Annotated in this window: 57 protein-coding genes and 1 pseudogene (2 of these 58 only partly in view); 32 read left to right on the top strand and 26 right to left on the bottom strand. The window is 65.3% G+C overall.

Features of this window, described 5'->3' with window-relative positions; genetic code table 11:
• From G6N66_RS14990 to G6N66_RS14925, 15 genes are all read right to left on the bottom strand, one after another.
• Positions 1-99, bottom strand: partial view of an NAD(P)H-dependent amine dehydrogenase family protein gene (locus G6N66_RS14990; protein WP_085232887.1) — the 5' portion only. The gene continues 954 nt to the left of window position 1, outside the view; 99 of the gene's 1,053 nt are visible here — the first part of the coding sequence; its start codon is at positions 97-99; the stop codon falls past the left edge of the window.
• On the bottom strand, positions 96-1,169 hold the full coding sequence (locus G6N66_RS14985; RefSeq protein ID WP_085232886.1) for an NAD(P)H-dependent amine dehydrogenase family protein: 1,074 nt from the start codon (positions 1,167-1,169) through the stop codon (positions 96-98). Before G6N66_RS14985 ends, G6N66_RS14990 begins: the two co-directional genes overlap by 4 nt.
• Positions 1,166-1,597, bottom strand: coding sequence for a hypothetical protein (locus tag G6N66_RS14980; RefSeq protein WP_085232885.1), 432 nt, complete (start codon positions 1,595-1,597; stop codon positions 1,166-1,168). The genes G6N66_RS14985 and G6N66_RS14980 overlap by 4 nt, the downstream gene beginning before the upstream one ends.
• Before the next feature lie 21 nt (positions 1,598-1,618).
• Positions 1,619-2,224, bottom strand: coding sequence for a hypothetical protein (locus tag G6N66_RS14975; RefSeq protein WP_232079513.1), 606 nt, complete (start codon positions 2,222-2,224; stop codon positions 1,619-1,621).
• A gap of 86 nt (positions 2,225-2,310) precedes the next feature.
• Positions 2,311-2,439 (bottom strand): hypothetical protein, encoded by a 129-nt coding sequence (locus G6N66_RS30090; protein WP_263988263.1) that lies wholly within the window; start codon positions 2,437-2,439, stop codon positions 2,311-2,313.
• A 14-nt stretch (positions 2,440-2,453) separates the two neighbouring features.
• A complete protein-coding gene (locus tag G6N66_RS14970) occupies positions 2,454-3,239 on the bottom strand; it encodes a CbbQ/NirQ/NorQ/GpvN family protein (protein WP_085232883.1) in 786 nt (261 codons plus the stop codon).
• Positions 3,236-4,765 carry a nitric oxide reductase activation protein NorD gene (locus G6N66_RS14965; RefSeq protein ID WP_085232882.1) on the bottom strand — a complete coding sequence of 510 codons (1,530 nt, stop codon included), beginning with the start codon at positions 4,763-4,765 and terminating at the stop codon, positions 3,236-3,238. The genes G6N66_RS14970 and G6N66_RS14965 overlap by 4 nt, the downstream gene beginning before the upstream one ends.
• Positions 4,766-5,224: 459 nt before the next feature.
• Positions 5,225-5,932, bottom strand: a complete 708-nt coding sequence (locus G6N66_RS14960; protein ID WP_139825213.1) for a hypothetical protein — start codon at positions 5,930-5,932, stop codon at positions 5,225-5,227.
• Positions 5,933-6,071: 139 nt separating this feature from the next.
• On the bottom strand, positions 6,072-6,437 hold the full coding sequence (locus G6N66_RS14955; RefSeq protein WP_139825201.1) for a carboxymuconolactone decarboxylase family protein: 366 nt from the start codon (positions 6,435-6,437) through the stop codon (positions 6,072-6,074).
• Positions 6,438-6,537: 100 nt separating this feature from the next.
• On the bottom strand, positions 6,538-6,972 hold the full coding sequence (locus G6N66_RS14950; RefSeq protein WP_139825200.1) for a carboxymuconolactone decarboxylase family protein: 435 nt from the start codon (positions 6,970-6,972) through the stop codon (positions 6,538-6,540).
• A gap of 82 nt (positions 6,973-7,054) precedes the next feature.
• Positions 7,055-7,324, bottom strand: a complete 270-nt coding sequence (locus G6N66_RS14945; RefSeq protein ID WP_085232878.1) for a cytochrome C oxidase subunit IV family protein — start codon at positions 7,322-7,324, stop codon at positions 7,055-7,057.
• A gap of 4 nt (positions 7,325-7,328) precedes the next feature.
• Complete coding sequence (locus G6N66_RS14940) at positions 7,329-7,919, bottom strand: cytochrome c oxidase subunit 3 (RefSeq protein WP_308205857.1); 591 nt, start codon at positions 7,917-7,919, stop codon at positions 7,329-7,331.
• Positions 7,916-8,686, bottom strand: coding sequence for a hypothetical protein (locus G6N66_RS14935; protein ID WP_232079315.1), 771 nt, complete (start codon positions 8,684-8,686; stop codon positions 7,916-7,918). The genes G6N66_RS14940 and G6N66_RS14935 overlap by 4 nt, the downstream gene beginning before the upstream one ends.
• Positions 8,683-9,441 (bottom strand): hypothetical protein, encoded by a 759-nt coding sequence (locus tag G6N66_RS14930; protein WP_085232877.1) that lies wholly within the window; start codon positions 9,439-9,441, stop codon positions 8,683-8,685. The genes G6N66_RS14935 and G6N66_RS14930 overlap by 4 nt, the downstream gene beginning before the upstream one ends.
• A gap of 122 nt (positions 9,442-9,563) precedes the next feature.
• Positions 9,564-10,478, bottom strand: a complete 915-nt coding sequence (locus G6N66_RS14925) for an NAD-dependent epimerase/dehydratase family protein (RefSeq protein ID WP_085232876.1) — start codon at positions 10,476-10,478, stop codon at positions 9,564-9,566.
• A 327-nt stretch (positions 10,479-10,805) separates the two neighbouring features.
• On the opposite strand from G6N66_RS14925, the gene G6N66_RS14920 reads away from it, so the two are divergent.
• Positions 10,806-11,933 (top strand): NAD(P)H-dependent amine dehydrogenase family protein, encoded by a 1,128-nt coding sequence (locus G6N66_RS14920; RefSeq protein WP_085232875.1) that lies wholly within the window; start codon positions 10,806-10,808, stop codon positions 11,931-11,933.
• A 10-nt stretch (positions 11,934-11,943) separates the two neighbouring features.
• Here the strand turns inward: G6N66_RS14920 and G6N66_RS14915 are convergent, their stop codons facing one another.
• Positions 11,944-12,543, bottom strand: coding sequence for a TetR/AcrR family transcriptional regulator (locus G6N66_RS14915; protein WP_085232874.1), 600 nt, complete (start codon positions 12,541-12,543; stop codon positions 11,944-11,946).
• 213 nt (positions 12,544-12,756) lie between these two features.
• Here G6N66_RS14915 and G6N66_RS14910 point away from each other — a divergent pair, with 213 nt between their 5' ends.
• From G6N66_RS14910 to G6N66_RS14890, 5 genes are all read left to right on the top strand, one after another.
• Complete coding sequence (locus tag G6N66_RS14910; RefSeq protein WP_085232873.1) at positions 12,757-13,545, top strand: SDR family NAD(P)-dependent oxidoreductase; 789 nt, start codon at positions 12,757-12,759, stop codon at positions 13,543-13,545.
• A gap of 27 nt (positions 13,546-13,572) precedes the next feature.
• Positions 13,573-14,646 carry an NAD(P)H-dependent amine dehydrogenase family protein gene (locus G6N66_RS14905; RefSeq protein ID WP_085232872.1) on the top strand — a complete coding sequence of 358 codons (1,074 nt, stop codon included), beginning with the start codon at positions 13,573-13,575 and terminating at the stop codon, positions 14,644-14,646.
• Complete coding sequence (locus G6N66_RS14900) at positions 14,643-15,461, top strand: mycofactocin-coupled SDR family oxidoreductase (RefSeq protein WP_085232871.1); 819 nt, start codon at positions 14,643-14,645, stop codon at positions 15,459-15,461. The genes G6N66_RS14905 and G6N66_RS14900 overlap by 4 nt, the downstream gene beginning before the upstream one ends.
• Positions 15,462-15,599: 138 nt before the next feature.
• Complete coding sequence (locus G6N66_RS14895) at positions 15,600-16,667, top strand: NAD(P)H-dependent amine dehydrogenase family protein (RefSeq protein ID WP_085232870.1); 1,068 nt, start codon at positions 15,600-15,602, stop codon at positions 16,665-16,667.
• Between the two features lie 87 nt (positions 16,668-16,754).
• A complete protein-coding gene (locus tag G6N66_RS14890; RefSeq protein ID WP_085233021.1) occupies positions 16,755-17,327 on the top strand; it encodes an isomerase in 573 nt (190 codons plus the stop codon).
• 48 nt (positions 17,328-17,375) lie between these two features.
• Here the strand turns inward: G6N66_RS14890 and G6N66_RS14885 are convergent, their stop codons facing one another.
• Positions 17,376-18,002: a TetR/AcrR family transcriptional regulator gene (locus G6N66_RS14885; protein ID WP_085232869.1), complete on the bottom strand. Its 627-nt coding sequence runs from the start codon at positions 18,000-18,002 to the stop codon at positions 17,376-17,378.
• A gap of 93 nt (positions 18,003-18,095) precedes the next feature.
• On the opposite strand from G6N66_RS14885, the gene G6N66_RS14880 reads away from it, so the two are divergent.
• Both G6N66_RS14880 and G6N66_RS14875 read left to right on the top strand, forming a co-directional pair.
• On the top strand, positions 18,096-19,310 hold the full coding sequence (locus G6N66_RS14880; RefSeq protein WP_085232868.1) for a cytochrome P450: 1,215 nt from the start codon (positions 18,096-18,098) through the stop codon (positions 19,308-19,310).
• 8 nt (positions 19,311-19,318) lie between these two features.
• Complete coding sequence (locus G6N66_RS14875) at positions 19,319-20,275, top strand: SDR family NAD(P)-dependent oxidoreductase (protein WP_085233019.1); 957 nt, start codon at positions 19,319-19,321, stop codon at positions 20,273-20,275.
• Here G6N66_RS14875 and G6N66_RS14870 read toward each other — a convergent pair.
• Positions 20,262-20,954 carry a hypothetical protein gene (locus tag G6N66_RS14870; protein WP_139825199.1) on the bottom strand — a complete coding sequence of 231 codons (693 nt, stop codon included), beginning with the start codon at positions 20,952-20,954 and terminating at the stop codon, positions 20,262-20,264. The genes G6N66_RS14875 and G6N66_RS14870 overlap by 14 nt on opposite strands.
• Positions 20,955-21,032: 78 nt before the next feature.
• Between G6N66_RS14870 and G6N66_RS14865 the strand changes: the two genes are divergently transcribed.
• Genes G6N66_RS14865 through G6N66_RS14855 form a run of 3 tightly spaced genes read left to right on the top strand, consistent with a single transcriptional unit; the run spans position 21,033 to position 25,099 of the window.
• On the top strand, positions 21,033-22,538 hold the full coding sequence (locus G6N66_RS14865) for a carboxylesterase/lipase family protein (protein WP_085232867.1): 1,506 nt from the start codon (positions 21,033-21,035) through the stop codon (positions 22,536-22,538).
• Positions 22,539-22,556: 18 nt separating this feature from the next.
• Entirely contained in the window at positions 22,557-24,578 is a 2,022-nt protein-coding gene (locus G6N66_RS14860) for a DUF7064 domain-containing protein (protein WP_085233018.1), read from the top strand.
• The gene (locus tag G6N66_RS14855; RefSeq protein WP_085232866.1) at positions 24,575-25,099 is read left to right on the top strand and encodes a gluconokinase; all 525 of its coding nucleotides are present in this window, start codon (positions 24,575-24,577) and stop codon (positions 25,097-25,099) included. The genes G6N66_RS14860 and G6N66_RS14855 overlap by 4 nt, the downstream gene beginning before the upstream one ends.
• Here the strand turns inward: G6N66_RS14855 and G6N66_RS14850 are convergent.
• Entirely contained in the window at positions 25,068-26,078 is a 1,011-nt protein-coding gene (locus tag G6N66_RS14850) for a DoxX family protein (protein ID WP_163645851.1), read from the bottom strand. The genes G6N66_RS14855 and G6N66_RS14850 overlap by 32 nt on opposite strands.
• A gap of 58 nt (positions 26,079-26,136) precedes the next feature.
• On the opposite strand from G6N66_RS14850, the gene G6N66_RS14845 reads away from it, so the two are divergent.
• Positions 26,137-26,721, top strand: a complete 585-nt coding sequence (locus G6N66_RS14845; RefSeq protein ID WP_139825198.1) for an isochorismatase family protein — start codon at positions 26,137-26,139, stop codon at positions 26,719-26,721.
• A gap of 11 nt (positions 26,722-26,732) precedes the next feature.
• Positions 26,733-27,533: a ketosteroid isomerase family protein gene (locus G6N66_RS14840; RefSeq protein ID WP_085232863.1), complete on the top strand. Its 801-nt coding sequence runs from the start codon at positions 26,733-26,735 to the stop codon at positions 27,531-27,533.
• A gap of 6 nt (positions 27,534-27,539) precedes the next feature.
• Here the strand turns inward: G6N66_RS14840 and G6N66_RS14835 are convergent, their stop codons facing one another.
• Positions 27,540-27,890: a DoxX family protein gene (locus G6N66_RS14835; protein WP_085232862.1), complete on the bottom strand. Its 351-nt coding sequence runs from the start codon at positions 27,888-27,890 to the stop codon at positions 27,540-27,542.
• Positions 27,891-28,034: 144 nt separating this feature from the next.
• Here G6N66_RS14835 and G6N66_RS14830 point away from each other — a divergent pair, with 144 nt between their 5' ends.
• From G6N66_RS14830 to fdxA, 11 genes are all read left to right on the top strand, one after another.
• Complete coding sequence (locus G6N66_RS14830) at positions 28,035-29,030, top strand: sigma-70 family RNA polymerase sigma factor (RefSeq protein WP_139825197.1); 996 nt, start codon at positions 28,035-28,037, stop codon at positions 29,028-29,030.
• The gene (locus tag G6N66_RS14825) at positions 29,020-30,345 is read left to right on the top strand and encodes an ABC transporter substrate-binding protein (protein WP_085233017.1); all 1,326 of its coding nucleotides are present in this window, start codon (positions 29,020-29,022) and stop codon (positions 30,343-30,345) included. Before G6N66_RS14830 ends, G6N66_RS14825 begins: the two co-directional genes overlap by 11 nt.
• A gap of 14 nt (positions 30,346-30,359) precedes the next feature.
• The gene (locus tag G6N66_RS14820; RefSeq protein ID WP_232079511.1) at positions 30,360-31,265 is read left to right on the top strand and encodes a carbohydrate ABC transporter permease; all 906 of its coding nucleotides are present in this window, start codon (positions 30,360-30,362) and stop codon (positions 31,263-31,265) included.
• The gene (locus G6N66_RS14815) at positions 31,252-32,094 is read left to right on the top strand and encodes a carbohydrate ABC transporter permease (protein ID WP_085232861.1); all 843 of its coding nucleotides are present in this window, start codon (positions 31,252-31,254) and stop codon (positions 32,092-32,094) included. The genes G6N66_RS14820 and G6N66_RS14815 overlap by 14 nt, the downstream gene beginning before the upstream one ends.
• Positions 32,095-32,097: 3 nt before the next feature.
• Complete coding sequence (locus G6N66_RS14810) at positions 32,098-33,168, top strand: ABC transporter ATP-binding protein (RefSeq protein ID WP_085232860.1); 1,071 nt, start codon at positions 32,098-32,100, stop codon at positions 33,166-33,168.
• Entirely contained in the window at positions 33,165-34,127 is a 963-nt protein-coding gene (locus G6N66_RS14805) for a patatin-like phospholipase family protein (RefSeq protein ID WP_085232859.1), read from the top strand. Before G6N66_RS14810 ends, G6N66_RS14805 begins: the two co-directional genes overlap by 4 nt.
• Positions 34,128-34,158: 31 nt before the next feature.
• Complete coding sequence (locus G6N66_RS14800) at positions 34,159-34,989, top strand: DUF3097 domain-containing protein (protein ID WP_085232858.1); 831 nt, start codon at positions 34,159-34,161, stop codon at positions 34,987-34,989.
• Positions 34,990-35,079: 90 nt separating this feature from the next.
• Complete coding sequence (gene efeU, locus G6N66_RS14795) at positions 35,080-36,648, top strand: iron uptake transporter permease EfeU (protein WP_085233015.1); 1,569 nt, start codon at positions 35,080-35,082, stop codon at positions 36,646-36,648.
• Complete coding sequence (efeO, locus tag G6N66_RS14790) at positions 36,608-37,834, top strand: iron uptake system protein EfeO (protein ID WP_139825196.1); 1,227 nt, start codon at positions 36,608-36,610, stop codon at positions 37,832-37,834. Before efeU ends, efeO begins: the two co-directional genes overlap by 41 nt.
• A 2-nt stretch (positions 37,835-37,836) precedes the next feature.
• A complete protein-coding gene (gene efeB, locus G6N66_RS14785) occupies positions 37,837-39,102 on the top strand; it encodes an iron uptake transporter deferrochelatase/peroxidase subunit (protein ID WP_085232857.1) in 1,266 nt (421 codons plus the stop codon).
• Positions 39,103-39,178: 76 nt separating this feature from the next.
• Positions 39,179-39,529 (top strand): ferredoxin, encoded by a 351-nt coding sequence (gene fdxA / locus G6N66_RS14780; RefSeq protein ID WP_085232856.1) that lies wholly within the window; start codon positions 39,179-39,181, stop codon positions 39,527-39,529.
• Here fdxA and mhpA read toward each other — a convergent pair.
• From mhpA to G6N66_RS14765, 3 genes and pseudogenes are all read right to left on the bottom strand, one after another.
• Positions 39,501-41,035: pseudogene (gene mhpA / locus G6N66_RS14775) on the bottom strand (bifunctional 3-(3-hydroxy-phenyl)propionate/3-hydroxycinnamic acid hydroxylase MhpA). The gene fdxA and the pseudogene mhpA sit on opposite strands and share 29 nt — an antisense overlap.
• The gene (locus G6N66_RS14770; protein WP_085232855.1) at positions 41,026-41,964 is read right to left on the bottom strand and encodes a fumarylacetoacetate hydrolase family protein; all 939 of its coding nucleotides are present in this window, start codon (positions 41,962-41,964) and stop codon (positions 41,026-41,028) included. The pseudogene mhpA and the gene G6N66_RS14770 overlap by 10 nt, the downstream one beginning before the upstream one ends.
• Positions 41,961-43,079 carry a VOC family protein gene (locus G6N66_RS14765; protein ID WP_232079313.1) on the bottom strand — a complete coding sequence of 373 codons (1,119 nt, stop codon included), beginning with the start codon at positions 43,077-43,079 and terminating at the stop codon, positions 41,961-41,963. Before G6N66_RS14765 ends, G6N66_RS14770 begins: the two co-directional genes overlap by 4 nt.
• 95 nt (positions 43,080-43,174) lie before the next feature.
• Between G6N66_RS14765 and G6N66_RS14760 the strand changes: the two genes are divergently transcribed.
• Positions 43,175-43,834, top strand: a complete 660-nt coding sequence (locus G6N66_RS14760; RefSeq protein ID WP_085232853.1) for a TetR/AcrR family transcriptional regulator — start codon at positions 43,175-43,177, stop codon at positions 43,832-43,834.
• Here the strand turns inward: G6N66_RS14760 and G6N66_RS14755 are convergent.
• On the bottom strand, positions 43,824-45,149 hold the full coding sequence (locus G6N66_RS14755) for an acyltransferase family protein (protein ID WP_085233013.1): 1,326 nt from the start codon (positions 45,147-45,149) through the stop codon (positions 43,824-43,826). The genes G6N66_RS14760 and G6N66_RS14755 overlap by 11 nt on opposite strands.
• Positions 45,150-45,202: 53 nt before the next feature.
• On the opposite strand from G6N66_RS14755, the gene G6N66_RS14750 reads away from it, so the two are divergent.
• From G6N66_RS14750 to G6N66_RS14720, 7 genes are all read left to right on the top strand, one after another.
• Positions 45,203-46,003, top strand: a complete 801-nt coding sequence (locus tag G6N66_RS14750; RefSeq protein ID WP_085232852.1) for an enoyl-CoA hydratase/isomerase family protein — start codon at positions 45,203-45,205, stop codon at positions 46,001-46,003.
• A gap of 19 nt (positions 46,004-46,022) precedes the next feature.
• Entirely contained in the window at positions 46,023-47,054 is a 1,032-nt protein-coding gene (locus G6N66_RS14745) for a zinc-dependent alcohol dehydrogenase family protein (RefSeq protein ID WP_085232851.1), read from the top strand.
• Positions 47,055-47,066: 12 nt separating this feature from the next.
• Positions 47,067-48,248 (top strand): cation:proton antiporter, encoded by a 1,182-nt coding sequence (locus G6N66_RS14740; RefSeq protein ID WP_085232850.1) that lies wholly within the window; start codon positions 47,067-47,069, stop codon positions 48,246-48,248.
• A gap of 94 nt (positions 48,249-48,342) precedes the next feature.
• On the top strand, positions 48,343-49,236 hold the full coding sequence (locus G6N66_RS14735) for a universal stress protein (RefSeq protein WP_085232849.1): 894 nt from the start codon (positions 48,343-48,345) through the stop codon (positions 49,234-49,236).
• Positions 49,229-49,609, top strand: coding sequence for a DUF1801 domain-containing protein (locus G6N66_RS14730; protein ID WP_085232848.1), 381 nt, complete (start codon positions 49,229-49,231; stop codon positions 49,607-49,609). Before G6N66_RS14735 ends, G6N66_RS14730 begins: the two co-directional genes overlap by 8 nt.
• Positions 49,610-49,671: 62 nt before the next feature.
• Positions 49,672-50,907: an acyl-CoA dehydrogenase family protein gene (locus G6N66_RS14725; RefSeq protein WP_085233012.1), complete on the top strand. Its 1,236-nt coding sequence runs from the start codon at positions 49,672-49,674 to the stop codon at positions 50,905-50,907.
• 26 nt (positions 50,908-50,933) lie between these two features.
• Positions 50,934-51,767 (top strand): hypothetical protein, encoded by an 834-nt coding sequence (locus G6N66_RS14720; RefSeq protein ID WP_085233011.1) that lies wholly within the window; start codon positions 50,934-50,936, stop codon positions 51,765-51,767.
• A gap of 17 nt (positions 51,768-51,784) precedes the next feature.
• Here G6N66_RS14720 and G6N66_RS14715 read toward each other — a convergent pair whose 3' ends face one another.
• Positions 51,785-54,688 carry an MMPL/RND family transporter gene (locus G6N66_RS14715; protein ID WP_085233010.1) on the bottom strand — a complete coding sequence of 968 codons (2,904 nt, stop codon included), beginning with the start codon at positions 54,686-54,688 and terminating at the stop codon, positions 51,785-51,787.
• A gap of 58 nt (positions 54,689-54,746) precedes the next feature.
• A protein-coding gene (locus G6N66_RS14710) for an MMPL/RND family transporter (protein ID WP_085232847.1) crosses the window boundary here: on the bottom strand, positions 54,747-57,302 show its 3' portion. 324 nt of this gene lie beyond the right edge of the window; only the last 2,556 of its 2,880 coding nucleotides appear in the window; its start codon lies beyond the right edge, outside the window; its stop codon occupies positions 54,747-54,749.

Genomic DNA, 57,302 nt, shown 5'->3' with positions numbered 1-57,302 from the left:
GTAACACCCGACAAGTTGCAACATGGGATTCGTCGCTATCGCATGCACCGACTTTTTGCCAACATTTCCCGTCGTCCACTGGACGATCCGGTAGGTCAACGGGAAAGCCCCTTCGACAGCACCCCTCGGCCGATGATGTTCGGCAAATCGAGAAAAGTGCGGATTCCGGGAGCCGCCGCGCACACCGGTGCGATCGCGTGCACGGAATGCATGGCGGTGCCAAGACAGGCCTGGTCGGTGTCGTCCTCGTCATGGATGGCGATCCGAGATTCGAGCACCATCGACGGGAGGCCCTCGACCGTGACTTTCCAGCCTCGCCCATTCGGCCAGTGCGGCGCCTGGTCTGCCCCAAGGCGGGTGATGTGCTCGACGGTCAGGGCCCGACGTCCCTCGATGATTGCGCTGTAGGCGAATCGCACCGCCGACACGGTGCCGGCCTCCACGCGGCCCGCCTTGACGTCGATCGGCTTGTCGGTCGTGGCGACTTTCCGTTCCCAGACGTAGTCCTCGATCGTGGCACCGAGTCCCTCCGCGACCAGCATCAGCGGGGCCTTGAAAGACAGTGCGCCGATGGCGGGTTCGTCCATCGGTACCCGGGTGTCGGGCGGTTTCCCGAAACCCATCACGTCGAACAGCACGAACGGCTGCTCATAGGTGCTGTAGTCCATCAGTTCCTGGACCACCAGCGAATCGATTCGGCGGAACAGCCCAGACATCGCGAGCGGCAGCACCTCTGAGCCCCAGCCTGGCTCGATACCGGTGCCGTGGAACGAACTCTGCCCCTCGGCGCAGGCCGCTTCGAGTCGATCGACGACGTCGCCCTCGGTGCTCTGCGGGTAGATCCACGCGGTGACCGCGGTGGACACCACGTTCTTGCCCGACGCCAGCAGCCGGCAGATGTCGTCGAGGGCGGCCGGTGGGTTCCAGTCACCTTGCGCGTGGTAGAGCACGCAGTCGGCGTCCAGTGCCAGGATTTCGTCGACGTCTTTGGTCGCGATGATCCCGATCGGGTCAAGGCCGACGATCTCGCCGACATCGCGCCCGGCTTTCTCGTCGCTGTAGACCAGTGCCCCCACCAGTTCGAGGTCGGCGTGTTCGTGCACGGCCGCGACCGAGTGCTTGCCGACATTTCCGGTGCCCCATTGGATTACGCGCAATTTGCGTGTCATGGGTGCTGCGCCGAATGCTGTTGGGCCGCCTGACGAGCGAGCCGCTCGTTGTGAATCCTGACGAGTTCGCGGAATCCGAGGCGGTGATATTTGGGTATCGGTTGAATTCCCCAGACATCCTGTGCGGTCGCCTTACCCGCGGCGCCTTCCGGTGGGCCGAGGATCGGGTAGGGGTACTGACACTCGAGTGTGTCGTTGGAGTACCTGATCTTCAGCAGTTCGCTGCAGATCTCCGTGAGACTCAGCGTCGGGTAGCCGTAGTAGACCGCCATGAACGGCAACGTGAATGCGCCTTCGATCACAAGTGCTACCAGGCACACCAAGACGGCGCGCTTGATCCACATGTGCATGCGCGCGTAGTACGGCGTTGTGCCCGGCTCGAGATCGCTGGTCGGGTCTTTTTCTTCGGTCGGTGACTCTGTGGTCATGGGTGTACTCCTTAAACCTGTTCAGTCAGCGAAGATTTCGCGATTGACCGTGTGCAGGTACGGGATCGCGAGGAACGGTGTGATGTAGAAGATGTCGTAGAGCCACCAGCCGATGACCGGAAACACCACGCCCGCGTAACGCACGTCGGCGAACATCGTCATGTTGAACACATAGGCGGACCAGATCACCACGCCCATCCAGCAGGTGATGACCATCCACTGGTGACCCCAGCGCTTCATCTGTAAGAACCCGATCGCTGCGGCCACCCGCATGGAGAACACGGTAAGAATTAGCCCCGCTACATAGGCTTTCTCGCCCGGCCCGGCGGCGCCGCCGATCCAGAGTTCGTTGTAGTGCCAGAAGTAGCCCGCGTCGAACATGTTGCCCCAGCCGACCATGAGAACCCGGTTGATCAACGTGTGGTTGGCCACCAGGTCCAGGGCCCAGCCCAGACTGTTGAGCATTCCGTCGATCAAAACCAGATACCCGATCAGGGTTACGATCATCGGCCGAACCGACAGGCCGGCGCGCAGGGCTTGGCGCTGTAGCCACACCCCGCGCATGAAAATGGGAAACCCGATCAAACCCGGGGCCCAACATCCCATCAATGCGGCGCCGACGATCATCCACTTGTCGGCCCGACGCTGAGCCTGACGGGATTCGTCGTGGTGGTCCTCGAAGCTGACTGGACTGTCGATCTGGGCACGCGTGGTCACAGGTCCCACCATCCTCGGGCAAAGGACATGTAGAGCTGGATTCCGAACATCACCAGTAGATAGCCGTAGATGACGATTTGGAAGATGATGAGCGCCCTCTTGCGCTTTACCTCCTGCGGATCCATTCCGGTTTTCCTTTCTAGGGTGACTCGGCCAAGATGGCTGCAGCGACTTCGCGCAGGCCGTCGGTGATGGCACCGTCGGTGCTCAGGGGCGCGAGTATGCACGCATCGGCAGCCTCCAATTCGGTTGCACCTGCGGTGATTAGCTGCGCGGCGGCGACCAGCACCCTGGTCGATGGCGGTTCGAAGTGAAAGGCTTCGTCGGCGGTGCGGATCGCCACCGCGCATCCCACCAGCCGCTGTGCGGTGGCCAGGGGAATCCCGGCTTCGGCGACGATCACTTCGGCCTCGCGGTCGGGCGGCAAGTACGCCATGGAAAGCGTGACGAACCGCTGGCGAAACGACGGTTTGAGTTCTTTGAGCGAGCTGCGATATGCCGGGTTGTACGAACAGACGAGCATGAACGTGTCTGGCGCTTTCACCACCTCGCCGGCGCGGTCAAGGTATAGCGATCGGCGGTGGTCGGTGAGCGAATGCAGGATGGCCAGCGAGTCGTGGCGAGCCTCGACGACTTCGTCCAGGTAGCAGATCGCGCCGGCTTTGACGGCCCGCGTCAGTGGGCCATCGGTCCACACCACATCACCGCCGGTCACCATGAAGCGGCCAACGAGATCGGAGCTGGTGAGATCGTCGTGGCAGCTGATGGTGACCACCGGCCGCTCCAACAGCAGGCCCATGTGCTCAACGAACCGGGTCTTGCCACACCCGGTGGGGCCGGTCAACATTACCGGCAGGTGTTGGCGGAAGGCCTGTTCGAACAGCTGGACTTCGTTGCCGTTCGCGAGATAGATGTCCATGCTCATGCGGCAACCAACTCACGATGTACATGAGCCAGCACACGCGGCAGCTCCTCTATGCGGCGGATCCGCTGCGAACGACGGGCCCCGAACACTTCTGGCAGAGGATCGACTCGGGTGGGTCCAACGCCCACGTAGTACATCGACACGCCCGCGTCGTTGGCCTCCTCGACCGCGTGTGCGGCGTCTGCCCAGGCGTAGCGGCCCTCGTAGCCTTCATCGGAGATCAGGCCGTCGCCGATGACGATCAGCAGGCGCCGCTCGGAGGGTTGCGCCAGCAGCCGGCTCGTCAAATGACGAAGTGGCGCACCGAGTCTGGTGTAGCCACTGGTATGAAGACCGAGGGTGCTCGGCGGCAGGAACCTGGGGTCCGCGAAGTCCTTCAGGCAGGTAACTTCGACGCGGTGTCGGGTATTTCCGGTGAACATGAAGATTCCGTGTCGTTCGCGGGCGCGGTTCATTGCGCGCGAAAGCGCGTCGGCGCAAGCCAATTCCAGTCGGAAGATCCGCCCGCCGTGCACGCCCAACGATGAACTTCCATCGAGAAGCAGCGCGGTGGTGACGTCTCGGCTGCTCGGTAGCAGTTCGCGGAAAATGCGGGGATGGCTTGCCTGGCCGGTCATCGTGTCGACATAGTGGCTGACGTACTGTTCGACATCCAGATCGGAGCCGTCTTCGAGGCGATTCTGCATCGCGCGATGCGTGTGTTCTTCGAACCACTTGCGGAGGTCGGCGGAGATTGTGCCGGGTTGGCGACCGCGGCTGGCATGTGCCCGCTCGAGAACCGCCACGTGGTCTCGCATAAAGCTCTTCGTCCACGCATTCCACTCGGGATAGGGAATGCCAGGCCTGTGGTCGGGGGTGAAGTCAAAATCGTTGTCCTGCGGCCGGCTCGGTGGCGGCAGGTTGGGATTGCGGACACCTCCGTCGCCGCCGACGGGAACGGAATACGGCCGCGGCACGCGTTTCTGCTTGGTCGTCCACGGCATCCGGCCGAGGCTGCGTCGCAGCTTGTCGGCCAGACCCTGCGGCATCGTGTAGGCCAGCGGCAGGTTGCCCAATAGCGGGTGCACCGTCAGCGCCTGCCCGCGGGCTGCCAACGCGAAGGCTCGGTTGAGCATCTCCGGAGCGGCCATGTCGCCGGCCTCGGGATGCAGCTCCGGCAGCACGCGTCGGACCTCGGACAGCAGCCCCGGCCAGCGCGACGCGATCCAGCCCAGGGCGACGCTGGCTTCGACGATGGTGAGCGCGCGTAGTTCGCGAGCCGACAGCTCGTTCAAACGATATGCGGTGATGCGCTCCTTCGAGGGCGAACATTGCAGGGCCACACCGCATGTCAGGGTTCGGCGCGTCCAGTCGGGCATTTCGGGGTAGGGCACGTGAACGAAGGTGAGCGGTCCGTTCAACCCGAAGGCGCGCCGGCCGCCCGTGACGAGCCGGACACCTTCGCGGCGTTGCTCGCTGAGCGCGACCGCCGTCAGGGCGCAACTTCGCTCGAGCGCCATCGCGGGAGCGTCGGCGAGCTCAGGCATTACCGGCACCCCACCTTTCGCGGGCGCCGGTCAGAACGTGCCGATGTTCGAGAACAGCCAATACCAGAACCAGATGATTAGGCCGGTGCCGCCCCAAGCGGCGACGTAGCGAAGGATCTCCCAGAGATAACCCACAATCTGACCTCCTCAGTGACGTGCTCCCAGCCGACTGGCGCGGGATCCGCGGGGCGGACGTCCGTGCCGCCTCTGTTTGCACGCGACCGACACACGCTTCTTGTCCAGAGCCGCTAGCCGGTTGCATCATCCGCCCTTTGCGCGTCCATTTTACTGATTGAAGTCAACGATAATGGTCGCGGCAGATGTCTGTCTAGACCTGACTGAATATCGAAACGCCTTCTTATGCAACTGAATTCTCCGTTGGCCAGTCTGAATCGTCGATGCGCTCACACGAATGGCGATCATCGAGATATCGTGCGGGCCAACGGCATTCAGTGGCATTCAGTCGGAGAAGATTTCTCGGTTGACGGTGTGCAAATAGGGGATCGCCAGGAAGGGGGTGATGTAGAAGATGTCGTAGAGCCACCAGCCGACGACGGGCAACACGACGCCGGCGTAGCGCACGTCGGCGAACATGGTCATGTTGAAGACGTAGCCTACCCAGATCACCACGCCCATCCAGCAGGTGATGACCATCCACTGGTGGCCCCAGCGCTTCATCTGCAGGAAGCCGATACCGGCGGCAATGCGCATTGTGAAGACGGTCAGGATAAGGCCGACCTCCCAGGCTTTTTCGCCAGGTCCGGCCGCACCTCCGACCCACAGCTCGTTGTAATGCCAGAAGTAGCCGGCATCGAACATATTGCCCCAGCCGTTGAGCAGCACCCGGGCCAGTAGCGTGTGGTTTCCTATCAGGTCGAGGGCCCATCCCACGGTATTGATGGCGGCGTCAATGATGACCAAGTAGCCGAGCATCGTGACCAGCATCGGCCGCACCGAGAGCCCACTGCGCTCGGCGCGACGCAGCAACCGCACCCCCCACAGGAACAGCGGCAACCCGAAGATGCCCAAGGCCGCGGTGCCAATCAGCAGACTGCCGGAGATAAGCCATTTGTCGGCCTGGCGCTGCGCGCGTTGCGATTGCTCCGCGTGCTCGTCGAAAGTTAGCTCGGGCGGGGCGGCCGTGCCGACGCCGCCGGAATTGCGCAGCTGAAGCTTCGGCAGGTTCACCAACCCTCCTCATCTTCTGATGCAACTTGGGCCGCCAATGCACTGTAACAGACTGACTATAGTCAGCCAATATCCGAGACGGCGATCTGCCGACCGCGGAGTCCCGGGACGTGGTCAGCTATTGATAGACGAGTTCGTCGTCTTCGGGTTCTAGGCCGGCGGCAACCACGAGCTTGGAGCCCGGTCGGAACCGCACAAGATCCAGGATCAACTCCGCCACCTGATCCTGTGAGTAATAGCTACGCAACTCCGCCCAGTCGGCGACCCCAAAAGCCTCCGGATCCGTGAGGAAGGCCTTGGTAAGGCGAAGCACAACTTGCTGCTGGGCCGGCAGATCGCTGCTAGCCGGGTCCTCGAGATATTTGACTGCGGCCTCGTCGAACCCGCGATCGATCGCAGCGTTCAAGCGCAGGTTGCGGCAGATCGTGCAGCGCGACAATTGTCCACTGAGGATCCGCAACAATTCGCGGGTCACGATGTCCACGGACCCGGGATATGCCACCTGTTGGAACCGCATCTGGGCAGCGCCCACGTCCGGAGCGGCATCTGCCAGGGAGGTACCCGTTCGGGGAGTGCTTGTCATCTCACCACCTCGCCGCGCCCAGCACGAGCCGGGCGCGCTGGGTCGTCTCGAAAAGCCCACACGCGTAGGTCAGCACGAGGAAACCTCCTTCTCCGATTTCGTCGATGACCGCGCGGCAGAGTTCGTCGGACACCTCTTGCGCGTCGATGAGGAGCTGCTCGGCGTAGCCGAGACAGGCACGCAGTCGGCGATCGAAGCGGCTGCTGGTTGGCCACCGCGTCAGCGAGTCGACCAGGGTCTCGTCGAGGCTATCTGTCGGTGCTCGGGGTGTGCGATAGTCAAGTGCGGCACGGCAGCCTAGAAGTTGTGCTATCCGCAATCTGCAGAGCTCTAAAATCGTTGGAGATACCAGGGTCTGATCCCAGATGGCGTATTCGATGTCGCGCAGTGCCGCGGCATATTCCGGGCGTGCCCCGACGACGTCGTCGAATGACACGCTCGCGCCGGCGTCTTCAGTGCCTAGCACAATTCCTCACCCACCTAGCATCGTGCAAGATGACCTAGCCTCGCGCCGCGCATCACCACAGATATATCCCGACAATCGTCGCGCACAGGGTCAAAATCCACACGTCCGCGAAGACGCGAAGCCACCGCGGGCCCGATCTGACTTCCATGAAATGCCGAATGATCAAGTAGACCTTGCCGAACGCAATTGCCAGAACCACCAATGCCACCGCCGTGGTCGCAGCGCGCCCGTACCCTTGTTCGGCGTGGCCCAGCAGCCACGTCACGGCGGTGACGGCTGACAGCACCAGCCACACGTAGGTGATGCGTCGCGCATCCGTCATCCGTTCACCTCATCACGTAGAGCAGCGCGAAAATGATGACCCACAGCAGATCCACCATGTGCCAGTACGTAGTAGCTTGCTCGACAACCTGCGACCGAATCGGGTTCGTTCGCACGTAGACCACGACCACAGTCAAAATGATCAGGCCCATGACGACGTGCAGCATGTGGACACCGGTCAACACGTAATAGAACGCCATGAACGTGCCGCCGGAGAACGTGTGGCCCGCGCTGATCTCCAGCCACCATTCGCACAACTTCAGCACGATGAAGATCGCGCCGCACGTTGCGGTGGCGGTGAGTAGCCGCGTGGTGCGTTCAGCGTCGCCGGCGCGCGCAGCGAGGACCGCCTGCGCGGCAATCCACGAGCTAAACAACAGCAGCAACGTGTTGACCACGCCCATGTCGAGATACAAGTTCTGTTGTGCAGCGGTGAAGGCGTTGACTTCACGAGCTCGGAAGATCATGAACGCAACGAAGTACGAGGCGAAGATGATCATGTCACCCAGCACGAAGAACCACATCGCCCCGTCACCCGGCAGGTATGGAATTGGGCGCCGGCTCGCGGCTAGTTCGATCTGCCGGGTTTCACTCACTGGAGGGCTTCCGGATGTTCGACCGGCTGCTGTTGAACCGCACGGTATAAAACGTAGAACTGGCAGACTTGCCAGAAGAGATAGACCGCAGTGTCGATGTAGAAGGCCACCAAGCCGTTCCACGCGAAGGGACCCGAACGGAAGTTGAACACCACTGCGGCAACGAACTCGGTGACGATCTGCCAGATCGTGGCGTAGCCGAACCACTTTGGGTAGATCTTGTTCTTGTCAAGGAGGATCGCCGCTCCCAGCACCGCCCACGCCGCGGCGAAGCACCCAAGAGAGCCGATGTATGACAGGAACGCCATGTCGTACAGCAACATCAGCGTCTCCGGTGAGCGATCCGGCCGCAACACCGCCGTGAGGAAGGCGAAGGCACCCCACAGAAACCCCGGTGTTGCGCCGACCGAGAGCGTACCGATGAATGCATAGGCGAAGACGGGGTGCACCGTCATGCGCCGGATCTGGTAGGCGATGAGGCCGTTGGCCGGGCCGACAAAGCCGGCGATCACCATCAGCGACCCGAACCCGATCTTGATGCCAATCGACTGATGGTCGAAGAATGCCGCGACCTGTTCCGGTGTGATGTCCGGCCGCCTTGGCGGCATGAGCCGGGCCAGCGGGATGTAGATAACGCCTTGCAGCGCATAGAAAATGGGGATGGTCCACCACACCGCCCAGAGATCGATCCTGGGATTGGTGAGCCAGCCGCGTCGGCGGTAGCCCGGCCCGCTCGGCGAGACGGGTGGGGGAGCGGTTCGGGTCATGGTGCATACTCCGCCCGGCTTTCCTCGGCATCGCTGGCCTGTTGCTGAACAGCCTTGCGCAACACGAAGAACATCACCGTGACGTAGACGCTCAACGCCACCAGCCGGAGCCAGAACGAGACCGCACCGTTCCAGGCGAGCGGTCCCCTCGTCACCACTGAAGCACCCGCAGCGGGTGCGACTGCCGCGGCGATCACCAGGTTGAAGGGCGCGACCCAGCGCGGCAAGATCGGCCGTTCACTGGAGTCAAGAAAGACGGCGAACGCCAAGCAGAGGTTTTGCACGAAGATCATGCCGACGGGGGCGACGAAGATCATCCACGCCATGTCGTTGAGCAATTGGACCAGCTCGGGATTGCGGTTCGGTCTGAATGCCGCCAGCAGCCACATGATGTCGGCCATGGCGAAGACCGTCGCCCCGCTGGTTGCCGCCGTGAGATAGCAGTAGCCGAGCACCTTGCTGGGCGTTGCCATCCTTTGCATCTGCACGACGATCACCGAGTAAAACGGCAGCAGCATGATGCCGAAGATATTGAACGTCACCATGCTGAAGCGGATTTCGGATGCGTGCTCCCGATAGAAGTCAGCAACCTGTTGCGCCGACATCGTCGGTGACATTGGTGGGAAGAAGCCGGGGAACGCCAGAAACGCGATCAATAGGAACAGTCCCATCGTTGGTACCGTCCACAGGCAAAGAAGTTGAGTCTTCACGATGAAGCTGGCCGGTGCATCGCGCTGATCGTCGACTGTCACCATTTCCCGTCTCCTTCCTCGCAGTGGCGCTACCACGTGGCAATCTTGCCAACGGCGACCACGACTGCGCCCGCGGAATGTCCTCTAGGACAACGAGGCCCGACGGGACTTCGTGTCGGGGCAAACTAGTCGGCCGTGATGAGACCGAGCCTGCAAAGCGTGTCTCGGACGCCGTCCTTCCAGTGCTGCGAGCATTTTCCGATGAGTTGCTCGCGGCGGGTGTTGTCTGACCAGAAGCTGTCGAAATTGACGGGCGACTCTACAAAACTTGCGGTCACACCGGTCAGTTCGGCGACGTATTCACCCATCTGTTGGTCGGTGACGGGGTCGTCGCCGCCCCAATTGACGATCGTTGCGGGGACCGTCGCGATTTCCAGCAGCTTGTGTGCTTGGTCAGCGATGTCAACGCCTCCGATGGGCGAGCCGATGTTGTGGTAGCCGACCGGTTTGAGCCAAGGCTGTCCATTCTTGAACGTCTGATACTGCATGACGGGCAATCCGCCGTGACCCGTCCAGCTATATCCGACGTTCATCCGGGCAATAGTGGTGGGGACGTTGAGCATTCGTGCGGCGGCGCGAACGCTGCCCTCGGACGTGAGCTTTGCGACGGGGTAGACCTCGGCGTAGCTGGCGAGTCCGCCGAGGGGGTCGGTCTCGGCGTAGGCGTGGTTGGGGTGGTCCGCATGGGGCTTGTAGACGCATGTGCTGGATACATGAAGGAACGCCTTCGCCTCGCGACAGTGCTGCATCAGCAAGGCGGATCCCTCGGCGTTGATAGTGATGGCCCGATCATGTTCGGGGCTGAGATTCAGTGCCGAATGAACGACATGGGTGAAGTCGTCCGGCAGCATTGAGTTGTCGCCTGTGTCCAAATCCCACAAACATGTCTTGATCCCGAGTGCCTCCAGCTCTGCCCGCCGGTCGGGGTTGCTGAACCGCGCCGCGACCCAGACCTCGTTGTCTCGGGCGAAGTCTTCCGCGATGGGGCCCGCGATCTGGCCGGTACCTCCCGTCACAAGGATCTTGCGGTCTTGCAGCATGGCCAGGAACCCTTTCGTTCGCAGAGTGACTGCGCCCACTGACTTTACTCAGTCAAGGGCCCCATCCGTCAAGGGAAAGCCGCGCGAATTCGGGCCCAGATTTGCTACCGGAGCTTTGCCAGCTTGTCGATCGATTGACCAGCTCGCGCGAGGGTTGGGCGCTCGACTGATGCGGCCGGCCGCCGCAGCGATTGGTCGTTTCTTTACTGACAAAAGTCAGGCGCCGGCCGTTGACATCGTGTTGACGTGGTGCCTACGCTCAGCGAGCGCTTAGCCACGAAGGCATGGCGATTTGTCCGCGCTGTCGGTGCACGCAAAGGAGTCGCAATGACGCTCACCCAAGACAAGGCAGCGACGCGAAAGTCACCGTCCGAGCGGAAATATCGCGTCATCCAATGGGGCGTCGGCAACGTCGGAACCGTGGCACTTCGCCATTTTGCCCACAACCCGGCCTACGAACTGGTCGGGGTGCTCTGTAATCGCCCGGAGAAGGTTGGCAAGGACGCTGGCGACCTCTGCGGAAAACCCCCGACTGGGGTGCTCGCTACCGACGATAAGGCGGCCATCGAAGCTCTCGATGCGGACTGCGTGTTCTACGCGCCGTTGTGGTCTGATCCCGACGAAGTCTGCCGCCTGCTGCGCGGCGGGAAGAATGTGGTCGCGTCGGGTGGGGCGTGGTGGTACCGAACAGAGCACAGTCAGGCGGACATCGATAAGATCCATGCGGCCTGCCTCGAGGGCGGTACATCGTTCCACGCAGGCGGTATCAACCCCGGTTTCGCCGGAGACCTCCTGGTCCTGACGCTGGCCCGGATCGTCAGCCAGATCGACACGATCCATATCTACGAGGTCGTGAATTTCGGCAGGGATACCTTGAAGTATCTGTTCGAGATGGGGATGGGGAGCGATCCCGCCGGCTTCGAAGACGGCCCTAATCTGCTGGGACAAGCATGGCCATTGTTTGCACAGTCGATGGCAATGATCGTCGAGCACATGGGCAAAACGGTGGAAAAGTACACGACCGAGGTGGAACTCGGGGTCGCCACGCGGGACATCCCCTTCGAGGGCGGGGAGACCAGCGACATGCCGGGCTTCAAAGGCGTGATCCCAGCGGGCACCGTTGCCCGCCAGCATCACAAGTGGACGGCATGGGTGGAGGGCCGGCCGCTGATCGTATTTCACGAGATCTACACCATGGACAGCTACGACGCTATTGAGCCACAAGAGGATTGGCCTCAGCACTATCATTACCGCATCGTGATCGAAGGCGACTCGTCCACGGAGCTGATCCTGCAGGGCGCCCAGGATCCGGCCGGCGGGTACGCGTTGCCCGGCTACACCTGGACCGCGATGGGCCCCGCGAATGCGATTCCCGCAGTCTGCGATGCCCCGCCAGGGTTCATGTCCCACAACGAACTTGGGCTGATGCCGCTGCGCGGCGTGATACGCCCCTGACGCGCCAAGGTTAGGGCTGCATGCTCCGCAACGTCCGCGCGACATAGTCTTCCAACAGCGCGTGGCCGGTAGGCCAGTGATTCGTGGTGATCAACAGGGCGTAGAGACCCAATAGGAAGAACACCGCACTGTTCATCGGATTGACCTGCCGGTCCACCTCGCCACGTTCCTGGGCCAAGCCGATCTCCTGGGCAACCAAGACGATCAGAGGATGGTCTCGGCCATCCTCGGTGGGTGGACGGGTTTGGGAAAAGTGCAGCGCCAGAAAGTCATTGAAGAGCAGATAGCCCAGACGATGTTCCAATCCGACCACCAGGCGAACGGCCTCGTTGAGGGCGGCAGCGAGGGTGTGTTTGGTCTTAAGAAATTGCGCGAACTGCTTGGCGATGCGGTCCTCTTCACGGCGCTCTAGCTCGAGCAGAACATGTTCCTTGGTGGGGAAGTGGAAGAAGAAGGTTCCATGGGCTACCCCCGCAGCCGCCACAATCGCGCTGACGTCGGCTTCGGCCATCCCGGCTCTGGTGAACTCCGCGATCGCGGCACCCATCAAGCGCTCCCTCGTCTGCAAGCGCTTTGCTTCGCGCAGCGACAGCTTGTCCGTCACAGCCATTTCTTCCCTTACGGTTGACCTGACTCACTCAGAGATTATGAGGATAACCCAAACGCTGTGCGCGGTGCGCCTCAGAAAGTCTTGCTCAACGTAGTTGTTGGCTCGCCAAAGCTAAGTGCCGGAGACGTCGCGGGGGTCTATTCATTGACTTTAGTCAGGATACATCCCTAGATTTAACGGGCGCGCACACGTCACACTATCGAAGGAGCCCAGATGGCGTTGGAGCAGTTCCAGCTTGACGGACAGGTCGCGATCGTCACGGGCGCCGGCAAGGGTGTCGGTGCCGGCATCGCCCGGGTGTTGGCCGAGGCGGGCGCAACCATCGTCGGAACCGCACGCACCGAGGCCGACATCGTTGGCACGATTGCGGGTATCGAGGCCGCCGGAGGCAAGGGTCTGGCGCTTGTCGCGGACGCTATGAGTCGTCCCGACGGCGAACGCGTCGTCAACACTGCTATGGAGCGCTTCGGCCGAATCGATATCTTGGTCAACAACGTCGGTGGGTCGAGCTATGCCCGGTTCCTAGACATCACCGACGACGATTTCCGGCACACCTTCGACTGGTGCGTGACTTCTGCGTTCATCATGAGTCAGCTCGCGGCCCCGCACATGCTCGATGCTGGGCACGGTTGCATCATCAATATTTCGTCGGGGTCGGCCCGGTTCGGCATCCGGGCGTTGACCGCCTATTGCGTCGCGAAGGGTGGCCTTGAGGCACTCACCCGCGCGATGGCGCAGGAACTCGCGCCGAAGATTCGTGTCAACGCGATCGCGTTGGGTTCGTTCGCTACCGACGGTTTGAAAGGCAGCCTGGATCTGATGCCGGGCTCGCTGGAGAAGATGCAGGAAGCCACGCCCCTGCATCGCCTCGGCGATGTCGAGGATCTGGGCCGGCTCGCGGTATACCTGTCGACGCGCGATTGTTATGCCACCAACGCCATCTTCCATGTCGATGGCGGCATCGACTCGAACAACTCTCCACTGCCGATACCCGACTATTAGACCCGCAGCTGCGGTAGGAAGACAACCATGCGCAGAGTAATCCAGTTCTCCACCGGCAATGTGGGTCGGCATTCGCTACGAGCCATCATCGGTCGACCCGACTTCGAACTGGTCGGGGTACACGCGGCCAGTGCCGACAAGGTCGGCCAGGACGCAGCGCAGCTGTGCGGGCTGGACGAGCCCACCGGCGTGATCGCCACCGACGACATCGACGCCCTGGTGGCCCTCGGCGCCGATTGCGTTGTCTATACCTCGCAAGGCGAGACGCGACCGATGGAGGCCATCGATCAGATGTCCGCATTTCTGCGGGCGGGAACCAATGTTGTCGGTACATCGATGGTCTGGCTGGTCACTCCGCACCATGCCGACGATTGGCTGCGAGCGCCACTGGTGCAGGCCTGCGAGGCGGGGAATTCTTCTCTCTACATCAACGGCATCGACCCTGGTTTTTCCGGTGACACCCTGGTGCATTCTGCTGTGAGCCTGACCACCCGCGTCTCCTCTGTCACCGTGCAGGAAATCTTCGACTACGGAAACTATGACGATGCCGAATTCACCGGTGCAGCAATGGGATTCGGCACAACTGAGAACGACGATACAGCGATGATGTTCCTGCCCGGGGTGATCGTGTCGATGTGGGGCGGCCAGGTGCGTAGTCTGGCCGACAACCTCGACATCAAGCTCGACGAGGTGCGCCAGCGCATCGAACGCTGGTTCACCCCAGAACGCATCGAGTGCACGATGATGACGGTGGAGCCCGGACAGATGGCCGCGGTGCGGTTCGCCACCGAGGGGGTTCTCGACGGGAAGCCAGTGATCACACTCGAGCACGTCACCCGGCTGACTACTGCCGCCGCGCCGGACTGGGATTTCCCGCCGGAAGGCCACACTGGCGTCCACCGTGTTGTCGTGGAAGGCGACCCGCGGGTCGAGATCAACACGCACGTTTCTCATCCGACTCTCGATTCCACTGACGCCGGGTGCATCTCGACGGCCGGCCGGGCGGTGAATGCCATCGATTGGGTGTGCCGCGCGCCCCGGGGCCTGATCGCCGTGGAGGATATTCCCCTGTCCGCGACGATGCGCGGCCTGGTCTGGTGACAGCAGCCCCTTCGGGACGCGTCGCAGGTAAACGTGTCCTCATCACCGGCGCCGCCCGCGGTTTGGGCCGCAGCCACGCACTACGGCTCGCCGAGGAAGGCGCGGATCTCATCCTGGTCGACATCTGTCAATCCCTGCCGCAGCTCGACTACCCGTTGGCGACCGAGGAGGACCTCGCCCAGACCGTACGACTGGTCACCGAACTTGGCCGTCGCTGCGTGAGCCGCGTCGTCGACGTCCGCGACGACGTTGCGTTGCGCTCCGCCGTCGATGACGGCGTCAGCGAGCTGGGCGGTCTGGACGCAGCGGTCGCCAATGCCGGGGTCCTGACGTCGGGGCCTTGGGACAGAACAACACTCGAGCAGTGGCGCATGGTGGTCGACATCGACCTCATCGGCGTGTGGAACACCTGCGCGGCCGCGATACCGCACCTACTGGAGCAGGGCGGCGGCAGTCTCGTCAACATCAGCTCCGCGGGCGCCATAAAGGGCTTTCCGCTACAGCTGCCTTACACGGCCGCCAAGTACGGCGTTGTGGGTCTAACGCTGGGATTGGCCAACGAACTGGCCGCCCAGAATGTGCGGGTGAATGCCGTGCTTCCCACCGGTTGCCATACCGGCATGATCCCCCCGTCGTTCGGCGTCGCTCTGGGCGAGGAACGGCCCGACCTGATTCCGATCTTCGTCAACGCGATGCCCACGCCGGCAGTGGAACCCGCCGACGTGAGCAACGCGGTGCTGTTCCTGATTTCCGATGAGTCCCGATGGGTGACGGGACTGCAGTTCAAGGTCGACGCGGGGGTGACCATCAACTGACCCGTTCACACAGCCACTTCGTCGGTTCGGAGATTTGAGAGCAGGGCTGGGGAGTCGGCGCGGTTGGTGGGTCGTGGTCTTGAGAACGACAGCTAGAAAAGGGAGAGCGGCAACAGCACGGGGGACGGAGGAGGCGGTATGGCGAACACACCTCTGCGAATCGTGCAGTGGACTACCGGAAACGTCGGTCGGCGATCGGTGCGCGCGATCTCGACCAACCCGCGGATGCAGCTGGTCGGCTGTTACGCATGGTCGCCCGACAAGATCGGCTGTGACGTTGGCGAGCTGAGCGGAATTTCTCGCCTTGGTGTGACTGCGAGCGACGACGTGGACATGCTCTTGGCTTTGAAACCCGATTGCGTGGTCTACAACCCGATGTGGCCCAATACCGACGAGCTCGTGCGCATCCTGTCTTCGGGTGCAAACGTGGTCAGTACGGCGTCGTTCATCACCGGTGACCACCTCGGCGGCGACGACAAAGAGCGGATCGAAGCCGCCTGCCAACGTGGCGGCGCCACGATCTTCGGGGGCGGGATCAATCCGGGTTTCGCGCAGCTGCTCGCTGTGGTGTCGACGTTGGTGTGCGATCGCGTCGACAAGATCACGGTCACCGAGTCCGGCGACAGCACTCTTTATGACTCCCCAGCGACTGAGCTTCCTGTCGGGTTCGGCAAACCGATTGATCACCCCGGCCTGCAAGAGATGACCGCCGCCGGGACCTCTGTGTTTAAAGATGCCGTTGGGTATCTGGCTGAGGCGCTCGGTGTCACCCTTGACCACATTCGCTGCGAAGCCGAATATGCACAGACGACCGAGCCGCTCGACCTGCCCGGCAACTGGCGGATCGAAAAGGGCTGCGTCGCAGGAGTCGACCTGCGCTGGAAGGGCCTCATCGGCGATCGTGAGGTCATTGAGATCCGGATGCGGTGGCGCAAAGGTCAGACTCTGGATCCCGATTGGCGATTCGACCGCATGGGCTACGAGATCGAGATCGCGGGTCAGCCAACCGTGAAGACCGCTCTGGATATTCTTCCGCCGCCAGACTTTCCGGCCGAGACCTTGGCTGACTTCATGGTTCTTGGGATGATCATCACCGCGATGCCGCCGCTGCATGCTATTCCCGCAGTGGTGGCCGCGGCACCCGGTATCGCTACCTATAACGACCTACCGTTGACACTGCCGAGGGGTATCGCGCTCGGTGGGTAGTAGAGCTGCACTGCAAACCATTGACTTTCGTGGAACGCGCACGGTTCCGCGGGAATGCCGGATATGTTGTTGTGCCAAGATCTTCCGATGAAGCCGTACAAGATCGACCCGAGCGTGCTGCACAAGGTCGCCAAGGACGTTGTCGGTCTGCCACTGGAAGGTGGTGAGCTGCTAGCGCGCACTGTGACTCTGCTTGCCGGCGAATATCCCGACCTTATCGACCCGACGCCAGGACGTTGGGTTGGTAGCAAGGCAGGCGGCATCCTCGGCAAGGTGCGCTTTCTCTATTTCAGCCCCCGCGAGTACGTCGTCATTTTCGGATCGCCAACTGGAACACAAGGCTTTTCGGGCCGGTACAAACATGTAGAAATCCATAAGTTCCTGCTTGCTGGCCGGATTGACTCGTACGATCTGGAGTCCGACGAGGCACTGCCGTTGGCGCCCCTGTTGCCCGGCGGCCACGCCTGCCTCGAGAGAGGCAACGCAAGGGGGCTCACAATCCACGCCGGTTCCTGGCACATCGAGTACGGCCGGGGCGCGGTGGTCACCACACTGCCCTTCGCAATGGTCGACACGCTGCTCGTATCGCTGGAGCTGGAATCCGTCCTCCGCTCGGCAGTCGAGTTCACGAAACTGATTCGGCGACGACTCCGCCGCTGACTTCTCGGCCCGCACGCGAAGTCGCAAGTCAGTCGATGCACCCAGCCTTCATAAGGGCCAGTCGTTTGGCTCGAGCGCGTGATAAGCGGCGACTGGGGGCAGGGGTTGCCGCTCGTTGGTCGATATCGCATCGAGCATCAGGACGACGTAGCGCCGCCAGCCATCACTATTCAGCTCCATCGTGGCGAGCACGCTGTAGAGCATCGCGATGATGCGCAGGATGTCTTCGCCCACCAGATCGGGGCGGACGACACCGTCCTGCTGGCCTCGATGGACAAGCTCGTTGAGCGCCTCGTCCAACGAATCCGAGATGTCGGCGGTCAGCGCACCTGCCCGTTGCGCGGCGAGCATCAAATTTTGCTCACGGGCGCCCAGCGATATCGCGGCTTCGATCAGTTCGGTGAGACCACGCAGCGGATCGGCGGTACGGCGGGCTCCAGCGATCGCCGGTGTCAGGTCTTCGGCGATGCTCTGATCGAGTGCGGCCCGGACCAGGTCGGCTTTCGCCGGAAACCTGCGGTAGAGGGTTCGCTCGCCGACGCCGGCACGACGCGCGACAGCCTCGACCGGCGCATCGGGCCCCAGCTCGCCATACACGTCCCGCGCCGCGCGCAGGATGCGCTCGACGTTGCGGGCCGCGTCCGCTCGCAGCCGACGGTCTTCCACCGCTGTCACTCGCAACAGCCTAACTGACGGTTGACTGCCAAAAACGGCGGTTCTAAGCTCTACAACTGGCAGACATCTGACACTTAACGGGAAACAGTGGGTATGTCAACAACTTCCAAACTTCGCCCCGACGCCGACCTTCCGGTGCTCCCCGCCCCGCGGGATGCGCGTTGCCCCCTCGCGCCGCCGCCGCAGTTCGCGGACTGGCGAGAGGAGCCCGGGCTGCGACGGGCGATGTTTCAGGGCAACCCGATCTGGGTGGTCAGCCGCTACCAGGACATCAGGGCGGCACTGGTAGATGCGCGATTGTCGGCCAAGACCATTCCGGATTCCACCATGCCGAGGGACGCTGAGAACAAAATCCCGGTGATGTTCGCACGCACCGATGATCCCGAGCATCAGCGCTTGCGCCGAATGATGGCCAGCAACTTCACTTTCCGGCGTTGCGAATCGATGCGGCCGCACATTCAGGACATGGTCGATCACTATCTGGACCAAATGATCTCCAGCGGGGCGCCGGCCGACCTGGTGCGGGAATTCGCCTTGCCGGTGCCGTCGATGGTTATCGCGCTATTGCTCGGGGTGCCGCCGGAAGATTTGGGCCTCTTCCAGCACAACACCACCGTGGGGTTGGACCACAGGTGCACCGACGAGGAGAGGGGGCAAGCTTTCGGTGCGATGTATGCCTACATCGAGGAGTTGGTGCAGCGCAAAGAACGCGAACCCGGCGACGACCTGATCAGCCGCCTGCTCACCGAGTACGTGGCGACGGGCCAACTCGACCATGCCACCACCTCCATGAACGCGGTCATCATGATGCAGGCCGGCCACGAGACCACCGCCAACATGATTGCATTGGGAACCGTTGTGCTGCTGGAACATCCGGAGGTGTTCGAGCGGTTGGGGCAGACCGACGATCACGCCGTCATCGCCAACATCGTCGAAGAACTGATGCGTTACCTGACCATCGTGCACAGCCAGGTCGATCGCGTCGCGACCGAAGACCTGACCATCGGTGGCCAGCTGGTCCGCGCGGGCGAGTTCGTCATGATGAGCCTGCTCGCCGGAAACTGGGACCCCGAATTCGTCGATCACCCGGAAAGCTTTGACATCGATCGAAATACGCGCGGGCACTTGGGTTTTGGCTACGGTGTGCACCAATGCATCGGAGCGAATCTGGCTCGAGTCGAGATGCAGGTCGCGTTCGCCACGTTGGCGCGTCGTCTGCCCGGGCTGAAATTGGCGGTGGCGCCGGACGAGTTGCAGTTCAAACAGGCCAACATCTATGGCATGAAAGAACTTCCGGTGAGCTGGTGACCGTCCCGATGGGTGACTTGCGGTTTGACGAGCAGGTTGCCGTGATCACCGGTGCCGGCGGCGGTTTGGGCAAGCAGTACGCGTTGCTGCTTGCCGCGCGCGGGGCGCGCGTCGTGGTCAACGACACCGGCGGATCGGTGACCGGAGACGGCTCGAGCGTGCAGGCCGCCAGCGTGGTGGCTGAGGAGATCCGCCGGCAGGGCGGTGCGGCCATCCCCGATGGGCACAGCGTGGCCAGACCCGAGGGCGCAGCGGCGATCGTCGACGCCGCCCTTGACGCCTGGGGCCGAGTGGACATCGTGATCAACAACGCCGGAATCGTCCGCGACGCGCCCTTTGAAGACATGACCCCCGAGTTGTTCGAACCGCTGCTGGACGTGCACCTGAGGGGCGCGTTTCACGTGACGCGACCGGCCTGGAAAGTCATGCGCGAGCAAGGGTACGGCCGGATCGTCAACACCTCCTCGGCCGCGGGAATCCTGGGCGCCGAGGGCATGAGCAATTACGGGTCGGCAAAGACCGGGTTGATCGGGTTGACCCGGGTGCTGGCCGCCGAAGGGGCCGGCCACGGCATCAAGGTCAACGCCATCGCCCCGATCGCCTACACCCGGATGCTGGCGCACTCGGTGGACACCACCGGTAAGCCGGACGACCCGTCGGCGCAGGCGGTGCTGGATGAGCTTGTGGGCCAATACCTTCAGAAGCTGGAGCCGGCACGAGTCGCTCCGGTGGCGGCGTTTCTCGCCCATCGGGATTGCCCCGTTTCCGGGGAGATCTACACCGTGGGGGCCGGGCATGTCGCCCGCTTCTTCATCGGACGCACGCGGGGCTTCTACAGTCCGGCGCTATCCCTCGAGGAGGTGCGCGATCACCTCGACGAGATCCGCGACGAGGCCGGCTACACCGTGCCCGGCGGACCCGCCGACGAGATGAGCCAGCTGTTCGCGACCATCATGAGCAGTTGAACGCGATTCCCACACCATCGGGCGGTGGCACCGACTTCAGGCAGCCGAACGGCTGGACGCCGTCGGGGCTGAACCGTGCCGCCGACTGGTGCGCATAGTTCACACAGAACAGGCCGGATTGATCGGCGCGGCAACGGTAGTCGCCGAATGACAGCGAGTCACCGTTCGCCAACTCGGGCCCGTTGCCGTTGATGAACGGGCCCGGATCGGCGCGGGCCGACCCCACCTGCAGGTTCGTTCCATCGAAGTCGACCCAGCCGCCCTTCCATTCGCCGTAGGCCGTCGCGGGCGGGGGCGGGGGATTGGTCAGCGTGACCAGACACGCCAGCGCGCCGGCCGTGTGCTTGGAGTCGGTCATGCAGGTAACTTTGCCCGCCTGGGCGGTGAACGCGATGTCGGCGCCGAGGGTCGTGGTCGCGCCCTCGCGCGCCGCGGTGTGATAGCGGCCCGGATCCGCCGGACGAGCTGCCTCGATCCAGGCGATGACGTCGGACATCGCGGCTCCGCGATTAGGCACAGCCGGCGCGCTCGACGCGGCCGGTGGTTTGCCGCCCGACGGGGCGGTGGTTGTCGGGCTGACGGTGGACGTCTGCTCCGAGTGGTTATCGCCCGCGGTTGAGCACGCGGCGACCAGCCCTGCAAGCAGGACAGGCCCTGCGACCAGGATGGTGATCCGCATCTCGCCAGGCTAACCGCCACTGCCCGGAAATCCGCGCTCCGCGCGGCCAAGATCCATAGTGTCGGTTACCGTCGGCGTATGCATGAGCGCATTGTCCGCGCGCACACCACCGCCGGCACCGTCGAGGGCTTCACGCGCGACGGCGTCAACCGCTGGCGATCCATCCCTTACGCCCAGGCGCCCGTGGGGCGGCTGCGGTTTCGCGCGCCGCTGCCCGCCCAGCCTTGGTCGGGGGTGCGGCACTGCCATGGCTTCACCAACTGCGCGCCCCAACAACGCCGGTACACCCTCGTCGGTGTCGGCCGGTACCAGCCGATGAGCGAAGACTGTCTGACGCTCAACGTGGTCACCCCCGAACAGCCCAGCGAGGAACCGCTGCCGGTGATGGTCTTCATCCACGGCGGCGGATATTTCATGGGCAGCTCGGCGACCCCGCTGTATGACGGCGCCGCGCTGGCCCGCCGGGGTTGCGTATACGTATCGGTCAACTACCGGCTCGGGGTGCTCGGGTGTGTGGACCTGTCGTCGCTGTCCAGCGCGGATATCACCATCGACAGCAACCTGTACCTGCGCGATCTGGTGCTGGCGTTGCAGTGGGTCCGAGACAACATCGGCCAATTCGGCGGTGACCCAGGCAATGTGACCATCTTCGGCGAGAGCGCGGGCGCGTGCATCACGGCCACGCTGTTGGCGGTGCCCGCGGCCGAAGGCCTGTTCGCCCGCGCGATCTCGGAAAGCCCCGCGTCGGGCCTGGTGCGGTCGAAAGAGGTTGCCGCCGAGTTCGCGACGCGCTTCGCCCGGCTGCTCGGCGCCCGCAGCCAGGACGCCGCCGGTGCGCTGCTGCGGGCGTCGGCGGCCGAGTTGATAGCAGCTCAACAACGCCTGATCGACCAGGGCATGCAGGAGCGGCTGGGCGCCTTCCCCATCGGCCCGGTCACCGGCGACGACATGCTGCCGCTGGATCCCATCGAGGCGATGCGCAGCGGTCGCGCGCATCGGCTGCCGCTGATCGTGGGCACCAACGCCGACGAGGGCCGGTTGTTCACCCGCTTCCTCACCATGCTGCCGACCAACCAAGCGATGGTCGAGGAGCTGCTGGCCGACACGGAACCGGCTGCCCGGGAACGCATTACCGCGGCCTACCCGAATTACCCCGCGTCGTCGGCGTGCATCCAGCTCGGCGGCGACTTCGCGTTCAGCTCGGCGGCCTGGCAGATCGCCGAGGCGCACAGCGCCTATGCGCCGACCTACCTGTATCGATACGACTACGCCCCCCGGACCCTGCGCTGGTCGGGTTTCGGCGCCACCCATGCCACCGAGTTGCTGGCCGTGTTCGACTTCTATCGGACCAGGTTCGGCGCGTTGCTGACCGCCGCGGCCGATCGGCGCGCCGCGCTGCGGGTCAGCAACCAGGTACAACGGCGTTGGCGGTCATTCAGCCGCACCGGCGTGCCGGGCGACGACTGGCCGCGCTACACCACCGACGACCGCGCCGTGCTGGTCTTTGACAGCAAGTGCCGGATCGAGTTCGATCCGCATGCGGACCGCCGGATGGCCTGGGACGGCTTCTCCCTGGCGCAGTGACCTGGCACGCTGATGCCCATGCATGCCGACACCGAGCAGGGTGACCAAGTACTGGAACGACCCGAGGACCTCACCGCATCCTGGCTGTCCGACAGGATCGGTGCCGGAGTCGTCACCGATTTCGCCGTGGAGCGCATCGGCACCGGCCAAATGAGCGAGTGCTATCGCGTGACGCTGAACTATGCCGACGACGGCTCCGCGGGGCCGCATTCGGTGGTGCTCAAGGTCGCGGCGACCGATCCGGTGAGCCGGCAGACCGGATTGGCTCTGGGTCTTTACGAGCGCGAGGTGTGCTTCTATCGCGACATCGCGCCGGGCCTGACCCGATCGCAGGCGGGCCCGATCGCGCCGTGTTACCACGCCGCGGTCGACACCACGACCGGGGTTTTCGATCTGTTGCTCGGCGACGCCGGACCGGCGGTCGTCGGCGACGAAATCGCCGGTGCCACAACAGAACAGGCCATGCTCGCCGTCGTCGAGCTGGGCCGGCTGCACGGCCCGCTGCTCGGCGACGCCGCGCTGGCCGACGCGGCGTGGCTCAATCGTGAATCACCGCTGAATCAGGCGATGGTCACCCCGCTGTACGCCGGCTTCGTCGACCGCTACGGCGAGCAGATCGCGCCGGAGCACCGGCTGGTGTGCGAGCGACTGGTGGGTGCTTTCGACCGATACGTCGAGGCCGAAGCGGGGCAGCTGCGGGGCCTGGTGCACGGCGACTATCGGCTGGACAACATGCTGTTCGGCACCGCCGAAGCCGACCGCGCGTTGACGGTGGTCGACTGGCAGACCGTGTCCTGGGGTCCGGCCATGACCGACCTGGCCTATTTTCTCGGCACCGCGCTGCCGGCGCAGGATCGGCGCGAGCACTACGACGCGCTGCTGTCGGCCTATCACCAGGCGCTGGGGGCCGGGGCGCCGATCGGCCTGGCCGACGTCCGCGAAGGTGTCCGCCGACAAACCTTTTTCGGCGTGATGATGGCGATCGTCTCGTCGATGCTGGTGGAGCGCACCGAACGAGGCGACCGGATGTTCATGACGATGCTGCAACGGCATTGCGACCATGTCCTGGATACCGACGCTTTGGCGGGCTTACCCAGCGCGGAGTCCTCCGAACCGCTGCGGCCCTCCGCCGAAGATGAACTCGCGCATACCGCGACGGCCGAACCGTTGTGGAGCGAGAGCTGGTATGCCGACTTCGCCGACACCGCACAGGGATTGGGCGGCTGGTTCCGCCTGGGCCTGGTGGCGAACCAGCAGACGGCGTGGGTGCACGCGCTGCTGTGCGGGCCCGACCTGCCGACCGTCGCGATCGTGGACTGCGAAGTTCCGCTGGCCCCGGAAAACCCCGACGCGTGGACTTTGCACACCGACGCGTTCGAACTCGGGCACTCCGCGAGCGTGCCGCTGCAGACCTATCGCGTCGACCTGCGGGGGCGCGCTCAGGCTTACCCCGACCCGGCGGCCTTGCTGCGCGGCGAGCCCGGGACACCGGTCGAGATGACGATGAACCTGCAATGGGCCACCGACGGGACGCCGTACATGTATCGGCTGACCACACGTTACGAGATCCCCTGCACGGTGTCCGGCACCGTGACCATCGGCGACACCAGCTACCAAGTGAATTCCGTTCCAGGACAACGTGATCACTCGTGGGGGGTGCGCGACTGGTGGGGCATGGACTGGATGTGGAGCGCAGTGCACCTCGACGACGGCACCCACCTGCACGGCGTCAACATCCGGATTCCGGGCATTCCCCCCGTCAGCGTGGGCTACGTCCAGGGTCGCGACGGCTCGGTCATCGAGCTGGAAGCGGCGAATAGCGGGGAAGCGTTCGGCGACAACGGGTTACCGCTGAGCGCGACATTGAGTCTGGAGCCGGGCGCGATCACCGGTGACGTCGAGGTGCGCGGCCAGGCGCCGGTCAGCTTGACCGCCCCCGACGGGCGGGTGAGCCAGTTCCCGCGCGCGTGGGTCAGTGTCACCACCGCGGACGGCCGCACCGGCGTCGGCTGGATGGAATGGAACCGCAACCAGACATGAGCGCGGCGCCCCCGATCGTGGTGATGGGTGTGTCCGGATCGGGCAAGTCGACGGTGGGTTCCGCACTGGCACAACGGTTGCGCGTGCCCTTCGTCGATGCCGACACCATGCACTCGCCCACCAACATCGCCAAAATGCGCGCCGGTGAACCCCTCACCGACGATGACCGCCGTCCCTGGCTGCGCAAGGTCGGCGAGTGGCTGGCCGGTCACCGCGACGGCGGCGTGGTGGCCTGTTCGGCGCTTAAGCGCAACTACCGAAATCAGCTGCGCTCACATTGCCCGACGGTGCTTTTCCTCAACCTGAACGGATCACCGGAACTGATCGGCCACCGATTGGCCGCCAGGACCGACCATTTCATGCCGGCCACGCTGCTGCGATCACAATTCGACGCGTTGGAGCCGCTCGGCGCCGACGAGCGCGGGGTCGTCATAGATCTGGACGAAGTCCAAGAACCTCGTCATGTGATCGACGCGTTCCTGGCGGCAACTACGCGAAGCGCCGACGAAGGGGAGGGTTGACCTCGTCGCTGACTCGCTCGCGGGCGGTATCAACCAGCTCGAATCCGCGCTCGCGGGCCTTGGCGGCCAGCTTTTCGGCGCGCTTGCGGGACTTCTCCGCTTTCTTGGCGGCCTTCTTCGCCAGCGGCGCGCTTCTTTCGGCGGCGGTGCTGGCGAGTTCCTCGCCGCGCTTGCGCGCCTTGTCGGCCAGCGGTGCGCCCCTTTCGGCCGCGGTGCTGACGAGTTCCTCGCCGCGTTTGCGGGCCTTTTTGGCCAACGGGGCGCCCCGGTCGGCGGCGGTGCTGGCCAGCTCGCGGCCGCGTTCGAGCGCCGCTTCGGCGTACGGCGCGCTGCGTTCGGCGGCGGTGCTGGCCAGTTCGCGGCCGCGTTCGAGCGCCGCTTCGGCGTACGGCGCGCTGCGTTCGGCGGCGGTGCTGGCCAGTTCGCGGCCGCGTTCGGCACCGACCTGCAGGCCGTGCACGATCTTCTCGCCGAGTTCGGCGAGATCCGTGTCGTCGGAGCCGGGCAGCGCCGAGGACACCCGCTCGGACAGCCGCTTCGCGGCCCGACGGCCGCGCCATCCCAGCGAGGGCTTACCCGCGGTGTCGGCCGAGGCGATCAACAGCCCGCCCACCAGGCTGAGGTCGGTGAGGAATTGTTGGCGCTTCTGGGCCTTGAGCTCCGGATCGCGTTCGTTCCAGAACGTGTGCGTGCCGAGATTGGCCGGCAGCACCGTCAGCGCGAGCGCGGCCGAGGCGATACGCGGCAGCTTTCCGGTTGCCAGCAACAGACCGCCGCCGACCTGAACGGCGGCGGTGATTCGCGCCACCGTCTCGGGGTCGCTCGGAATGCTGCTGCCGACCGGGTCGGGGAGCGCCTGCAGGCCGTCGACGGCCGGCGCCGCGGCTTCCGCAGCCGCTTTGGGATTGAGCAGTGAATTGACTCCCTGGCCGATGAATGCCACTGACAACAGGGGTCGCGCGATTCTCCGAAGCACCATGGCTGCTTGTTTACCCGGCCGATCCGCAAACAAACCGTGCGGCGCTAGGGTGGACCGAGTGCGGGCGTTGATCATCGTCGACGTACAAAAAGACTTCTGCGAGGGCGGCGCGCTGGCGGTGGCAGGCGGTGGCGCGGTGGCCGCGGCGATCGGCGACCATCTGGCCCGAGAATCCCGAGCGTCCCGGCAATCCGGGGGCTACCAACGCGTCGTGGCGACCAAAGACTGGCACATCGACCCGGGTGACCATTTTTCCGACGATCCGGACTATGTGACGTCCTGGCCACCGCATTGCCTCGCGGGCACCGCCGGAGCCGAGTTTCATCCCGCCCTCGACACCGGCCCGATCGACGCGGTCTTTCACAAAGGCGCCTATGACGCGGGTTACAGCGGTTTCCAGGGCGTCGACGAGAACGGCTCAGCGCTGCTCGACTGGTTGCGGCAGCGCGGGGTCGACCAGGTCGATGTCGTCGGCATCGCCGCCGACCACTGCGTGCGCCGCACCGCGGTGGACGCGGCCCGCGCCGGGCTGGCCACCCGGGTGCTGCTGGACCTGACCGCAGCCGTGGACTCGGGCGCCCCCTTGGCGGCGGCGCTGGCGGAGATGCGGGGCGAGGGCGTCGATTTGGTCACGGGTCCATAGCCGGGGGCGCGATGGTGGTTCCACTGGATCGGGCGCATCTGATCGCCGCCGTCGAGCGATCGCCGCGGGCCGTTGCGGTGCACGACCGCGACGGGTGGGTGGGTGCCTTCACCGCCGACGCCCGGGTCGAGGATCCGGTCGGCTCGCGACCGCACGTCGGATACGAGCGGATCTACCGCTTCTACGACACCTTCATTGGCCCGCGCGACATCACGTTTCGCCGAGATCTCGACATCGTCTTGGGCACGGTGGTCCTACGCGACCTCGACCTCGAAGTCGCGATGGGTCCGGCGGTGACGATGTCCATCCCCGCGTTCCTGCGCTATGACCTCCGAGAAGCCAACGGCGAGTGGCGGATTGCCGAGCTGCGGGCGTACTGGGAACTGCCGGCGATGATGCTGCAGTTCCTGCGAAGCGGATCCGCGGCGATAGCGCCCGGCCTGCAACTGTCGCGAAACCTGCTCGGAAACCAGGGGCTCAACGGCGCCGCGGGCTTCCTGGCCGGCTTTCGCCGAATGGGTGCCCGGCACAAGGAGTTAGTGGGCAAGTTCCTGGGTGCCGTCACGCGCGGAGACAAGGGCGCCGCCGCGCGCGCGATATCATCAACTGCCGCAATAACTTTGGGTGATAACGACCCGGTGCAACTGGCCGAGCTGATCGAGCAGCTGAACGGGGCGAGCTGGGGTAAGGCGATCGGGGCGGGGCCCACGGTCGCGGTCTCGCTCGACTCGCCCCACGGGCGCGCCGTGGTGATGGCCGACGTCGCCTGGCGGGGCAACGCGATCACCCGGCTCCGCTACTTTCCCGCCTGATCTGGCTCAGTGCGCAACCACCAGCACCAGCGACGCGGCCGCGAGTACCAGGTAGCCGCCCGGAAACGCGATGTTGTACAGCACCCGGGCCTTCAGGTGCGTCAGCACCGCTCCGATGAAGAACAACACCAGCCCGGTCGCGGCCGCGATTCCCAACGGCCGCACGCCCGCCAGGCCGACGAGCAGGCCGGCGGCCCCGGCGAGCTTTGCCGCCCCCAACGCCGGCAGCCACGAACGCGGCACCCCGACCTCCGCCGAGTTGGCCAGCACGAAGCGGGCGGGAATGAAGTCGGCCACGGCGATTCCGGCGGTGACGAGCGCGGTGGTCAACGTGATCGCGGTGTATGCGGTGCCCATGGGTCAGGCCCGTGTCGCCGCGGTCAATGCGTTGCCGTGCAACCGGTATCGTCTCGGTAGGGTCATGTGCAGATCTCCTTGGGGACAGAGAGTTCGATGGATGCGGTCATCTACTTGACGACTCCCACGCAGAAAAGGTGACCCGTGAGCGCAATTCGGGATCTCGCGGACCTCGCGCAGCGATTCGACGCCGACCGACCACATCTGCGGTCGGTCGCCTTTCACCTACTCGGCTCGGTGGAGGATGCCGACGATGCGGTCCAATCGGCGTGGCTCAAGGCCAGCCGCTCGGATTACGTGACCCAGAACGCGCTGAACACGATCGGGAACGTCACCGGCTGGTTCACGACAATCACCGCACACGAGGCCGTCGACCAGTTACGCGTGCGCAAGCGGCGCGCCGAACGACCCCTGGTCGACTCCGACGAGCTGGATCGGTTCGCCGTGAATCCGCCGGCGGACCAGCAGGCTCTGCTGGCGGACTCGGTCGGCAGCGCACTGCTGGTGGTGCTCGATCGGCTGTCACCCGAGCAGCGCGTCGCGTTCGTGCTGCACGACGTGTTCGCCGTGCCCTTCGAGACGATCGCCGGCCTGCTGGACCGGTCCCCGGCGGCCGCCAAGAAACTGGCCAGCCGGGCTCGTGAACGACTGCATCGCGTGCCGGCGGGCGCTGACATCCAACCCCGTCGCGCGGCCGAGCACCTGCGGGTCGTGCAGGCGTTTCTGGCGGCCTCCCGGGGTGGGGACATCGCCACCCTGCTGGACCTGCTGGCACCCGACGTCGTCCGCAGGGTGGATCGGGCTCTGGTGCCCGATGACGTGCCCACCGAGGTGCGCGGCGCCAAGGCCGTCGCCGAGGAAACCCGGCGGTTCACCGACCGGGCGCGGGCCGCCGTCGTGTTGCTGATCGACGGTGTCCCGGGCATTGTGATCGCACCGGGCGGGCGCGCCCAAGCGCTGCTGCAGCTCGGCATCGGAGAAGACAATCGCATCCACACCATCGACATCACGGGCGACCCCGACCAGCTACGCCGCGTGGTTCTGGCACTGCCCGCGCCGGCCGTCTCAGAATTGACACATGCCCGTCGGGTACCAAGGACATCACCAGCGCTGCGCCAAGGAGAGCACGATGCCCGATAGGCCGTTCGGCCGGCGCAGCCTGCTGCGCGGCGCCGGTGCGCTGTCCGCGGCAGCCCTGGCGTCGTGGGCGGCCGCCTGCGCCCCCGACGACGAGGACGCGCTGACCTTTTTCTTCGCGGCCAATCCCGACGAGCGCGATGTCCGGATACGCATCATCGATGAGTTTCAGCGCCGCCATCCCGACATCAAGGTTCGGCCGGTGTTGTCCGCGCCGGGTGTGATGCAGCAACTGGCGACGTTCTGCGCGGGCGGCAAGTGCCCGGACGTGATGATGGCGTGGGATTTGACCTACGCCGAACTCGCCGCGCGGGGGGTGTTGCTGGATCTGAACACCCTGCTGGCTCGCGACCACGCGTTCGCGGCGCAACTGCGCTCGGACAGCGTCGGGGCGCTCTATGACAGCTTCACGTTCAGGGGAGGTCAGTACGCACTCCCGGAGCAATGGTCGGGAAACTACCTCTTCTACAACAAGCGGCTGTTCGCCGAGGCCGGCCTGCCGGCCTCAGCGCGAACCTGGGAGCAGCCGTGGACCTTCGACGAGTTCCGCGACACCGCCACGGCGCTGACCAAACGGAACGCAGCCGGGCGAGCCACCCAATGGGGTTTCGTCAACATGTGGTTTTCGTATTATTCGGCCGGGCTTTTCGGCATGAACAACGGGGTGCCGTGGGCGACCCCGCTGAAGACCCCGACCCATTTCAATTACGGTGACGACGCCTTCATCGAGGCGGTGCAGTTCTATGCCGACCTGGCCAACAAGCACAAGGTGGCGCCCAACGCCTCCGAGGTGCAGTCGATGTCCACCCCCGACCTGTTCGCCGCGGGCAAGGCGGCCATCGCGCTGGGCGGCCACTGGCGCTATCAGACCTTCATTCGGGCCGACGGCCTGGACTTCGATGTGCTGCCATTGCCGGTGGGGCCGCGACGGCCCGGCCAGCCCGCCCACTCCAACATCGGTTCCACCGGACTGGCCATCTCGACCACCAGTCAACACCGGGAACAGGCTTGGGAATTCGTGAAATTCGCGACCGGCCCCGAAGGGCAGGCGCTGATCGCTGAATCCAGCCTGTTCGTACCGGTGCTGCGGTCCGCGCTCGACTCGACCGGATTCGCCAAAGCTCACCGCAACATCGACAACCTCGCCGTGTTGACCGGGGGGCCGGCGCATTCGGAGGGATTGCCGGTCACCCCGGCCTGGGAAAAGATCGTCGCCTTAATGGACCGCAACTTCGGTCCGGTGCTGCGCGGATCGCGGCCCGCGACAACGCTTAAGGGCCTGCCCCCGCTGCTCGACGAGGCGCTGAGGACACCGTGACGCTTGTCCACACGCTGAAGAGATCCGCCCCGTGGCGCCGGCGTGCCTGGGCCGGGCGGCTGTTCGTCGCGCCGAACCTGACCGCGGTGGCCGTGTTCATGCTGTTCCCGTTGGGCTTCTCGCTGTACATGAGTTTCCATCGTTGGGACGTGTTCAGATCGCCGAGGTTCGTGGGACTGAGGAACTTTCATGACCTCGCCGCGGATCCGCTGTTTTTGATCGCGATCCGCAACACCGCCATCTTCACCGTGGGCACGGTGGTGCCCACCGTGCTGATCAGTCTCGTCGTCGCCGCCGTGCTGAACCGGAATGTGAAGGGCATCGGCATCTTTCGCACCATTGTCTTTCTGCCCCTGGCCATCTCGTCGGTGGTGCTGGCGGTGGTCTGGCAGTTCGTCTTCAACACCGACAACGGGTTGCTCAACATCATGCTCGGCTGGGTCGGGATCGGCCCGATTCCGTGGCTGGTCGACCCCAGGTGGGCCATGGTGTCGCTGTGCACCGTGAGCGTATGGCGGGCCGTGCCCTTCGCCACCGTAATCTTGCTGGCGGCGATGCAAGGCGTCCCCGAAACGGTTTACGAGGCCGCCAAGATCGACGGCGCGGGGGAAATACGGCAATTCGTGTTCATGACCGTGCCGCTGATCCGCGGGTCGATCACGTTTGTGGGCGTCATCTCGATCATCCACGCGTTCCAGGCATTTGACATGGTCTACGTCCTCAACGGGTCGAACGGCGGCCCGGAGACCGCCACCTATGTGCTGGGCATCATGCTGTTCCAGCACGCCTTCTCTTTTCTGGAATTCGGCTACGCGTCGGCACTGGCCTGGGTGATGTTCGCCATCCTGCTGGTGCTGACCGTGGTGCAGTTGCGCCTCACCCGGCAACGATCTTGGGAGAACTCTCGTGGTCTCAGCTGAGCGGATCTTCACGCGCACGGCCTTTCGTGGCGTGCTGGTCTACACCGCGCTGATCGGCATCGCGTGGTGCTGGCTGTTCCCGATCGCGTGGGCGCTGTCGGGCTCGTTGAAGCGGGAAGGCGAGGTTAGTGAGCCGAAACTGTTGCCGGCACACCCACGGTGGTCGAACTACACCGAAGTGTTCGGGCTGATGCCGTTCTGGCGCATGTTCTTCAACACCGTGCTGTACGCCGGATGCGTGACCGCCGGGCAAGTCTTCTTCTGCTCGCTGGCCGGATACGCCTTCGCGCGCCTGCACTTCCGCGGTCGCGACACGCTGTTCATCCTGTATCTCGGCACGCTGATGGTGCCGCTGACCGTGACGGTGATCCCGCAATTCATCCTCATGCGGACCGTCGGGTGGGTCGACACCCCGTGGGCGATGATCGTGCCGGGCTTGTTTGGCAGCGCGTTCGGGACCTATCTCATGCGCCAGTTCTTCCGCACGCTGCCGACCGACCTCGAGGAGGCCGCCATCCTGGACGGTTGTTCGCCGTGGCAGATCTTCTGGCGGATCCTGCTGCCGCACGCCCGGCCGGCCGTGATGGTGCTGGCGGTGCTCACCTGGGTCAACGTCTGGAACGACTTCCTGTGGCCGCTGCTGATGTTGCAGCGCAACAGCCTCGCCACGCTGACCCTCGGCCTGGTGCGGCTGCGCGGCGAATACGTCGCGCGCTGGCCGATCATCATGGCGACCTCGATGCTGATCATGGTGCCGCTGGTCATCATCTACGCCTTCGCGCAGCGGTCGTTCGTCCGCGGTATCGCCGTCACCGGACTCAACGGATAGTTCATGGCCTCAGTGACTTTCGAGCAAGCGACGCGGCAGTTCCCCGGCACCGAGCGGCCGGCCCTGGATCGCCTCGACCTCGTCGTCGGCGACGGTGAGTTCGTCGTTCTGGTCGGCCCGTCCGGATGCGGCAAGACGACGTCGTTGCGCATGGTGGCCGGGCTGGAAACGGTGGATTCCGGCCGAATCCGGATCGGGGAGCGCGATGTCACCCGCGTCGAACCCAAGGACCGTGACGTGGCGATGGTCTTTCAGAACTACGCTCTCTACCCGCACCTGACGGTCGCGCAGAACATGGGATTCGCGCTGAAGATCGCCAAGACCCCGAAGCCCGAGATCCGCGAGCGAGTGCTGGCCGCCGCGAAACTCCTTGATTTGCAACCGTTCCTCGATCGCAAACCCAAGGACCTGTCCGGCGGTCAACGTCAGCGGGTGGCGATGGGCCGCGCGATCGTGCGCCGCCCACAGGTGTTTTTGATGGACGAGCCGCTGTCCAACCTCGACGCCAAACTGCGAGTGCAAACCCGTAACCAGATCGCGGCGCTGCAGCGACAACTGGGCACCACCACGGTTTACGTCACCCACGACCAGGTTGAGGCGATGACCATGGGCGACCGCGTCGCGGTGCTGCGCGACGGCGTGCTGCAACAGTGCGCGACCCCCCGCGAGCTGTACCGCAATCCCGACAACGTCTTCGTCGCCGGGTTCATCGGGTCCCCGGCGATGAACCTGTTTACCCTGCCCATCGTCGATTCCTCGGTCTCGCTGGGCGATTGGCCGATCCCGGTGCCGCGCGGCATCGCATGCAACGCGGGAGAGGTCGTGGTGGGTGTCCGCCCCGAGCACTTCGAGCTGGGCAACGTCGGTGTCGAGATGGAGGTCGATGTGGTCGAAGAGCTCGGGGCCGACGCCTACCTTTACGGCCGAATCACCGGTTCCGGCAAGGCAATCGAGCAGCACGTGGTGGCGCGTGCCGACGGCCATGACCCGCCGCAGAAGGGCAGTCGGGTGCTGCTCCATCCGCAGCCGGGACACCTGCACTTCTTCGGCGTTGGCGGGGAGCGGGTTTCGTGAGTGTCACGCGGGTCGACCTGGTATGCGAGGGCGGCGGGGTCCGGGGAATCGGGCTGGTCGGTGCGGTCGACGCGCTGGGCGCGGCTGGCTATGAGTTTCCCCGGGTCGCGGGCACCAGCGCCGGGGCGATCGTGGCCGCGCTGGTGGCGGCCGTGCAGAAAGCCGGCCAACCGCTGACCAGGCTGGCGGACATCATGCGTTCCATCGACTATCCGAAGTTGTTGGACCGCAACCTCATCGGACGCATTCCACTGATCGGCGGGGGACTGTCGTTGCTGGTGTCCGACGGGGTCTACCGGGGCGCTTACCTAGAAAAGTTGCTGGCCGATCTGCTCGCCGACTTCGGCGTGCATACCTTCGGCGACCTGCGCACCGGAGAGGAGCCCACGCAGTTCGCCTGGTCGCTGGTGGTCGCCGCCAGCGACCTGTCCCGGCGCCGGCTGGTGCGCATCCCCTGGGACCTCGCCTCCTACGGCATCGACCCGGACGGCTTCTCGGTGGCGCGCGCGGTGCACGCGTCCGCGGCGATTCCGTACATTTTCGAGCCCGTCCGCGTCGCCGGCGCTACCTGGGTCGACGGCGGGCTGCTGTCGGATTTCCCGGTGGACCTGTTCGACCGGCCCAACCCGCAGTGGCTGACGTTCGGCATCCGGCTGTCCGCGCGTCCCGGCATTCCGCCCACCCATCCGGTGCACGGGCCGGTGTCGCTGGGAATCGCCGCAATCGAAACCCTGGTGAGCAATCAGGACAACGCGTACATCGACGACCCGTGCACGGTGCGCCGCACCATCTTCGTGCCCGCCCAGGAGGTGAGCCCGATCGACTTCGATATCACCGCCGAACAACGCGAAGCGCTCTACCAACGCGGATTGCAATCGGGCAGAGACTTTTTGAAGACGTGGAACTGGACCGACTATCTGAAAGCGTGCGGCGCACCGGGACCTGGCGTGTCGCCGTAGGGGCCGCGGGTAACGCTTCTAACATTGCCGCGTGATGGATCGCTACGGACCCGACGTGCTGGCCGCGGGCCCGCGCAGGCCGCGCTCGACCGAACATCCCGTCGAGCTCGGCATGGTCGTCGAGGACGCGCAGACCGGCTACGTCGGCGCGGTGGTCCGCGTCGAATACGGCCGCATCGACCTGAAGGACCGGCACGGCCGCACCCGCGGGTTCCCCTTGGGGCCCGGCTACCTGTTGGAGGGTCGTCCGGTGATCCTCACCGCGCCGCGCCGCGGGGCGCCGGCCGCCGCGACCCGAACCGCGTCCGGCTCGGTGGCGGTGCCGGGCGCGCGGGCCCGGGTCGCCCGCGCCAGCCGGATCTACGTCGAGGGCCGCCACGATGCCGAACTCGTCGCGCAGGTGTGGGGTGAGGACCTGCGCATCGAGGGCGTCGTCGTCGAGCATCTCGGCGGCGTCGACGACCTGGTCGGCATCGTGGCCGAGTTTCAGCCCGGCCCCGGCCGCCGGCTCGGCGTTCTCGTCGATCACCTCGTCGCCGGGTCCAAGGAGGCGCGCATCGCCGATGCGGTGCGCCGCGGACCCGGCGGACCCGACACTTTGGTCGTCGGTCACCCCTATGTCGACATCTGGCAGGCGGTGAAGCCGCAGCGGCTGGGCCTGAAGGCCTGGCCGGACGTGCCGCGGCACATCGAGTGGAAGCACGGCGCGTGTCGGGCGCTGGGGTTGCCGCATGCCAATCAGGCGGACATCGCCCGGGCCTGGCGGCGCATCCGGTCGCGGGTGCGCGACTGGAATGACCTGGAGCCGGCGCTGATCGGCCGGGTCGAAGAGCTCATCGATTTCGTCACTCAGCCGACCTGATAACCCGCTCTGGGCCGCCGCCTGCCGAGCCGGGCTTTTGCCCAGTTAGGCTGTGCTAACTAGCAGTTGTCCCCGATTCGGGGGACGGGAATCGAGTGCATGCAGGGCGTATTTGTCGGGACGTTCCTCATTGGCCTGCGCGAGGGCCTGGAGGCGACCCTCATCGTGAGCATCGTCGGCGCCTTCCTGAAGCGAAACGGCCGGTCGACGCGTCCGATGTTCGCCGGGGTCGGCTTGGCGGTGCTGATCAGCGTCGGGGTCGGCATCGGCCTGGACCTGGTGTCGGCCGGCCTGCCGCAGGCGCGGCAGGAAAAGATGGAGACGGTCATCGGCGCCGTCGCCGTGGTGCTGGTGACCTCCATGATCATTTGGATGAACCGCAATGCGGCGCGGTTGAAGGGCCAACTCGAGCACGACGCCCGGCGCGCGATGAACCGCGGTGGTGTCCTGGCTTTGGCGGCGATGGCCTTTCTTGCGGTGCTCAAGGAAGGCTTTGAAACGGCGGTGTTCCTGCTGGCGGCCGCGCAGACCTCGCACGGCAACCGCTGGTTGGTCGTGGTGGGCGGAGTCGTCGGAATTTTGGCGGCGATCGGAATCGGCGTGGGGCTGTACTTCGGCGGGCTCAAGATCAACCTCGGCCGGTTCTTTCGTGTCACCGGGGTGCTCTTGGTGCTGATCGCCGCGGGTCTGGTGATGGCCGCGCTGCGGACCGCGCACGAGGGCGGCTGGGTGACGATCGGTCAGCGGCAGCTGGCGAGCTTCTCATCCTGGATGCCGGCCAACTCTGTTCAGGGCGCGCTGATCACCGGGGTGTTCGGCATCCCGCCCGATCCGCGGCTCGTCGAAGTGGTCGGCTGGTTGCTCTACACGGTGCCCGTCCTCGTCGTTTTCTTGTGGCCGGCCCGATTTGCCGCGGAACCGCGGACGCGGCGCCGGTTGCTGGCCGCCGTCGCCGCGGCGCTCCTCGTCGCCGCCGGGCTGCTCGCGTTCGCGCTGCCCGCCGGCGGCTCGGTCGCCGACGCGCGGTCACGCTCCGTGATCGACCGGACGGGTCATTCCGCCAGAGTGTCGCTGGCCTCGGGGGTGTTGACGGTCTCGGACGGCGGCAGGATCGTGCTCACCGCCACCGGTGACCAGAATGTGAACGGCGTGCCGGTGCGGGTCTGGCAGGCCAGCGTTGGCGCCCCCGCCGGGGCCGGCCCCACGACGGTCACCTTGGAACAGTTAGTGAACACGACCGGGGGCCGGCTGCCGGTGGGCATCTCGACGGCGCGCACACCGGGTCCGTTCCAGGCGCGGTGGGCCGCCGTGACGGTGTATACCGTTCTGGCGCAGGGCGATTCGGTGGTGAGCGCTCAGGCGGTCACCAATCACACCGCCACCCTGACCGGCGGCGGCCTGATCGCGCCCAAGACGGTCAGCCTCGGCGGGTTGCGAACCGATTGGGCCACCGCCAGCGCCGAAGACAATTCGATTACGGCGCAGATCGCCGCGACGGATCGGGAGCGCGCGGAGCGTCAACTGTGGAGAGTCTGGGTTCCGTTGGTATTAGCCGGCTTTGCGGTGGCATGCGCGCTGAGCGGGCGCACCCGAGCCGAACCGGAAAGGAGAGCGATTGATGGTGAATCCCGCCGCCCGGGCCAGGTGTCGGTCTCGTAAACTCCGTTTGGCCACAACGGCTTTAGTGAGTGTCGCCGGCTTCCTGGTGAGCGCGTGCGGTCACCCGAATGCATCCCCGGCGCGCTCCGCGGCGACGAACAACGTCAAGGTCACGATGACCGGCGATGGCTGCGCACTGGACACGACCAGCGTGTCGGCCGGACCGGTGACGTTCACCGTCGCCAACACCAATGCCCCGGGGATCACCGAGGTGGAATTGCTTAGGGACCAACACATCATCGGCGAGAAGGAAAACCTCGCGCCCGGCCTGGACCCGGTGTCGTTCACCGTCACCCTGGACGGCGGCTCGTATCAGCTGTACTGCCCGGGTGCGGCAACCGAGTATCAATCGCTGACCGTGACCGGGCGAGCTTCGGCGGCGCCGACCGGGACGCTCGCGAGCATCCTTAGCCAAGGCACCAAGGATTACGCGGCGTACATCGTCGGCCAAATCGGTCAGCTCAACGCCGCCGTGCAGGGACTCGACGCCGCCGTGCAGGCGGGCGATGTCGCCGCGGCGAAGACGGCCTACACCAAGGCGCGGTTGTTTTGGGAGCGTGCGGAATCCACGGTGGAGGGCTTCGTGCTGCCCGGCTTCGCGGTGGGCGACAACGCGGGCAATCTCGACTATCTGATCGACATGCGGGCATCCACCCCGGTGGACGCCAAGGTCGGATGGAAGGGCTTTCACGCCATCGAACGCGACCTATGGCAAGCCAACGCGATCACCCCGACCACCAAGGCGTTGAGCACCGAATTGGTCGGCAACGTCGGCAAATTGAACGGCATCGTCGCCACCCTGCAATACAAGCCCGAGGATCTGGCCAATGGCGCCAGCGACCTGATCGAAGAGGTGCAGAACACCAAGATCACCGGTGAAGAGGAGGCGTTCAGCCACATCGACCTCGTCGACTTTGCCGGCAATGTCGAAGGCGCGCAACAGGCGTACGCCGCGCTGCGACTCGGACTGGAGAGGATCGACGGCAATCTGGTCAACCAGATCGATCAACAGTTTCGGGCGGTGCTGAGCGTGCTGGACGGCTACCGTGAGCCGTCGGCGCTGGGCGGCTACCGCACGTACACGCCGGCGCTGCAGGCCAGCGACGCGGCGAAGCTGACGGCGGTGATCCAGCCGCTGCATCAGAGCCTGTCCACGGTGGCGCAAAAAGTCGTGTCGGCGAACTGATCATGACCGACGACGATCAAGGTGTTTCGCGCCGACGCATGCTGGGCGGTGCCATGCTGGCCGGGCTCACCGGCACCGCCGTCGGCGCCGCCGGTGGCGGGTTCGCCGGCTACGCAGCCGCGGCCGCGCACCACGGCGACGACGACGACACGGTCGACCTGCGCCGCAGCTACCCCTTCTACGGTGAGCCCCACCAAGGCGGAATCGCCACGCCGCCACAACGTTACGCGGTATTCATGTCTTTCGCGCTGGCGGCCGGCGCGGGGCGCGCCGATCTGCAGGCGCTGCTGGCGCGTTGGTCGGCCGCCGCGGCGGTCCTGCAGCAGGGCAAGCCGGTCGGGTCGGTACAGCCGCAGGTCGACGTGCAACCGCCCACCGACACCGGGGAGGCCTATGGGCTCAGCCCCGCCAGCCTGACTGTCACGGTGGGGCTGGGGCCCGCGGTGTTCGGTGACCGTTTCGGGCTCGCCGCGCGCCGGCCCGCGGTCTTCACCGACCTGCCCCCGCTCAACGGCGACAACCTCGACCCGCATCTGCACGGCGGTGACCTCTCGGTGCAGGCCTGCGCCGACGACCCACAGGTCTGCTATCACGCCGTGCGTAACCTGGCCCGCCTCGGCCGCGACGTCGCCTCGCCGTTCTGGGCGGTGCTGGGTTTCGGGCGGGCCTCCGCCGGCCCCGGCCAGCACACCCCGCGAAACCTGTTGGGGTTCAAGGACGGCACCCGCAACGTGGCCACCAGCGCGGAGTACGACCGATTCGTATGGGTCGCCAACAGCGACCAGCCCTGGATGAACGGCGGCACCTACCAGGTCGTGCGCAAAATCCGGATGCTGCTGGAAACTTGGGACGTCGACCGAATCGGCAACCAGGAGAGGATCTTTGGCCGCAGCAAGCAAGAAGGTGCGCCACTGAGCGGCAAGGCCGAGTTCGATACGCCGAACTTCACCGCCAAAAACGCCGATGGCGATCCCCTCATCGATCCGCGCTCGCACGTCGGGCTGGCCGCACGGGAAAACAACGACGGCATCATGATCCGCCGACGCTCCTACAACTACACCGACGGCCTAGAGCCCAACGGCCAGCTCAACGCCGGCTTGCTGTTCGTCTCGTATCAAAATGATCCGGCGAACTTTGTCCGGCTGCAGAACCAGCTCGGCGCCCATGACCTGCTGAACGAATACATCCGGCACATCGGATCGGCGATCTTCGCGGTGCCGCCCGCGCCGAAAGAGGGCCACTACATCGGGCAGGGTCTGTTCGGCTGAGAGAAAGGGCTTTGGTCCTTCCGGTTGGGGCCGTTTGGCACGCGCGACGACCGACATGCGTCGCTACCTTGGACCCATGACCTACGTGATCGGTAGCGCGTGCGTGGATGTGATGGACAAGTCGTGCGTTGGGGAGTGCCCCGTCGACTGCATCTACGAGGGGGCCCGCTCGCTGTACATCAATCCCGATGAGTGCGTGGACTGCGGTGCCTGCAAACTGATTTGCCGCATGGATGCGATCCATTGGGAGGGGGATCTTCCCGACGACCAGCAACGGCACCTCGCGGACAATGCCGCCTTCTTTCACCAGACCCTGCCGGGCCGGAATGCGCCGTTGGGCTCACCGGGCGGCGCCGCCGCGGTGGGCCGGGTCGGCGTCGACACGCCGTTGGTCGCGGCTATGGCGGCCCAGCGGTCCGATCATTGAGGACGGCGGTCGCGAATTCGCACAGCGCGGCGGGATCGCGTCCGGCGCGCATCACGACCCGGTCGGGGCGCACGAGCGCCGCCGCGGCATGTGCTGTCCGTAGCCACTTTTCGAGCTCGGTATCGCGGTCGGCCACCACCGGCACGATTCCGCGCCGCCGCAGCCGCGTCTCGTCGGCCGCGCCCAGCGGCGGGGCGTGACGAAGGCGAAGTTGGGGCCGACGACGTCGTCGAACCGTTGACCGCAGGCCAGCAGCGGGTTCGGACACAGCGTGCCGGCGAGGCCACCCGGTCGTCGAGCCTTGTGCACCAGCGCGGAGGAGCGTAGCGCGGGCGTCGTGGAGTCCACGACCTTGTCGCGCAGACCGGGAAGCAGTCGCACGCGGGGTAACACCAGCCGGCGCGCTGCGTTGCCGAACCGACCGCCGCCGGTCATCGCGCGACCGACATTGAGCGCCAGCCGAATCAGCTGAAGCGTATGCGGTTTGCGCTCCCGCTCGTAGCTGTCGAGGACCTCGGCCGCCAGGGTGCCGTCGCGGACCGCGGCGATCTTCCAGGCCAGGTTCATCGCGTCGCGCAGCCCGGCTCCCATGCCCTGGCCGATGAACGGGGGAGTGAGGTGCGCGGCGTCCCCGAGGAGAAAGACGTTGCCGCGGCGCCACCGATCGGCGATTTGCGCGCGGAACGTGTACTCGGTGACGCGCAGCAGCGTCAATTCGCTGTCCGCCACGTCGGTGGTCCAGGGCGCGATGAGGGGCCGAAGCGCGGGCACGGAGCAGAAATCGCTTGCCGATTCGCCCGTAAGAAGCTGAAACTCCCAGCGATAGCGCGATTCGCCGATGCGCATGTAGGTCGCCGCGCGCAGTGGATCGCACACCTGGTGCACGCCCTCCCACTGGTTCAGTTCGGCATTGGTGGCGATGTCGACCACCAGCCAGCGTTGCTCGAACTTCAAATCCCGCATGGTCGAACCGATCTGGGTGCGCACGACGCTGTTGGCGCCGTCGCAGCCCAGCAGGTAGTCGGCCTCGATCCGGTGCGTCGAGCCGGAGCAGCGATCGACGAAGGTGACCCGCACGCGTCCGTCGTGGTCGCCGACTGCGGTGACCTCGGCGTTGCCCCGCAATTCGGCTTCCGCGTGGCGCTTCAGGTTTGCCCGCAGCAGGGCCTCGAACTCGGGCTGGTCGAACATGTTGGCCTGCGGGAAGCCATGCACGCTGCGCGCGCGGTCGCGGTTGAACTCGGCGAGCACCCTGAATCGCTTGTCCAGCAGCCGTAGCCCGAGTGTGGGCCGCGAGATCGCGGCGAACTCCTCGGCGATGCCGAGGCGCGCGACGACGCGGTAGATCTCGTCGTCCAGATGCACCGCGCGCGGCTGGGGGTACACCTCGGCCCAACGATCGAGGACCACGCAGTCCACGCCGTGCTGCGCGAGCAGCGTGGCGGCGGTGATGCCCGTCGGTCCGGCGCCGACGATCGTGACGGTAACGTGTCGAGTCACGCGTATCGGACTGCGGTGCGCTGGGTTCCGAGGTCGATGGCGCCGTCGTCGGTGCCCACCGACGCCTCGACGATGTCGCCGTTTTGCAGATATCTGCGATTGCCGGCCTGAGTCTTGAAGAACGCCCGCCATTTAACGGCCGGCGGCAGCAGGTTGCTGATCATCTGCACCGGCTTCGGTGGGGCGCTCAGCGCGGTGCCGGCCGGGGTGCCGGTAAGAATCAGATCACCGGGTGCGAGCTCCTGGAACTGGGTGAGCCCCTGCAGGGCCTGCAACGGCCGATACAGCATGTCGTCCTCGACGAGCGAATTCTGTCGCTCGTCCCCGTTGACGCTCAGCCGCAGCCGCAGGTCGCCGAACCGCTTGAGCTCCTCGGAGTTGAGCAACACCAGCTCCGGACCGACCGGGGTGAACGTCGGATAGGACTTGGCTTCGTAGAACTGCGTCTGCGGAAGCTGGATGTCGCGTGCCGACACATCATTCGTAATGACCAGGCCCGCAATGAAATCGGCGAGGTTTGCGTCGGAAATGGTGGTGCCAACCGGGATTGCACGTCCGATCACCAGCCCGATTTCCACCTCGTAGTCCAGCAGCCTGACGTGCTCGGGTTTCACGATGTCCTCGAACGGGCCGTTGATCGACGCGGATGCCTTCCGGAAGAACGTCAGCGGGACCGATGCCGGGTCCATGCCCGCGTCTTTGACGTGCGACTCGAAGTTGGTCATCTGAGCCACCACTCGGCATGGTCTGGTCACCGGTGAGATCAGCTCCAGGCTGTCAATGGCCACTGTGTCGGATTCGGCGCCGGCCGTCTCGATCGCGGCCCTGTCGGCCAGCAGCTGACCGGTGGTGGTCGCGGACGTGTCGATCCGCGCAGCGCCGCCGCGCGTCTTGACCCACCAGGCGTCGGCGGTGTGCAGTACGGAGGCGGTCATGAGGTGGGCACTTTCAGTCGACCGATCAGGCGGCGGATATCGAACTCGTTGTTTTCACGCAGTGCGGTGATCATCGAAATCAGTTCGTGGCGAGCGGCTTTCGGATCTAACCCGAGGAAGTCTCGGGTCGCGGGCGGTCCCCACTGGGCCAGGCCGGACGCGGTGAAGGGCGCCCAGCCGGGCTCGACGGTGTTGTCGAACATGTCACCATCGGCGAAGTGCTCGACCAGGAAGCTGTCGGGATCGCGCCAATAGTCGAAGATTTGGCTGCCTTGGATGTGCCGCCCGATGCCCCAGGATCGGAAATAGCCACGGTCCCTGAGGTATTCGCCGCCGGCGGCCAGGGCGTCGAGATCGCAGACCTGATACGCCGAGTGGACGTAGCGGTTGGCCGGACCCAGCGCGATCGCCAGCGTGTGGTGATCGGTGGGCGTGGATCCTCGATCGCAGCGGATGAAGCTCATCGTCGGACCTCGCCGCCGCTGACCGGGAAAGAACAGGAAGTCGCTGACGATCATGCCCAGGTTGTCCAGGTACCAGTTGAGCGTCTCGCGGTACTTGGTCGACTCCACCACCAGGTGGCCCAGGCGCTGTATGCGTGCGGGTACCCGCCCGGGGCGTTGTGTGGCGTTGGTGCGGTGTAGGTCGGTCCCGAAATTGAACGTGTGCGACGCCTGGCCGGGCAGGGGCGGCAGTTCGTGCATTCCCGCGACCACGCGCACCGCGATCCCGCTGGGATCGACCAGATCGACGGACAGGCCGCCGATCGCCTCCGGCAGGGGCCGCGCGGCGGCACCGGAGTTGTCGGCCAGTCGCAGCACGTCGACCTCGTCGCCGGCCCGGAACGCCACGCCGGCAAAGCGGGTCCGCGGCCCCCGCCGCAGGATCACGCAGGGCGCGCCCGCGTCGGTGCCGCGCAGCTGAAGCTCGTCCGGATCGCGCTGTGCGGTGGAAAAGCCGAAGGCCCGGGCGAACGCCTCGGCGCGAAGCAGGTCCGGCTTCTCGAACTCGAGCCATGCGATGTCGACGACCTTGATCACCGGATTGCGAGACCGGCCCGGGTGCTCGCCGGACAGCGCGCCTTGCTCGCTGTGCAGGTCGGCGCTTCGAGCCACATCATCTCCCAACTAACTGACGAAATCGTCACATACGAGTCATCGGTTGGTCAAGGTTTCTGACGAAATCCTCAAAAGTGAGGCATACTCCTCGAGTGACAAAGTTCGGCCCCGACCGGGACGGCGTCAGTCGTCTGCAACGGCGCAAGGAGCGCACCAGGGCGGCGCTGATCGGGGCGGCGCAACGGTTGATCGCCGAGGGCCGGATCAACGTCCCGGTCCTGGAGATCACCCGGGCCGCCGACGTCGGAATGGGCTCGTTCTACAACCACTTCGACAGCAAGGACCAGCTGTACGAGGCCGCCGTCGCCGACGTGCTCGACGCCCACGGGGCGCTGCTGGACCGCCTCACCGCGGCGATCGAGGACCCCGCCGAGACCTTTGCCACCAGCTTCCGGCTGACCGGTCGGCTATTTCGGCGGCGCCCACAGGAGAGCGAGATCTTGTTGGCCAACGGGCCGGCCCTGCTGTCGTCGGACCGCGGCCTGGCGCCGCGCGCGCTACGCGACCTCACGGCAGCCGCCGACGCCGGCCGGTTCCTGATCGAGGACCCGCATCTCGCACTCGCCACGGCCGGTGGGGCGTTGCTGGGACTCGGCGCACTGCTGCGTGAAGACCCTGATCGCGACGACGCGCACGCCGCGGACACGGTGACCGAGAACCTGCTACGCCTGTTCGGGCTGGACGCGGACGAGGCGCGCGCCATCTGTCAGCGCCCGCTGCCCGACCTCGCCGAAACTGCGCTCAGGGCGTAGTTGGCGACGGAATCGCGATCTGTACGCAGTCTCGCTGCCGCGGTCGAAGCGCGACCAAGACAGCCCCGACGGCGAAGACCAGCGCGGCGGTCCACGGAAAGCGGCCGTCCGGGGCGAACCCGTTGGCGGCGACCAACGCCAGACCATAGGCCGTCATCGCGGCACCGGCCAGCATGAGCGGCCCGGCGAACCGCTCGGTGAGCGGGACCCCGAGCATCTGCAGCGGGGCCGCGAAAACGCGCCGCCCCCAATACAACAGCAGCATCTCGACCGCGGTCACCAGGCCCAGGACAACCACCCAAGCCAGCCGGGCCAGCCACCACTGCGCGGATCCCTCGGGTGGTTGCGGCAGCAGACCGGCCGGATAGCCGACGATCGCCACGATCACGACGGGAATCATGTGCCACAGATACAGCGCCATCACGTTGGCGTTGCCGACCGCCAGCACGCGCTGCAAAAGGCGGGCGCGCATCAATCGGTTGAGCGCGGGCGCGAGTGCCATCGCGAGTCCCGCCTGCGCGCAGCCGAACGCCAACGCCGCCGCCGTCGGCGGGGTGGTGTTGTCGACGGTCTGCCCGGGCACGCCGATCATGCTGACCGGATAGGGACCCAGCCCGATCAACAGCGCCAGCGCCAACCCCGACCCGACGGCCAGCATCACGGGCCGGCGCCCGGCCAATAGCCCGCCCTGCCAGGCGATTCCGAGCTGGTACAGCGCCCCCCAGCACAGCAGATAGTTCAGCCAGCCGAGGTAGGGCACATGCCCGGCCCGCGAGGCGACATCGACGGCCACGACGTCCACGGCCAACGCGGCGGGCACCCACAGGCCCCAACGCCGGTGTGCCGCAACCGCGCTCGGCGTCAGCGACACCACCAGCACGTACACCGCGAGGAACCAGAGGTGCATCGCGACCGCCCAGCCCGCGTACTGCAACACCGAACCGGCGACGTGGCGCACCTGAAGCGCCACGACAATCGCCGACACCAGCGCGCCGTACACGGCCGTCGGGCCCAGGACCCGGGCGAGTCGGCGCCGAAGCCAGGTCTGCCGTGACATGTCGTTGCGGTCGCGCCAATGGGCCCACGACACCGCGCCGGCGTAACCGGCCATCACGAAAAACGCCGGGACGGCCTGGAACGGCCAGGTCAGCCATTGCGTCCAGGGCATGTCGACCAGCGGGTTCTGCCGACCGAATTGCCCGTCGTGATACGTCACGGATCCGGCCAACCAATGGCCCAGCACGATGAGCACCACACCGGAGACCCGGTAGAAATCGACCGCCAGATTGCGGGCCGGCCGCTCCAAGGGATGCACCCACGCCACGGTACCCGCCCGGCGTGCGGGCACGGGTGGGTAAGTTCACGGGGATGACCGATCTCATCGTCGCGATCGCCGACGGCGTCGCGGTGTTGACCCTCAACCGCCCCGAGCACCGCAACGCCTACACCGCGGAGATGGGTGCGCTGCTCAACCAGGCCTACCGGCGGTGCGACGACGACGATGCGGTGCGCGCCATCGTGCTCACCGGCGCCGGCGAGGCATTCTGCGCCGGCGCCGACTTCGCCGCCGCGACAAGCCCTTTCGCCGCGCCTTCGGCCGAGTTCACGGCGTCGCCCACCGATCCCGCGGCATTTGAGCTACGCACCCCGGTCATCGCGGCGGTCAACGGTCATGCCATCGGGATCGGCTTGACGATCGCCCTGCAGGCCGACATCCGGATCATGGCCGCGGACGCCAAATACGCTGTCGCGCAAGTGCGCCGGGGCGTGATACCCGACTGCATGTCGCACTGGACGCTGCCGCACCTGGCGGGCGGGGCGGTGGCCGCGGACATTCTGCTGACGGGACGCACGTTCGACGGTGCCGAGGCCGCCGCCATGGGCATCGCCACCCGGGCGTTGCCCAACCGCGAGGTGCTCGACCACGCGGTGGCGGTGGCGCGCGACATCGCGGTCAATGTCGCGCCGATGTCGGCCGCCCTGAGCAAACGGCTGCTGTGGGACGCGCAGATCAACGGCTACACACCCCGTCGGGTTGCCGAGCTCGAGACCGAGCTGCATCGGCGGGTGATGGGCAGCGCCGATGCCCGCGAGGGCGTCGACGCATTCCTGCAGCGCCGTGCGCCGCGCTGGAGCGCGTCGGTGGCGAAAGACTGGGAACCAATCTGATTCAGGAGGCGGGTAGCGCATGAGCATTCCGGAACGTCAGCAGGCGATGCTGATGAACGGCCCGGGCACACCGCTGGAAAGGGTGGAACGGCCGGTTGCCGAACCGGGCGCCGGGCAGGTCCTGGTGAAGGTCAACGCCTCGAGTCTGAATTTTCACGACCAGATCAACTTGATGGGTCTGCTTCCTGGGCCCTGGCCGCGGGTACCGATGAGCGACGGGGCCGGACAGGTGGTCGCCGTCGGCCCCGGCGTCGACGGACTGCGCGTCGGGGATCGGGTCATGGGGGCGTTTCACCCGAGCTGGCCGGACGGCCCGCCGACACCGGAAGCCAAGCGCGACTTGCCCGGCGACTCGGAAGACGGATGGTTGCAGCAGTACCGCGTCGCCGCCGTCACCGCCCTGGTCCGTACGCCCGATTACCTCACCGACCTCGAGGCCGCCACGATCCCGTGTGCCGGCGTGACGGCGTGGAGTGCCTTGGTGGAAGCCAACATCGGGGCGGGTGACGTCGTCGTCGCCCAGGGTACCGGCGGCGTGTCGCTGTTCGCCGTGCAACTCGCCCGGGCGCTGGGCGCCACCGTGATCCTCACCTCGTCATCCGACGACAAGCTGAAGATCGGATCCGATTTGGGCGCAACACATCTCGTCAACTATCGGACGACCCCGCAATGGGATGCCGAAGTCAAGCGCCTGACCGCGGGGCGCGGGGCCGACCTCATCGTCGAAGTCGGCGGGCCCGCCACGTTGGCGCAGTCGGTGCATGCCGCGCGTGTCGGCGGCACCGTCGCGGTGATCGGTGTACTCAGCGGATTCGACACGGTGCCCATCTCGGTCGCCGAGGTAATGCTCAACAATCTGCGCGTCATCGGGATCACCGTCGGCGGCGTGCGCGCGCACGCCGACCTGTGCGACGTGATGGCATCACCGCCGTCCGGGGCCGCCATCAAGCCATACATCAGCCACGTCTTCGACTGGGACAACATGGACGAGGCGTTGCGGGTGATGCGGGCCGGCGAGCACGTCGGCAAGATCGGGCTGACGATCCCGTGACGGCTCGCTGACGTGCACGGGTTCGGCTTCCAGACGCTGGCCGTCGTGGCCGCCGTGGGTTTCGCGGGCCCGCTGCTGGCGGCGGTCCCGCGCTTGCGGATTCCGGTGACCATCGGCGAGCTGATCGCGGGACTCGTCATCGGCAGAACCGGTTTCGGCCTGGTCGACGACGCCAACCCGAGCTTTCAGTTGTTGGCGAACATCGGCTTCGCGCTGGTGATGTTCGTCGTGGGCAGCCACGTCCCGGTGCGCGACCCCACTTTGCGTACTGCGCTGCCGTCGGCGTTGGCGCGGGCGGTTCTCGCCGGTGCCGTTGGTGCGGCGTTCGGTTTTGGCTTGGCGGCGGCGCTGGGTAACGGCCACGGAGCGCTCTATGGGGTGCTGATGGCTTCGTCGTCCGCCGCGATGACGTTGCCGATGATCGATTCGCTGCGATTGCGCGGACCGCAGGTGCTCGCCGTCACGGCGCAGATAGCGATCGCCAACACCGCGGGGATCGTGTTGCTGCCGTTGGTAATTGACTTCAGCAAGGCGCCGACGGCGGCACTGGGCGGCCTCGCGGTCGCGGGCTGCGCCGCGGTGGTCTTCGTACTGATGCGTGTGGCCGACCACAAAGGCTGGCGCCAGCGCATGCACGACTACTCCCACACCCAAAAGTTCGCGCTGGAACTGCGGACGAACCTGCTGGTGCTGTTCGGGCTGGCCGCGTTGGCCATCAGCACCGGCGTCTCGATCATGCTCGCGGGCTTCGCGTTGGGTTTGGTGATCGCCGGTGTGGGCGAACCGCGGCGCCTGGCGCGCCAGTTGTTCGGCATCACCGAGGGGTTCTTCGGTCCGCTGTTCTTCGTCTGGCTGGGGGCCTCGCTGCAAGTACGCGAACTCGGTTCACATCCGCAATTCATTCTGCTCGGTGTGGGCCTGGGGCTCGGCGGCGCGCTGGCCCATTGCGCGGGACGGCTTTTCGGCCAGCCGCTCACGTTCGCGGTGATGTCCTGCACGCAACTAGGCGTGTCGACGGCGGCTGCCACCATCGGCACCCAGCGCCACCTGCTTGCCCCGGGCGAAGCGTCGGCGTTGATGTTCGGTGCGCTGTTGACGATCGCGTGTACCTCGATCGCGGGAACGTTCGCGGCGCGCGCCCAGAGCACCCAAGAGGCCGGTAAGCCCGCCAAGCCCAACGGATCCGAGGTCTGATGTCCATGCGGTTGAGGACCAAAGTCCCACGACCCGCGACCCCGGGATAACTAGCGTTTTCGGTGACAGACTGACTGCCCCAGAGGAGAACGAAATGTCTACCACCGTCAAGCGTTACGGCCTCGTCGTCGGGGTCGACGGATCGGCCGCATCGGATGCCGCCGTGTTGTGGGCAGCCCGCGACGCGGCTTCGCGCAATCTGCCGCTGACCCTGGTCCACACGTTCAAGACGTTCGTGCCGACGTTCCCGCAGATACCGCTGCCGAGCGGGGTGGCGGAATGGCAGGAGGACGACGGCCGCAAGGTGCTCGAGCAGGCGGTCAAGATCGCGCAGGACGCATTGCCGGCGGGCCGGACGATCTCGATCACCAGCGAGGTGAGGGTGTCGCCGCCGGTGCCGGCGTTGGTCGAAATGTCCGAAGAGGCCGAGCTGGTCGTCGTGGGCTGCACCGGACGCGGCGCGGTGGCGCGCGTCTTGCTGGGATCGGTCAGCTCGGGCGTGGTCCACGGCGCGAAGTGTCCGGTCGCCGTCATCCACGCCGACGGTTCGTCCGCCGCGCGGTCCGAGCGGGCTCCGGTGGTGGTGGGAATCGATTGCTCCCCGGCCTCGGAGCGGGCGCTGGCCATCGCCTTCGATGAGGCATCGCGGCGCGGTGTCGGGCTGACCGCGTTGCACGCGTGGAGCGATGTTGCGGTGTACCAACTCCCGTGGCTGGAGTGGAAGTCGGAAGCCGAGCGCAGCCTGGCCGAATATCTGGCCGGCTGGAGCGAGCGCTATCCCGACGTGACGGTGCACCGGGTCATCGCGCTCGATCACCCGGCGCGAGCGCTGATCGAGGAGTCGGACGCCGCTCAGCTTGTCGTCGTCGGTAGCCACGGTCACGGCGGGCTGACCGAAGCGCTGCTGGGATCGGTCAGCAATGCCGTCGTGCACGCGGCGCATGCGCCGGTGATCGTGGCCCGACCGTCATACTCGACGGGTGGCTGACAACAAGAGCGGGGATTCTCCCTCGAAGCTGATCGACGCCAGGATCAAAGAGCTGGCGGATTGGCGTGGCGAGACGCTCGCGCGCATCAGAAAGCTGATCAAGCAGGCGGACCCCGAAGTGGTCGAGGAATGGAAGTGGCGGGGCGTCCCGGTCTGGTACCACGACGGGATGATCTGCACCGGCGAGACCTACAAAGGCGCGGTCAAGATGACCTTCGTCAAGGGCGCGTCCCTGGACGACCCCGCGGGCCTGTTCAACTCCAGCCTCGACGGCAACACCCGGCGCGCCATCGATTTTCACGAGGGCGACGAGATCGACGAGAAGGCACTGACGGCGCTGATCCGCGCGGCCGTGGCGCTGAACACGTCCTAGCTGGTGGTGTACTGTCTTACTGCGCTGCTGGGCGATCGCTCAGCGCTGTTGTGGAGGTGCCGGTGACCGCTGAGTCAGTCGAGGAATTTCGCGACCGGGCCAGGTCCTGGCTGGCCGCGAACATGCCGCCGCTGGATCCCGAGAAGGCCGCGCGCCTCGAGCGCGACGCCGAGGAATCCTGGCAACGGGCCCGCGAGCTGCAAAGGATCTTGTACGCCGGGGGATTCGCCGGGATCTGCTTCCCCCGCGAGTACGGCGGCCTGGGGCTGGGCTACGCATACAAGAAGGCCTTTGACGCCGAGTGCGCCGCCTACGAGACGCCGCTGCTGCTCAACGTCCCGTCGTTCGCCATCTGCTGCGCGACCATCCTCGACATGGGCAGCGAGGAGCAGAAACGCAGCCACATCCACGCGGCGCTGCGCGGCGATGAGGTGCTGGTCCAGATGCTGTCGGAACCCCGCGGGGGATCGGACCTGGCCGGCGTCATCACCCGCGCCGATCGCCGCGACGGGCGATGGATCCTCAACGGCGCCAAGACGTGGACCACCTGGGGGTTCGCCGCCGACTACGGGCTGTGCCTGGCCCGGACCGACTGGGACGCACCCAAACACGACGGCCTGACGATGTTCCTGGTGCCGCTGCGCCATCCGGGGGTCACCATCAACCGCGTGCGGCAGGTCAACGGTTCGGTCGAATTTTGCGAAGAGTTTCTCGACGACGTCGACGTCGGCGACGACGCGGTCGTCGGGGCACCCGGAAAAGGGTGGGAAGTCGCGTCTCGGCAGCTGTACCACGAACGCCGCACCATGGGCGACAGCTCGGAATACACCAGCGGCCCCGGAATCGTTGCGGCCCAAGATGTTTCGATCGATCTGCTGGCCCTGGTCGATCGCGTCGAACGCACCGGCCAGGGCGAGAGTGAGCGGGTGCGGGAGATGGTGGGCCGGGCCCTGGTGCACCGAGCGGTGCACGGTCAGCTCGGCGAGCACATCTTCCACTCGGTGGCCAGCGGATCGCTGCCGCCCGCCGCCGGCTCGATCATCCGGCTGTCCATGGCCGCGAGCCACGATGTCGAAACCGACACCGCCGGCGCCGTCGCGGGCGCGGCCGCCGTCGTGGCCGACGACGACGAGTTCCTCAAGATCGGCACCCGCGTCCTCGGCCGGCAGATCGCCAGCATCGGCGGCGGCACAACCGAGATGGCGCGCAACGTGATTGGCGAACGCGTCCTGAACTTTCCCCGCGAGTACGCCGCCGACCGGGGCGTGCCGTTCAACCAGGTAAGGCGGAACAAGTGAGTGAATTGCGCGACATCCGCGAGCTGATGAACGACACCGACGCGTACCGCGACGAGCTGCACCGGCGCTGGACGGGTCTGCTCAGCTACCGCTACATCGGCCGCAACCACGGGTCGATGAACCTCGGCGAGAGCGACGACACCGTCACCATCCGCCGCGACATGCGCAACGAGGCCGGTGGTCTCATGGTTGCGCCACTGGCGATTTCGTCGCCGGAGGGTTGTCAGACCGATATGGTCGCGGTGCCCAATCCGGTGATCGCCTCGGTGCAGATCATCGACCCCGGCTATGACGTCAGCAGGATCGAAATCGTCGAGTCGGGCATCATGCACCAGGGCCGCACGATGGGCTATGGCCGATGCAAGATCGTCGACGCCGACAACCCGGACCGGGTCATCGCATTCAACGAGGGGCAAGGCGCGATCATCGGCATCCCGCCCGAAGGCCTTGACAAGATGGATGTTTCGGGCACCGAGTTGGTGATCGAGGACTCGCCCGATCTGCCGCCGTTGTGGGCGGCGTTCGGCGCGTCCCGACGGGACGACGGTCACTGGGTGCTGCCCGCGCTCAGCCTCGAACTGGCCTCGCCCGATGCGGCGCTGCACATCGGCCCGCAACACGTGGTGCTCGAGACCGCCGCCATCGATCTTGCCGCCGGCGTCGCCAGCACTAGGAAGGTGCAGGTCGTCAGCTGGCACGTGATGTTCATGTCGCGCGGCAAGGTGGGTCCGTTCCGCGTGGAAGGCACGGCGCATGCCGGGGGACCCGGGCGGATCGGGGTGCGGATGCTGCTGCACGACGAGGGCAACGCGGACAAGGCGATCACGTCGGCCGCGGCAGTTTTCGATGTCGTGAACTGAACTAACCGGCAGCGCGGTTATGACCGCGTCGGCGCCGCTGTCTCCTCGTGCAGCAGCAGGGCCCGTACCTGCGGACGCGGTCCCGACGGGCGAAGCATTTGACTGGCCGGGCGGGGGCGCACTGCTTGCGGGAACCAGAACCACCGTCCGAGCAGCGCCGCGATGGACGGTGTCATAAAAGAGCGCACGATCAGGGTGTCGAACAGCAGGCCCAGACCGATGCTGGTGCCGACCTGCCCGATGATTCGCAAATCGCTGACCGCCATCGCGGCCATGGTAAAGGCGAACACCAGGCCGGCATTCGTCACGACCTTACCGGTCCCGCCCATTGCCCGGATAATCCCGGTATTTATCCCGGCGGCGATTTCTTCCTTCATCCGGGAAACCAATAGCAGGTTGTAGTCGGAGCCGACGGCTAGCAGGACGATCACCGACATCGGAAGCACCATCCAGTGCAATTTGATGCCCAAAATATGCTGCCACGCCAGCACCGACAGCCCGAACGATGCGCCCAGCGACAGTGCCACCGTGCCGACGATGACCAGCGCCGCCACGAAACTTCGGGTGATGACCAGCATGATCATGAAGATCAGGCAGAGCGCGCCGACCGCCGCGATCCGGAGGTCGTAACTAGAGCCGTCGCGGAAATCCTTGAAGGTCGACGCGGTGCCGGCGATGTAGATCTGGGCAGCCTCCAACGGCGTCGCCTTCACCGCCTCTTCGGCCGCCTTTCTGATTTGATCGATACGCGCGATTCCCTGGGGCGTCGCGGGATCGCCCTTATGCGAAATGATGAAGCGGGCGGCCTTGCCGTCGGGGGACAGGAACGAATTCATGGCGCGCTGGAAGTCCGAATTCGTGAACACCTCCGGCGGCAGGTAGAAGGAGTCATCGTTTCTGGCCGCATCGAACGCCTTTCCCATGGCGGCAGCGTTCTGACTCGATTCGTCCATCTCGCGGAAGATCCCGGACATGGTGCTGTACATCGTCAGCGTCATCGTGCGCATGTATTCCATCGTCGCGATGATTTGCGGGAATTGCTCGACGAGCTGTGGCAGCAGGGCGTCCAGCTTGTTCAGATCCTTGACCAGATCCTCGAGTTTGTCGCTTTCCGCGTCGACACCGTCGATGCTGTCAAAGATTTGTCTGAACGCCCAGCATATTGGGATATCGTAGCAATGCTTCTCCCAATAGAAGTAGCTGCGAATCGGCCTCCAGAAATCTTCGAAATCGGACACGCTTTGCCGCAATTGTTCGACGACGGCCGCCATATCTCTGGTGGAAACGATCGAATGGTGCGTAATCTCGTTCAGCTGTTTCTGTAGGTCGTACATGTGCTGCATGATCGCGATTTGCTGAGCCATCAAATCGGCTTGCTTGGGCAATTCGTTGATGGCGTTCTTCATGAAGTTCATGTTTTGCTGCATGCCGGCGCTTTGCATGCTGATCAGGAACGGCATCGACGTGTGTTCGATCGGCGTGCCCTCGGGCCGGGTGATCCCCTGCACTCGAGAGATGCCCGGAACCTGGAAGATGCCCTTGGCGAGCCTGTGGAGGACGAGAAAATCCGCCGGATTCCGCATGTCATGATTCGACTCGATGGTCAAAATCTCGGGCATCATCCGGGATTGCGAGAAGTGGCGGTCGGCGGCGGCATACCCCAGATTCGCCGGAATGTCTTGGGGTATGTACAGCCGGTCGTTGTAGCTCGTTTTGTAGCCCGGCAGCGTCGCCAGACCGATCAGCGCAATCGCCAACGTGGCGACGAGGATGGGCGCGGGCCAGCGGACGATCGCGGTGCCGATCCCGCGCCATCGACCGAATCCGATCCGGTACTTGGGGTCGAACAGGCCGAAGCCGCTCCCGACGGCCAGCACGGCCGGAACCAGCGTGAGCGCCACGGCGACGGCGACCAGCATCCCCACCGCGCACGGGACGCCGATGGTCTGGAAGATGGGCATCCGCGTGAAGCTGAGGCATAGGACCGCGCCGGCGATGGTCAAACCGGAAGCCAGGACGACGGGCGCGACCCGGCGATAGGTGGTGTAGTACGCCGTTTCCGGATCCTCGCCGACCTGACGCGCCTCTTGATACCGGCCGAAAAAGAAGATCCCGTAGTCGGTTCCGACCGCGATCCCGAGGGCCACCAGCAAATTGATCGCGAAGGTCGAGAGCGTAAGGATGTTGTTATCGCCAAGAAGCGCAACGGTTCCCCGTGCCGCCCCGAGTTCGATGCCGACCATGAGCAGCAACAGAATCACGGTGATGACCGAACGGTAGACCAGCAGCAGCATCCCGAAGATGATCAGGACGCTCAGCGCGGTGATCTTCAAGATGGATCGTTCGCCGCTGTGCTGCATGTCCGTCACCAGGGCCGCCGGACCGGTCACGTAGACCCCGACGCCGCGCGGGGGCGGCGTGCGCTTCACGATATTTCGGACCGTCGCAACGGATTCCTGCCCCAAGGTCGTGCCCTGGTTGCCGGCGAGATTCAACTGCAAATATGCGGCCTTGCCGTCCGGGCTTTGCACTCCCGCCGCCGCAAGCCGGTCTCCCCACAAATCTTGCACGTGCTCAACATGTTTGCGGTCGGCCCTTAACTCGCGGACCAATCCGGCGTAGTAGGCATGAGCGTCGTCACCGAGTCGCTGCTGTCCCTCCAGCACGATCATCGCGAAGCTGTCCGAATCGGATTCTTTGAAGACCTTGCCCATGCGCTGCATGGCCTGCACCGATGGCGCGTCGGGGGGACTCAGTGCCACGGAATGCGCTTGGCCGACCCGCTCCAGCGATGGAACCGCCAGTGTCACAACGAGTGTCAGCGCCACCCAGGCCAGGATGACGAGGACCGAAAACCGGCGGATCGTTCGCGCCACGAACGGGACCTGGGCGCGATGGGTGTCGCTATCGTCCTGGGCCACGTTGGTCCCCACGATCGCTGTGACGCGCTACAAACTGCGAATGCGGCACTGGCCCCAGCTATCTCAGCAACAGGGCCCGCACCAAGGGGCGGGGTCCCGACGGCCGAAGTAACGAGCTGGCGGGGCGGGGGCGCACGCGTTGCGGCCACCAGAACCAGCGTCCCAGCAGCGCGGCGATGGACGGCGTCATGAACGCACGCACCACCAACGTGTCGAACAACAACCCCATGCCGATGGTGGTGCCCAGCTGACCGAGGCTGCGCAAATCGCTGACCACCATGGACGCCATCGTGAACGCGAACACCAGGCCGGCATTCGTCACCACCTTGCCGGTTCCCGCGACGGCACGAATGATGCCGGTGTTGATTCCGGCGCCAATCTCCTCTTTCATCCGGGATACCAGCAGCAAATTGTAGTCGGATCCCACCGCCAAAAGGATGATCACCGACATGACCAGCACCATCCAATGTATTTGGATGCCGAGAATGTCCTGCCAGACAAGCACGGACAGCCCGAAGGACGCGCCCAGGGAAAGCAATACCGTGCCCACGATCACCAGGGCGGCAATGAAACTCCGCGTCATAATCAGCATGATCATGAAGATCAGACAGATCGCGGCAATTCCCGCGATCATCAGGTCGTATTTAGAGCTGTTCACCAGATCTTTCACCATCGCCGCGGTGCCGGTGAGATAGATCTTGGAATCTTCGAGCGGAGTCCCTTTCAATGCCTCTTCGGCCGCGGTTTGAATGGGGTCGATCCGCGCGACTCCCTCCGGCGAGGCGGGATCGTTTTTCTGCGAGATGAACATGCGGACGGCCTTGCCGTCGGGCGACACGAACACCTTCATGACTCGTTTGAAGTCTGCGTTCTTGAACACCTCGGGGGGGAAGTAGAACGAATCGTCGTTCTTGGCGGCGTCGAACGCCTTCCCCATGGCGGTGGCGTTGTTGCTGTTCTGGTCCATCTCGCCGAAGGTGCCGGACATGGTGCTGATCATGCTGAGCATCATGGTCCGCATGGTCTTCATGATTTCGATCATCGGCGGGAACTGGACCAGGAACTGGGGCAGCAGGGCGTCCAGCCGATCCAGGTCGGTCACCAGGTTTTGCAGCTGATCGCTGAGCTCGTCCACACCGTCGATCGAGTCGAAGATCGATCTCAGCGAGAAGCAGATCGGAATGTCGTAGCAGTGCCGTTCCCAGTAGAAGTAGCTGCGGATCGGCCGGAAGAAATCCTCGAAATCCGAAATTTTATCGCGCAGCTCGTTGGTGATCGCCTGCATATCATGCGTCTCACCCACCATGTGATGAGTCGTGTCGGTGAGTTGCTGGATCAGGGCGTACATGCGTTGCATGATGACAATCGTTTCGCCCAGCTGATCGGCCGCGTTGCGCATGTCGTTCATGCGCTCTTTCTGAAACTGCATGGTCTGCTGCATGCCGGCCATCTGCATGCTGAGCATGTAGGGTATTGTCGCGTGGTCGATCGGGGTTCCCTGCGGCCGCGTTATGGCCTGCACCCGAGACACTCCCGGGACCGCCTGAATTCCTTTGGCTAGTTTATTCAATATCAGAAAGTCGGCTGAATTCCGCAAATCGTGATCGGCCTCGATCAACAGCACCTCGGGTGCCGACATCCGTGACTGCGGGAAGTGCCGCGCCGCGGCCGCATACCCCTGATTGGCGGCGATGTTCTTGGGGATGTACTGCTGGTCGTTGTAGCTGGGCTGGTATCCGGGCAGCGTCAAGAGCCCGATCAGCGCGACGGCCAGCGTCGCGACGAGAATCGGCGCGGGCCAGCGGACGATGGCCGTTCCCACTCGCCGCCAGCCACGAACCTTGAGCTTCCGCTTGGGGTCGAAGAGACCGAACCGGCCGCCCACGGAAATGACGGCGGGAACCAGCGTGAGCGCGACCGCGACCGCCACCAATGTGCCCACGGCACAAGGCACGGCGAGCGTTCGGAAGACGGGCAGCCGGGTGAAGGTCAGGCAATAGACGGCCCCGGCGATTGTCAATCCCGAGGCCAGCACGACGGGAGCGACACCACGGTAGGTGGTGTAGAAGGCGGTTTCCCGGTCCTCGCCGGCCTGGCGCGCTTCTTGATACCGGCCGGTGAAGAAGATGCCGTAATCCATTCCGGCCGCGATCCCAATGGATACCAGCAGGTTGACGGCAAACGTCGTCAGGCCCACCAGCTGGTGCTCGCCGAGGAACGCGACAATCCCTTGGGCCACCTGCAGTTCCATCCCAACCATCACCAACAACAGAACGACGGTGACGATCGAGCGGTAGACGAGAAGCAACATGGTGCAGATCACCGCGAGGCTGACGAACGTCATTGTGGCGAGCGTTCTGTCGCCGCTCTGGCTCATCTCCGTGACGAGCGCCGCTGGACCGGTGACATAGACCCGGATGCCAGGCGGCGGCGGCGTCCGGTCGACGATGTGGCGGAGCGCCGCCACCGATTCGTTGCCTGACGTCTCGCCGGGGTTGCCGGTCAAATTCACTTGCACGTAGGTGGCCTTGCCGTTGGCGCTTTGCGCCGCTCCCGCCGTCAGCGGGTCGCCCCAGAAATTCTGGACGTGTTGCACGTGCTTCGTGTCGTCGTC

The sequence above is a fragment of the Mycobacterium conspicuum genome (assembly GCF_010730195.1).
GTDB lineage: Bacteria > Actinomycetota > Actinomycetes > Mycobacteriales > Mycobacteriaceae > Mycobacterium > Mycobacterium conspicuum.
This window is presented reverse-complemented; position numbering and strand designations above follow the sequence as displayed.

Coding starts and splice junctions, on each gene's coding strand:
- G6N66_RS14935 (WP_232079315.1), bottom strand. CDS start 8,686: ATGACCCGAACCGCTCCCCCACCCGTCTCGCCGAGCGGGCCGGGCTAC.
- G6N66_RS14870 (WP_139825199.1), bottom strand. CDS start 20,954: ATGCGGATCACCATCCTGGTCGCAGGGCCTGTCCTGCTTGCAGGGCTG.
- G6N66_RS14750 (WP_085232852.1), top strand. CDS start 45,203: ATGACCGATCTCATCGTCGCGATCGCCGACGGCGTCGCGGTGTTGACC.
- G6N66_RS14825 (WP_085233017.1), top strand. CDS start 29,020: ATGCCCGATAGGCCGTTCGGCCGGCGCAGCCTGCTGCGCGGCGCCGGT.
- G6N66_RS14745 (WP_085232851.1), top strand. CDS start 46,023: ATGAGCATTCCGGAACGTCAGCAGGCGATGCTGATGAACGGCCCGGGC.
- G6N66_RS14930 (WP_085232877.1), bottom strand. CDS start 9,441: ATGGTGACAGTCGACGATCAGCGCGATGCACCGGCCAGCTTCATCGTG.
- G6N66_RS14890 (WP_085233021.1), top strand. CDS start 16,755: ATGAAGCCGTACAAGATCGACCCGAGCGTGCTGCACAAGGTCGCCAAG.
- G6N66_RS14840 (WP_085232863.1), top strand. CDS start 26,733: ATGGTGGTTCCACTGGATCGGGCGCATCTGATCGCCGCCGTCGAGCGA.
- G6N66_RS14975 (WP_232079513.1), bottom strand. CDS start 2,224: ATGATCGTCGGCGCCGCATTGATGGGATGTTGGGCCCCGGGTTTGATC.
- G6N66_RS14810 (WP_085232860.1), top strand. CDS start 32,098: ATGGCCTCAGTGACTTTCGAGCAAGCGACGCGGCAGTTCCCCGGCACC.
- G6N66_RS14850 (WP_163645851.1), bottom strand. CDS start 26,078: ATGGTGCTTCGGAGAATCGCGCGACCCCTGTTGTCAGTGGCATTCATC.
- G6N66_RS14910 (WP_085232873.1), top strand. CDS start 12,757: ATGGCGTTGGAGCAGTTCCAGCTTGACGGACAGGTCGCGATCGTCACG.
- G6N66_RS14965 (WP_085232882.1), bottom strand. CDS start 4,765: ATGCCTGAGCTCGCCGACGCTCCCGCGATGGCGCTCGAGCGAAGTTGC.
- G6N66_RS14905 (WP_085232872.1), top strand. CDS start 13,573: ATGCGCAGAGTAATCCAGTTCTCCACCGGCAATGTGGGTCGGCATTCG.
- G6N66_RS14945 (WP_085232878.1), bottom strand. CDS start 7,324: ATGACGGATGCGCGACGCATCACCTACGTGTGGCTGGTGCTGTCAGCC.
- G6N66_RS14880 (WP_085232868.1), top strand. CDS start 18,096: ATGTCAACAACTTCCAAACTTCGCCCCGACGCCGACCTTCCGGTGCTC.
- G6N66_RS14925 (WP_085232876.1), bottom strand. CDS start 10,478: ATGCTGCAAGACCGCAAGATCCTTGTGACGGGAGGTACCGGCCAGATC.
- G6N66_RS14860 (WP_085233018.1), top strand. CDS start 22,557: ATGCATGCCGACACCGAGCAGGGTGACCAAGTACTGGAACGACCCGAG.
- G6N66_RS30090 (WP_263988263.1), bottom strand. CDS start 2,439: ATGGATCCGCAGGAGGTAAAGCGCAAGAGGGCGCTCATCATCTTCCAA.
- G6N66_RS14720 (WP_085233011.1), top strand. CDS start 50,934: ATGAACGACACCGACGCGTACCGCGACGAGCTGCACCGGCGCTGGACG.
- G6N66_RS14735 (WP_085232849.1), top strand. CDS start 48,343: ATGTCTACCACCGTCAAGCGTTACGGCCTCGTCGTCGGGGTCGACGGA.
- G6N66_RS14980 (WP_085232885.1), bottom strand. CDS start 1,597: ATGACCACAGAGTCACCGACCGAAGAAAAAGACCCGACCAGCGATCTC.
- G6N66_RS14915 (WP_085232874.1), bottom strand. CDS start 12,543: ATGGCTGTGACGGACAAGCTGTCGCTGCGCGAAGCAAAGCGCTTGCAG.
- G6N66_RS14770 (WP_085232855.1), bottom strand. CDS start 41,964: ATGACCGCCTCCGTACTGCACACCGCCGACGCCTGGTGGGTCAAGACG.
- G6N66_RS14895 (WP_085232870.1), top strand. CDS start 15,600: ATGGCGAACACACCTCTGCGAATCGTGCAGTGGACTACCGGAAACGTC.
- G6N66_RS14920 (WP_085232875.1), top strand. CDS start 10,806: ATGACGCTCACCCAAGACAAGGCAGCGACGCGAAAGTCACCGTCCGAG.
- efeB (WP_085232857.1), top strand. CDS start 37,837: ATGACCGACGACGATCAAGGTGTTTCGCGCCGACGCATGCTGGGCGGT.
- fdxA (WP_085232856.1), top strand. CDS start 39,179: ATGACCTACGTGATCGGTAGCGCGTGCGTGGATGTGATGGACAAGTCG.
- G6N66_RS14855 (WP_085232866.1), top strand. CDS start 24,575: ATGAGCGCGGCGCCCCCGATCGTGGTGATGGGTGTGTCCGGATCGGGC.
- G6N66_RS14985 (WP_085232886.1), bottom strand. CDS start 1,169: ATGACACGCAAATTGCGCGTAATCCAATGGGGCACCGGAAATGTCGGC.
- G6N66_RS14835 (WP_085232862.1), bottom strand. CDS start 27,890: ATGGGCACCGCATACACCGCGATCACGTTGACCACCGCGCTCGTCACC.
- G6N66_RS14865 (WP_085232867.1), top strand. CDS start 21,033: ATGCATGAGCGCATTGTCCGCGCGCACACCACCGCCGGCACCGTCGAG.
- G6N66_RS14970 (WP_085232883.1), bottom strand. CDS start 3,239: ATGAGCATGGACATCTATCTCGCGAACGGCAACGAAGTCCAGCTGTTC.
- efeO (WP_139825196.1), top strand. CDS start 36,608: ATGGTGAATCCCGCCGCCCGGGCCAGGTGTCGGTCTCGTAAACTCCGT.
- G6N66_RS14875 (WP_085233019.1), top strand. CDS start 19,319: ATGGGTGACTTGCGGTTTGACGAGCAGGTTGCCGTGATCACCGGTGCC.